We start from the raw sequence: 53,674 nt of genomic DNA, 5'->3' as shown, positions 1-53,674 counted from the left end.
TTATTCAATGGTTATATAGTGAAACATGTCTGATGTTTCTTGTTAAGGATGAGTGTGGCGCAGAGCTGATCGCTATCCGCTTCCTGGGCTGCGTCAGATGTCTGTCATCGACAGACTACTGGTCTTGGTGCGACTACTGGTCTTGGTCTGACCGCTCGAGGACAAGCGGACTGAGGATACGTTATTTAGCTGAATAGGCGTAATTTTTGATGGCTAACGGACACCAGATACGTTATTCATAGAATATGACGGCAAATAGACCGTTTATTGCGGTAATAAGGGATCCTGTGTCCGTTAGATCTAAGAATCGAGGGTTAATCAGGGAAATAAGGGATCTGGTGTCCGTTAACTGGTGGTCTAGGTGCGACTACTGGTTTTGTTGCTATTTTTTCGTCTTGGTGCTACTGCTCATCTTGGTGCGATTACTAGCCTGGTGCTGCCTCTCGTGTCTAAATGCTACAGCTGATCTTGGTGCGACTACTGGTCTTGGTCTGACCGCCCGAGGACAAGCGGACTGAGGATACGTTATTTAGCTGAATAGGCGTAATTTTTGATGGCTAACGGACACCAGATACGTTATTCATAGAATATGATGGCAAAAGGACAGTCTATTGCGGTAATAAGGGATCCTATGTCCGTTTGATCTGAAAATCGGGGGTTAATCAGGGAAATAAGGGACCCTGTGTCCGTTAACAGGTCATGGTTAGCGGCATGATGCCCGGAGTTGGTTAGGCTGTACTGGCGAGCGATGTGACATGCAGCTGCATACCGGCGGTACTTCGACGTTGCGATGCTGGCGACGCGCGATGTTAAAAAAGGAGGCATCCCAAAAGATCCCAGATCTTTCGGAGTGCCTCCTTTATCCGCTTGTTCCCAGCATCTTCCGCTATACGATGATACTAGCCTTCAGCATCCGTCTTCATTCCTTACTGAATGCCGTAAAACTCCTGCAGCTGATCGATCATCAGGTTGGCCGCCAGGATGCCGCCTGCCGTATTCCAGATCGCGTCATCCACTTTGTGGGCTTGACCGTTCTTCACAACGTTCAGGTTCTTCCACAGCGGATCGTTGATCCATTCCTGCTCGGTCTGGTTGGCGCCGCCATCCCCTGTCTCATAAGTGAAGTAGAACAGTCTGTCGGCTTCCACCTCAGGCAGACGTTCCTTCGTGATCTCGTCCACGAAATCGTCCTTGGCGTTCTTGGTCATGTCGTTGCGGGCAATGCCGATTTTATCGAAAATAACGCCCGAGAACGTATTGGTGTGGTACACCCGCGTCTTGCCTGCCATGAAACGAACCACGGAGACGGTTTCGTCGACCTTGCTTCCAGCCTTCTCTTTAAACTCCTGGATCCGCTTGTCGTAGGCAGCCAAGAGTTCTTCGCCTTCCGACACTTTGTTCAGCGCCTTGGCATACAGTTCAAAATTGTTCTGCCACTCGCCGCGAAGATCCTCGGCAAAAACAGTCGGCGCGATCGCCTTCAATTGCTCGTATACTTTTTCCTGACGCATCTTGTTGCCGATGATCAGGTCAGGCTGCAGACCCGCGATCAGCTCGATGTTCGGCTGGCTCTCTTCCCCGACAACGGTAACGCCTTCCATCTGGTCTTTAATATGCGGATACCAAGGATCCCCCGTCCAGGATCTAACGGCACCTACCGGCTTCACGCCCAAGGCCAGAAGCGCCTCGGTTCCTTCGTTCGTGAGGACGACGACCTTTTGAGGCGTTCCTTTGATCGTTTCCGTCCCCATGGCATGCGTAACTTCATACGATTCGCCGCCGGCAGCAGCGCCGCTGTTGCCCTCTGCGGTATTCGTCGTGTCGCCGCCCGCGTTGCTTGTCCCTTCTTGCGCCGGGCTTGCTCCGCACCCCGCAAGAATCATGATCATGATCAGAGCCAGCAAGCTAAACTTGATGCCTCTTGCCGGTTTCTTTGCCATTCCTGTTCCCATTCCTATCTAAATCCCCCTTGTGTCATATCCCGCTATTTGAAAACCATTATCAATCACTGATTCAAAACTATAAAGGGTTTCGTGAAAAATATCAATATATTTGTGAGAATGATTATCAAGCTCATTGACAGATACCGTCCCTTCACCTAAAATTCATATGAACTTAATTATTCATGGACTTAAGAAAGTGAGCATATATGCGCGTATTCGGACTATTGATATCGCTATTGGCGCTGGCCGCTGCCGTCATGGGCAGCATCGCATTCGGAGTAACGAACATCCCTCTTTATCAGGTATGGGAATCGTTCACTCACTTTAACGGAAGCAACGAACATCTGATTATTCTCACGGCAAGGCTTCCTCGAGCGCTCATTGCCGTCGCCGTGGGGGCGTGCCTTGCGGTTGCGGGTGCGCTCATGCAGGTCATCACGCGCAATCCGATTGCGTCGCCAAGCACGCTTGGCGTGAACTCCGGCGCGGCTTTCTTCATTATTCTGGCATCGGGCTGGCTGGGCATTGGCGGACTTCAGTCCCTTACCTGGGTCGCGTTGATCGGAGCCGCCGTCAGCGGCGGTATCGTATTCTTCCTCGGCAGCATCGGCAGGGACGGCATGACGCCGGTCAAAATCACCTTGGCAGGAGCTTCCATGGCCGCTTTCTTTCACTCCCTGACCCAAGGATTAATGCTCTCCGACGGCAAAATGTTTGATCAGGTGCTGGTATGGCTGGTCGGTTCGGTTGCCGGACGCGATTTGAACCAGCTAACCTCCGTATGGCCCTACATGGCCGTTGGCATGCTGGCTGCGCTGCTGCTGGGACGGCATCTGAACGCCCTCTCCATGGGAGACGACATCGCTCAGAGCCTCGGGCAAAAAACTGCACTCATCAAGCTGTTAGCTGCTGCAGCCGTCATCCTGCTGGCCGGCGGCTCCGTAGCGGCGGCGGGACCCATCGCATTCGTAGGGATCATCATCCCTCATATCGTTCGGTATTTAATAGGAAATGATTATAAGTGGATGCTACCTTACAGTGCGGTGTTTGGCGCACTCCTGCTGGTGACGGCCGATCTCGGCTCCAGATACATTGCCATGCCGAAGGAAGTCCCTGTCGGCGTGATGACTGCAATCATCGGGGTGCCGTTCTTCGTGTACATAGCCAGGAAAGGAAGGCGAGCACAATGAGTAAACACCGCATATTCCGTTCCCGGAACGCCAAAGTCTCGTTTATGCTGGAGCGAAGAACCCTATGGGTGTGCCTGATCCTATTCGTGCTTTGCATTGCAACCATGATTATCAGCACGGGAACCGGCAGCCAGTTTGTTTCGCCGCTGCATGTCGTCAAAGCGTTATTCGGTGACGCTCCCCCGATGGAGCAGGTCATCGTCATGCAGCTAAGGCTGCCCCGTATTATCATTGCTGTGCTGATCGGCGCGGCTCTCGCGGTGGCGGGGGCTATTCTGCAAGGCGTCATCCGCAACCCGCTTGCTTCTCCGGATGTCATCGGCATTACGGAGGGAGCATCGCTGGGGGCGGTTCTCTTCATCTTCATATTTACGGGCGCCGTATCCATCCATTGGATGCCGCTCTTCGCCATTCTCGGCGCTTTTTTCATTACCGGACTGCTGTATGTGCTTGCCTGGAAAAATGGCGTATCGCCACTGCGACTCGTCTTGATCGGAATCGGGGTATCGGCCGCGATCAAATCGATCTCCTATATGCTGATCATCTCCGGACCGCTGCAGCTGGCGGACCGTTCGCTTACCTTCATGGCGGGCAGCATTTACGGCATGTCCTGGGATAAGGACGTAATGACCTTGCTTCCTTGGGTCGCCGTTCTTCTTCCGCTAACCTGGCTGCAAGCCAGAAATGTGAATATCCAGGCCCTTGGAGACGACGTGGCCAGCAGCACGGGCGCGCAGGTTCAGAAGCAGCGGCTGATTCTGATCGGACTCAGCGTTGCTCTGGCCGGAGCGGCCATCTCGATTGGCGGCGCCATTGCTTTTATCGGATTAATGGCGCCGCATATGGCCCGCAGGCTCGTGGGACCCAACTTCGGAAGCGTGCTTCCGGTCAGCGCGCTGATCGGTGCGATTCTGCTGCTCGTCGCGGACCTGGTGGCACGGACGGCCTTTCTGCCGCGCGACGTGCCGGCAGGCGTATTCACCGCCGCGATCGGCGCGCCGTTCTTCCTCTACCTGCTGTATCGTAACCGCAATCGATTCTAGAACCGAAAGGAGCTAAAGCGTCATGAATACGCTGGAAGCAAAGGGATTGGGTCTGTCTTACGGGGGAGACTTTATATTCGAAAATCTGGATTTAACCGTGCCTATAGGTAAAATCACCGTGTTTATCGGCAGCAACGGCTGCGGCAAATCCACTTTGCTGCGCTCCATGGCCAGGCTGCTGAAGCCGCAGCGCGGCTCGGTAGTACTAAACGGGGCCGACATCGCAAGCCTGTCCACCAAGGACGTTGCGCGGAAGCTCGCCATTTTGCCTCAAGGGCCAACGGCTCCGGAAGGGCTGACGGTCATGCAGCTGGTGAAGCAAGGGCGCTATCCTTACCAGAGCTGGCTGCGCCAATGGTCGCGGGAAGATGAAGAAGCGGTCACAGCGGCTCTTGAATCCACGGGACTGACCGAGCTGGCTGATCGTACAGTTGACTCGCTGTCAGGCGGCCAGCGGCAGCGGGCTTGGATTGCGATGACGCTGGCGCAGGAAACGCCCCTCATTCTGCTGGACGAACCGACCACCTATCTGGATTTAACGCACCAGATCGAAGTGCTGGATCTGCTGTACGACTTAAACGCCAAAGAACAGCGGACCATCGTCATGGTGCTGCATGATATCAATCTGGCCTGCCGTTATGCCGACCATATCGTGGCCATCCGCGACGGGAGCATCAAGGCTGAAGGCAAACCGGGAGATATCATCAATTCCGACTTGATGCAGACCGTGTTCCAGCTCCCATGCGAAATTATTCCGGACCCGCTGTACGGGACTCCGATGTGCGTTCCCCGCGGGAAGGGCAAACGCCGACCTTCGGCTGTCCAGCCGAATACGGCAGAACCGATTCAACCAACAACTACTCCGGCGCCCGCCCCTGAACTGGCAACGGTCTAGCATATGCAAACATACAGCCGGCTTCGTTTTCGCTTTATGCGGGAAAGCCGGCTTTTTTAATTATATGGACCTTTGAATCTGTCGTATCTGTATTATCTGTTGGGTCTCTTTGTTCTCCCTCCGGTATGGAACTCTTTCAAAATCGGCACGTGAACCAAGATACGGTAAGCAGCCGGGGACAAAGCCGATCATCGGATAAATGGAAGGCAACATAACCTCCTCATATTCAACAATCCATTGCCGGCGCAAAGAGACTAAAAGGCATGTGGAGAGACAAAAGAGACACATTCAGGACGCAGAGACATATAAAAGGCATACAGAGACACATCAGGCCCGCAGAGACACTCAGGCTACAGAGACAAAAAGGCCTATAGAGACATATCAAGGCCTACAGAGACACAGCAGGCATGTAGAGACATATTAAGGCCTACAGAGACACGTCAAGGCCTACAGAGACATATCAAGGCATGTAGAGTCACAAAGAAGGCCGCCCCAAAACGTCGGGGCAGCCTTTTATATTTGTAATAAACGCTAAATACATAGGTTTCGTCTTCCATTGCACCACTTGCACACATGCTGTTCCGCTAACCATTCGGTTACCGACCGCTTATGACCATTTGCCTGCACGCGGGGGTTTATGCTTCTGTCGAAGCGGAAGTCCTCCGAACAGCTTGGACTTTTCACGCTTCCGTTGTTCCAGCAGTTTCTTTACCCCTCGCATCAACATGCGATACCTCATCTCATCCTCGTGGCCGAACTTGCGCATTTCGTCAAAGTACTCGTCTGTCATCCTATCCCCCTGTTGTATAAGTCTATAGAACTAGGATATAAGACATAACTATACAATTTCTCAACAAGAATTGACCACGTTACGCCGTCGGTTCTTCCTGTTTAAGGAGGGTGAGTGCCGTTATTTTATATGTACAAGGACAATGCAACCGCCTGCAGACGCACCCAATTTGTCCATCCTTTCCAAAATTGAAAATACGCTTCACCTTAGATGGACTGATATTATAAAATGAACAACAAAGGAGGGGATCGCACATGCAGGGTATATGGAAGCTGAACAGGCCGGTCTGGGCAGGCATCGCGGCGGGCATTCTTCTCGGGCTGTTCCTCAAGATCATCGAGCACATCACCTCGCTGGAGGTCTACACGCTTCTCCTGAACGTCGATTACGTGCCTCTCCTGAATGAACTGAAGCTCTCCGAACTTGTCGAGTTTGCGCTGCATCTCGTCATCTCTGTCCTGCTGAGCATCGCTCTAGCCATCTTTTTGAAGCAGAAGAACTGGTCCCGCCGGCGAAGCTTGTTCTGGGTTTCATTGGCCTGTTTGGCCGTAGGACTTCTCCTATATCCGACCACCGTCTTGTCTGACCGTACCCCGGAGTTATCCGACCCTGCCGCCCTTCTATTCTGGCTGGCCGGTCATCTGCTGTACGGCATCGCTATGGGCTGGCTGCTGGCGAGTTCACGTGGAGCCTCTGCCTAGTCCGGAAAGCAGTCTTTCGAAAAGGCCGGTTTACAGATTAATGCAAATATCCGCTCCACTTGAATGGAGCGGCTTGAGTGTAAAGTATTATTTTAGAATTAATTTTCCAAGGCTTTCAGCTGATTAACGATAGGTAAAACCCAATTTGGCAAATTAAATTCCCTATGCTTAATTACCCCGAATTCTGCCTCCAGCACAATTTCTCCACTCAGTGCGCTATTATCTATCACAAATAGATGATCAACCAGGCTCATGTATTGGAGAAGATTTTGCATAGAAGAATGATGCCGATGCATGATATCTTCGGCAGGGATGTGGTGACCCCCATTACGTACTCTGCCGGCTACTCGTTCGACATTTAGATTTGGATCACCAAGGCCTACATAAAACATGGTGACCTGGAAACCATTTGCCTTTGCTTCCTTCATAAGCCTAATAGCGTAACCACCCGAGAGCGTCGTTTCCATGGAGAAATCCCGTTGAAATTGAAGGCATTCTCGAGCTAATTTTATCGCCTCTTTTCCTGCAGAAACGCGAGCTGCTTCCGGTTGCCCCGGGCTCAGACGCCGAGCCAGAGCATCGGGATCAATATTTACACTTACTCCAATCCGGTCGATGATGAGATTACGAATCGTACTCTTCCCACTCCCGTTGTTTCCGGCAAAAACAAACATCGTTGTTGGTTCAACTGTCTTTTCCCGAGACATATTCCTTCTCTCCATTAGAATACTCCCTTACCAGTTTGCCAAAATCATCTTTATATACAACATAAGATTCGTTTACTTTGGCCTCAAGTCTTGCCCTTTCGCCAGTCAGCCTAATAAGTTTGGTTAATTGTTTATCCTTTTTCATAACCACAACCTCCAACTTATTGTCGTTGAATTCCATTTCTCTTTTAAATCATATCACAAACTGATTAATCCACCATATAGGCTTAACTTGTATAAACAACTTTGGAATTTGATTGGGTCCTTCAACGCAAAATGACCGCCCCCCTTGTGGGAGCGGTCACAGCTATGAAACCGAATGCGTAAATGCTGTACTTATGCTATGGATCTTTCACTTTGGCTCTTTGGCAATTAACGACCCAAGGACAAGTCCTTATCCTCTTCGCCAGCGGATTCCTCGTCCTCGGCGAACGAGTCGTCTGCGGATGCCGCTACGCCATCCATGAAATCTTGAATCTGGCCGCTGTTGCGAGTCAGCGTGGCTACCGAAACCTCGTGTTTCTTCGCGATGTCGGACTTCGTTGTTGGAATGTTAAGCGATGAAGTTACTATATATTCGATCGCACTTGCATATCCACCCTGTTTGCGGTACTTCGGATTGGCTTCTCTGGAGAAGCTGTTCCAGACCATCAGGAGGCTGAACACTTGAAACAGCTGCTGCTCATCCTGCAGTTCGTAATCCCGGCAGATCTGAGGAAACACAGACTCTGCAAGCTCGCGATGCTCATCGGCGATCCAATCCATCCACCCCAGCTTGTCGTTGATCATCTGTCGCAACTGATCGACCTGTAGCTTAGGCTCTGCTGCTTTCGCACCAGGGAACTGGATGACTTTACCGTATACCGTGCGTTCATCTCTTTCAAGACAACATCTTTTGTACTTTTTCCCGCTTCCGCAGTGACATAGATCGTTTCTTCCTAGCTTTTTCATTTCCTAGCTCCTATTTGAATGATTTCTTCTATTATACATGGAAAATATGAAAATGCGCACCTCAAGCCTGTAGATCCTTAAGGTATGCGGGCCTTCCGCGTCGTTACACTCTCTTACAGGGGGGCTTCCGATAAGAAGGTGCCGAGGCAAGCCAGATAGCAAAAAAGCGCGGGTTCCCTCTATGAAAGCCGCGCCCCTTCATATTATTCTATAATATCGTCATAACGCAAGTAGGATGTAACAAATTTGTTAGAACCTATAATAGACTTGTGCCATTTTTGGTAAAGATTCCATAGATATAGGTCTTAGCGCTTATTGGTCAGCTAAAAGTCACAGATAGCCTTCCAGCATGTCTGCCACCGAGTCGGCGCACGCCCGGTATCCTGCCTCGTTCAGGTGAAGCCGGTCATCCGACAAGTAACCCGAGAGATCCCGTTTCACCCGGGCGTTCAGGTCGTGAATCGCAATGCCGAGCGGCATGAGCGCCTCGATGGCTGCCTTATTATAGGCATCGATCTCTTCATTGCTTCTGCCCTCGGATTCCGGATGCACCGGCGTCGTCGTGGCAAATACGATCTGTGCTCCCGTTCGCCGCAGCTCATGGGCAATGCGCTTCAGATGGGCCGCATATTCGCCGAGCGGCGTCAGTGCTTCAACCCTCGGAGCCTCGCGGTGCACATCCCACAGCCCATTGTTCCAGTGGACGATATCCGGGATCCCCAGCTCACGGATCCAGAGGTTGACGCCCCACAGCGTAAAGAACGAGAACCGCCCGTTCTCTCCCGGTGCCACGACTTCTGCCCGGTCAGCCAGCCGTTCTCTCACATAAGGCTCGTAGCCCTCCCGGATGGAATCGCCCAGCAATAAAACTCTTTTCATCTGTCCGTCTCTCCTTCCATGCATCTATGCCTTGCAATGAAAAAGCCTTACCCTCATCACCCCAGGGTAAGGCCGCTCGAGCTCATGATAACGAACCCGTTATTATCTCCGAATTAATAGCCCAGTGCGGTTTTGGCTTCCTTCCACTTCGCGTTCAGCTTGTCGAATGCAGCCTGCAGATCGTCGGCCACGATATATTCCTGGACGTAATCGCCGGTACCGATGCCGATTTGCGCCTTGTTCGCGATCTCGTTAAACTTCGGATCGGTCGCTTCGCTCTCGATCAGGGTCGGATTGAACGATTGGAATTCGGCGAGCTGCGAGATGGAGGACTCCGCAGATTTGATGATCGGCATGAAGCCGGAATCTTCCACGTATCCGGATTCCTTCACGAAGAAATCAACCCACGCGGTAGCAAGCTCTTTGTTCTTGCTGTCTTTGCTGACGGCGATGAAGTAATCCGAACCGAGCGGTGCGTTGTACTTGCCGCTATTATCGTACGGGAGCGGGAAGAAGCCGATGTCCTCCGAAGCCGCGCCGGCGCCGATCACCTGCGGAATCACCCAATTGCCCAGGAAGTACATCGCGGCTTTGCCGGAAGCCATTTCGCCTTTCGAAATCTCCCAGTTGTTTGTGTACAAGTCTTTCTCTACCCATTCCTTTTGCACGAAGGTGCGTCCGATATTCGCAAGGATGCCCCAAGCATTGTCCATCTGGAACGGCGCTTCCTCGGCGACCTGCTTCGAAGCGAACTGCGGATCCCCGTTCACGTACCATGCGGAGTTATCCGCCCAGTTGCCCATCGTCCATTGGGCTCCGAAGTTCATGTACAGCGGAATGATGTCCGCCACTTTCAGCTTCTCTGCGGCTGCGTAGAGCTCATCCAGCGTGGTCGGCACTTTGTCGACGCCTGCAGCCTGGAACGCTTTCTTGTTGTATACAATGCCTTGCGTATTGACGCCGGTGGAGATTCCATAGCGTTTCCCTTCGAAGAGGGTATTGTCCGCAAAATAAACGTCCTCGAACATCGTATCCGGCAATGGCTCAAAGTACTTGCCGTACTCCGAGGTGGCAAGGCCTGTCGGAATCATCAGCACGTCGCCGGCCTCGCCCGTGGTCAGACGGACCTGAATGTCCGTCGCATAGTTGGTCAATCCTTCGAATTCAATCTCCGCCTTCGGATATTTCGCTTTGAAGGCTTCCACGTATTTGTCCAGCGTGCCGTCGTTTACCAGGTCGGTGCGGTGCGTCAACACCTTCAGCTTGCCGCCCAGCTCCGCTTCGCCGGATGCCTCGGTCGGCTCGCTGCCGGCGCTGCCGCTCGGCGGTGCCTCGGTGCCTGCGTTATTCGTTTTATTTCCTCCGCAGGCGGCCAAAATGGATGATACGGTTAAGAGCAGAAGCAGTGCCATCGTAAATCTTTTTTTCATTTCGTCTTCCCCCTGTACGTTGAATGTACTTGCGTTTCTTCGCATCTTCATGAAGCGCTTACTGATATCGCTTACATTTCAAATGATAATCGCTAACACGTTCAAAACAAATGAATTGTTTTTGTTTTTATTGTCATAAATTATGCTAACATATCATTTTCTTGTTAGGCTCGAAATAACCTGCTTCTCGGCAGCCGACAGCAAAAATCGCACCGTACGTCCTAACGAACGTGCGGTGCGATGTTAACCCTATGTTTATGTTCAGCTACCTTGCGCACCGAGCCGGTACGCCCGTCCGATCCTGCATTAAACCCGGATGCCGGCCGCATAAAATGTCTTCACCGTCTCCTCGGCCAACTTGCCGTACATGCAATAATCATCGTTCAGGGACGCTTCCTCCACGCCATACAGCCGCGCCGGCCAATCCCACAGCATGTAACCCTGCATCCACTCCCGCTGGGCGCAAGCAGCGAACATCGCTTCATAATACTGCCGCTGCTCCTCCTCCGACGGTCCGCCGGGCAGCGACCAATCGTTCGGGCGGGCCGCGGAGCCCTCGCGGCTCGGACAGCCGGCTTCCATGAAGAAGAACGGCTTGTTCCATCGGCGGACCGTGCCTTCGATCCGATCCAATTGCTCCTCCCACTGGTCGATCGGATAATAGCCGCTGGAGGAGATGATATCTACCGCATCCCACCAGCCCACGCGCTCCTCCTGATATTTATCGCAATTATACGTCACCAGCCCGCCGTAGACGTTTCGTACATCCGCAATCAGGGCCCGCCACTCCGCGTCCCGCTTGTCGGCCTGCACCATCTCGCAGCCCACGCACAGCATCTCGCATCGCTCTTCCTCCGCGATTTCGGCATAATGGCGAATGAACTCCCCATAGGAGCGGAACCATTCCGCCCAACTCGGCTCACCCGGAACCTCCTCGTCGAAGAAGTTAATATGGGCCCGCCACGTTCCGTTCGCGACGTTCACGACCGGCTTCAAGCACACCTTGAGGCCCAGGCTCTTCGCCTTGCGGATCGCCCATCGCACCTCATCGTCCGTTACCGTCGGTTCCTCCCGGAACGGAATTTCCGTCGACTGCGGCGTTGCCTGCACGGCCGACAGCGCGATGGCCACCCAATTCACGTCCATGTCCGCCATGCGTTCCATGGAGAATTCCGCCTCGGGTCCCGTCCAGGAGCCCCGTACGCCGGTCCACCCCCAGGTCATGCCGCATACTTTTTCCGTCCACTTGTTTGTCGAGTTCATATATCGAGTCTCCTCTTCTTCATCGTATCGTGTTCGTTATTTGACCGCTCCGTTCGTAACCCCCGCAAAAATGTACCGCTGCATGAACAAGAACAACACGACCGTCGGAATGAAAATAATGAGAATGCCTGCCGAGATCACGTTCAGCTGCGCCGCGTTCGGACCGATGAAGGAATAAATCGCGGTGGATACCACCTTCAGGTCTTGGCTCGGCATATACAGGTACGGCGTGTAAAAATCATTATAAATCGAAATGCTCTTCAGAATGACCAGGGTCGCCGTAGCCGGCGCAAGCAGCGGGAAGATGATGGAACGGTAGATTTTGAACAGGGACGCCCCTTCCAGCATGGCGCTCTCATCCAGATCCCGCGGGATGCTGTTCACGAATTGCAGATAGATGACGATCTGGAGCACGTCGGCTCCCAAGTACAGCAGAATCGGCGCAAACATCGTGTTGTAGGCTCCCAGGCTCTGGATGACGCTGAAGGTAGCCACCTGCGTCGTGACCATCGGAATGACCTGAGCGACCAGGTACATGCCCATGATCGCTTTTTTCATCTTGAATTCGAACCGTCCGACCGCATAAGCGACCATGGTACCGAACAGGATGTTGCCGACCACCGAAATGACCAATACGATCAGGATATTGCGAAATCCGAGCCCCAAATCCCCGATGTCGATCACCCGCTTAAAGTTCTCGAAATTAAAGAAATTGTCGGGCAAGCTGAGGCCGGATTGATAATACTCCACCTGGGTCTTGAACGCCCCCACGAAGATCGAGTAAATCGGGAAGAACACCACGAACAAAGCGACAACCAACGTGAAATAATTGAAAATCCTAAAGCCGATCGAGCCTTCCCTTCTCATGATTGCTTCTCCTCCCTGAACAGCAGCTTCCGTTGGATGACAATGAACAGCAGCACGATGATCAGCAGCACGACCGCCATCGCCGAGGCCAGTCCGAAGTTCTGATACTTGAATGCCGTATCCACCGTCTTGATGACGAAGGTCGACGTATCGTTCGCCCCGAGTAACATCACAAACGGAATATCGAACGCTTCGAGCGCGCCCGTCAAGGTGAGGATCAGCATCAGCTCCAGCACGCCCCGGATGCTAGGCAAGGTAATGTAACGGAACTTCTGCCAGCCCGATGCCCCGTCGATGGAGGCCGCCTCGTACAGGTCGCCCGGTATCGACTGCAGCGCCCCGATAAAGATGACCATGTTCAGCCCCATGTACTTCCACATCGAGATGAAGGCCAGCGCAAAATTCACGATCCCTTTATCGCCCAGCCAGCTCTGCTGCCAGGATTCGAGTCCCAGCGCGCCAAGCAGCGTATTCAGCGAGCCGTATTCCATGTGGTACACGTTCTTGAACATGATGACCGTAGCCACGCTGTGCAGCACGTACGGCAGGAACAAGGCGACCCGGAAGCCGTTTCTCCCCTTCAGCTTGCCCGTCAGAATAACGGCAAAATAGAGGGCAAAGACGACCTGGATGAGACCCCCGATCAGATAATACAGATTGTTCTTGAGTGAGCTGAACACTTCGGGCTTCGTAAAAATCTCGACGTAATTGTCAAAGCCGATAAAGTTCATATCCCAGCCGAGACCCGACCAGTCCGTCAAGCTGTAATACAACAGCGAGAGCGCCGGATAATAAGAGAAGGTCAGTGACAGGAGCACGGGAATGGCAAGGAAACCGAACAGAATAAGATAGCGCTGCGTTTTATAACTGAAATTGAACACGTTCCCTTCCTCGCTTTCTGGATGAAATGGTACCGTTTTCAATCATTATAAAAGACAGCGCCCCGAAAAATAATAGACTTTGTTTGCTTTTATTGTCCTCAGTTTAGATAACAGTCACCTAACAAAATCGCGATACTCCTTTGGCGTTTTTCCGGTCATTTTTTTGAACACTTTATTGAAATAAGCCGGGTCCGGGTAGCCCACGCGTTCGCCGACCATATACGTCTTGAGCCCGTGATCCTCCTTCAGCAGCCGCTTGGCATGCTCGATTCGCACGGCGATGCAATAGTCCGTAATCGTCTCGCCCGTTTCGGTCTTGAACAGCTTGCTCAAGTAGCTCGGAGTCAGATAGACCAGGTCGGCGAGGTGCTGAAGCTCCAGCTCCTCGGTGTAATGCTGCTGAATATAGGCCTTGATCGTCTCGACAGCCCGATGCTCGCTCTTTCCTTGATCCAGAAGCCCGGCAGCAGCCTCTACAGCGCGCTTCAGCCGGCCCGCGAACGAACGCCAATTCTCGCTGTCCCCCGGCTCCAGGTTCCAATCTGCATCCCCTGCGTCAATGCCGCGCTGCTTCATCTCTTCCGCCACATGCGACTCCAGGGTCAGGCAAGCTTCCCTCAATTCGGCCCAGCCGGGCCGCAGGGAAGCCGTCTCTTCCAGCCAAGTGCCCATCGCCGCCGACAAGCGTGCATACTCGCCTGCACGCAGCGCCGGAAGCAGCTGTTTATCCAAGGAACGGACAAGCCGGTAGCGCTCTTCCCGGTGAACCGCCGCTATGCCTTCGCCTCCGCAGTTGCGCCGTTCATCGCTGTACCAAGCCTGCTCCAGGACGCTCGCGGCTTCCCTATAGGCTTGCGGGAGCCAGCGGCTCCCGCTGGATACGCCGCTGATGCCCAGCTTCGCCGAAGTGCCCGCGGGAAGCTGCTGAAGCAGCATGGCCGCCCATTCTCTCGCCATATCCGCATGGCCGGACTCGGCGATGGACGCCAAGATCGCTTGCCTTCCTCCTTCGCAGCCGATGATTCTCCGCTCCGTCCCCCAGACCGACGTCCACGCCAGCAGCTTCTCTTCCGCGATCTCCGGGAACGTGCGAAGCAGGAGCACCGCGTAATGTCCGTGGAACAGCGCCTGCCGATCCAGCCGGTCGCAGACTTCTTCGAACAGATGCTCCGGCATTGTTCGCTGATCCGTGCCTAACAGGAAGCTGACCAGATCGTCCGACTCCAGCTTTCGCTCGTTCTGCTCGCCCTTCACCAGCTCGTCGACGTTCTCCAGCATGCGGAGCAGCTCTTTCATGTTGACCGGCTTAAGCAAATATTCCAGCGCTCCCTGACGCATGGCGGTGCGGGCATACTCGAAATCGTTGTAACCGCTGAGCACGGCGAATTTCGTGCGGCAGGCCATCTGCTTGATATTCGCCATCAGCTGAAGCCCGTTCATTTGCGGCATTTTGATATCGGTAATGACCAGGTCGGGCTGGAGCTCATGCCATTGATCCAGCAGCTCCTGGCCGCTTGCAAACGTCCCTACGACCCGATATTGCTCGCCTGCGTCCCGTATCAGCTTGCCAAGCCCCAGCCTGATCCGTTCCTCGTCGTCCACTACGGCGATGTTAAGCATTTGCAAGTCCTCCTGTCCTCGGTTCTTCTATATGTTCCGCGGGAAAGGTAATCCGAACGGCGGTTCCTCGCCCTTCCTCGCTGTCTACGGTAAGGCCGTAGGGTCTTCCGTATCGGAGCTGCAGCCGCTCGTGCACGTTTCGCAGCCCGACTCCCCGGCCGTCCGTTCCCGGGGACTGCGCCTGATCGAGCATGCTGCGCAGCCTCGCAAGCGCTTCTGCCGACATGCCCAGCCCGTCATCCGTAACGGTAAACACATGGTTCATGCCATCCATGGCATAGGTAATGGTCAGATGCAGCACGTTTTTGTTCTCGTCGAAGCCGTGATTGACGGCGTTCTCGATGATCGGTTGAAACAGCAGCTTCATCACCCGAATGGAATCAGCCCCCGGATCATCCGGCAGCGTCAGCACGAACCGCTCGCCGTACCGGTAATTCAGCAGCTCGATGTAGGCTTTGACATGCTCCCACTCGCGCTTCACCTCCACGACCTCGCTGCCGGCATGAATGCTGTAACGAAGCTGCTGCCCTAACAGCTGAACCATGTCCCCCACCTCCTGATCGTTGTGAAGGACGGCCGTCATCCGGATCGTTTCCAGCGTATTGTAGATAAAATGCGGATTGATCTGGTGCTGAAGACGCTCCAGCTCCGCCTCCTTCTTCCGCTTCTCGATCGCGTAAATATCGTCGATGAGCTGTTTGATGCGTGCCATCATCCGGTTGAACGAGACCCCGATCAGCGAGGCCTCGTCCCTCCTTCGGACCGGGAACACCACATCCAGCTTGCCGGTCTGCACCTGCTTCATCAGATGGACGATGGACCGCAGCGGCCTTGTCAGCGCATAGATCAGAATCAGGGAAATGATGAGGGCAAAGCTGGTAACGCCGACAGCCGCCGCGATCGTTATCTTGCGGGTCTTGAGCGCATCCTGCATCAGCTGCCGCTCCGGCACCGTAATCAGGATCAGCCAGCCGGTCTGCTCGGATTTCCGGTAAACGACAAGCTGCTCCTCCCCGTCGACCTTATGGCGAAAGCTTCCTTCGTTGCCGGTGGCCTGGGCAAGCGCCGCATTGTCGGTCATGCTGCGGGACAAATATTTCTTCTCGCTGTCATAGATCACGGTCCCGCTGTCATCCAGAATGAAGGTGGTGCCGTGCGTCGTCTCCTCCAGGTCGGTGACGATGTTCTCGATCACGCCGATGTTGGCATCCACCACAATGGTGCCGATGGAATGGTACGATTTATCGATGATGTCGCGGACGACCGTGAACATGTACTGCTTGCTGCCGGCGGACACGGCGATCTCCTGCGTGCTGACCAGCACGGGCCGGCCGCCGGCCTCCGTGGCCAGCTTGCGCCAGTTGTCATAGTACTGCTGCAGATTCGAACGGTTGCCGCCGCTTTTGACCACGTAATAGGGGTTGCCGAAAAGGTCGAACAGGTACACGTTGCTCGTGCCTTCTTTGATGTTGTTCATGAAATAGATGCTCCGCTCGACCTTGCGGGTAATCTGGAGCTTCAGCTCGCTCTCGTTCAGGCTTGCCGATTCCTTCGGCTGCCCTTCCGCCTGGTAATGCCGATTGGACATCTCGAGCCCGGACTGGATTTCATTAAGGTACGAAGGAATGATCGAAATTTTCATCATATCGGTCACGTAATCATCCAGCTTGCCCATCATTTTGCTCGACAGCTGGGACACGTAGGCGACCGTATTGTTCTCGATGGTGGCCGTATAACGCTCTGCCGCAAAATACGTGATGAGTCCGATCGGCAGGATAATCAGAAACAGAAAGACCACAAACAGCTTCTTGTCCAAGCGTCCGGCCGGCCGCTCCTTCCATAGACGGGTAATGTAGCCGCGCAGGTTCACGTCAGTCGACCTTCTTTGCATAGGCGGTGGATTCGCGGAGGATGAAATCGCCGGCCAGGAGTATTTTTTCCAGCGGGCTGTCTGGCTGCTCCACCCGTCTCGCCAGCATCTCCACCGCCCTGCGTCCGAACGCCTCCTTGTTGACGTGGATGGTGCTCAGTGACGGAGCCGCATAAGCGGCATCCTCAATATTGTCAAAACCGGTAACCGAGCAGTCTGCTGGCACCTTGGCGCCCAGCTTGCCGAGCACCGTCATGATGCAGATGGCAATGGAGTCGTTCGCGCACACAAAGGCGGTTGGCAGTTCCTCCATCCGGCTTAGTATCGTCTCGAGCGACTCCGTCATCTCGGAGCGGTTATCTCCTTCGAAGCTAAGGAGCTCCTCGTTCTGATCCAGCGGGATCCCCTGCTCGCCGAGGACGGAACGATAGCCTTGATAACGATCGGCGAAGCTGCGCGAGAACCGGACGTTCCCTACGAACTGAAGCCTTCGATGCCCGCACCCGATCAAATAATTGGTCACCCGTCTCATGCACTCCACATTGTTCATGAACAGGGCATCCGACGGTATCAGCGGATCCTCATGATCGATTAAGACGAAGGGAATATCCAGGCTGCGGATTTCGAGCAGCAGCTGAGAGGAGATAAATCCGACGCCGATGATGCCTCTCACCCCGCTCGGATTAATCAAATTCGCGAAGCTGTCCTTGAACTGATCGGTCACGATGACCATCCCCGTGTCCCTTGCCTCAAGCTCATTCGTGATGCCGTCGATAATCCGTCCCCAATACAGGGAATCCCGCGTTTGGTAGCGGACATTCGGCACGAGCACGATGACGGTCTCCTTAGCGGCTTGGCTGCCGTCGGCATTGGCTTCGTTCTTCTTGCCTCCGGCCTTCGGCGACTTGTTGGCAAAATAACCGAGCTGGGTCGCGACGTTCACGATTTTCTCCCGGGTCTCGAGACTGACGCCGGATTTACCTGAAAGCGCTTTAGAAACAGCGAACTTCGAAAGGCCGAGATGATCGGCAATTTGCTGCATCGTGACTTTTCCTGCCATAACCTGTACACATCCTTTAAGGTAATCGATAAGTTATTAGTTAATTGTTATCATAACATTTCATTTATTAGGTAAACAATTAAAACTTTTGAATGCAGCGACGGCGCAGACAAGAGCCCGTTCCAACCTGGAACGGGCTCTCTCACGATTGTAGCTTATGAACGTTTCATGACGCCTTTCGTTACTCCATTAGCACGCTAACCGTTCACCCCGTTAACGGTTCTATCGCCTTGCTGCTGCAGCCATATCGCCGATCACTTGCCTTAGCACAGGCTCAAGCCGGTCCGCCATCAGCTTGAAGCCGAGGTCCGTCGGATGAACCCCGTCAACGGTCGTTTCCCCGGGATCGTCGCCTAACCAATCCGATCCGTCCACAAACGTTAGGTTATGGTCTCCGGCCACCGTCAGTTCCCGAATGAGCTCCATCTGAAACTTTTTCCGTTCAAGCCGTCCTTCGCGAAATTCCGGCATGAACGACTCGGCTCCATGAGGGATGCGGGATACCAGAATGATGGGAACCTCCGGATGGAACTTCCGGTAGGTCTCGATATACCGCGGCAAGGTCTGACGATAAGCTTCGGTCCCTCCGCAATTCGCCTCATAATCAATCACGAGACAGGCCGGCTCCGAGATTTGGGCGGCCAGTTCGGCAAGCTCCGGCTCTCCCTTGCCGTTCCCCGAGAAGCCCAGGTTGATAAACTCCAGATGGAGCCTGCGGCTCAGAATGTTCGTATACGACATGCCGGGCCGCGACGCGCATCCGCCTTGCGTGATGGAGGTTCCGTATATCACCACTCTCGAGCTGGAATCATAGGGCTCCGGCGCAAGGACCTCGGCTCCCGGCTCCATTCCGATCCATATCTCCTCAACGCCCTGGTATAAGGGCATGTTGAGCAGGAACGAGCGTGCTTTGCGGTCTTCGACAGTGAAAAGGCTGCTCTCATACTCTGCCTGACCTGGCTGGAAACGGGCGGTTCCTGCATGTTTCCACTCGCCCGGGCCGCCGATATACGCATCCACTCCGCACTCCCCGGTGGGGGGCATATGGTACATGCCGGATCCTGCCGTCAACCGCACGCGGACGGATACGTTCCGCGAATCCGTTCGGAAGCGGATTTGACCGCCCGATGTGCAGTTCGCAAGCGTATCCACCTCCGGTCGGACGGGGACCTCAGGTACGGCGGGCAGCCTGCGATAGATGCGTTCGGTGTCGAACCAGGCGAAGCCGGATACTCGGAATGGCTCTTCCAATGGGGAATACCATAACCATTCGTCCGCTTCGACGTGATCGATCTTCATGTTCTGATCCAATTGAAATGGAGACACCTTCTCAGGTTCAGGGCTATTGTTCTGCACAATGTATCGCCTCCCTATGTAAGCTCGAATTGAAGTACATTGCCTTAGAACGGCTTATCTGTCCCATGCGGTGGCAACCTCTTCCTTGAGCTCCTTCAGCAGCTCTTCCTTGTCATCCCGGTAAAACATGTTATAGGTGTCGAACGGGATCATCCGCCCGTCGGGATGCACGATATGCACGCAGGATTTCTTGACGGACCGGACATCGAAGTTATGGGCATCCAGGAACTGCATGATAATGACCCGGAAGACGTTGTCGTACGTAATCTGCTCCGGCACGGCGGCCAGCGGCAGGCAGCAGAGCAGGCTCTTCAGGGAAAGCGCCGAGGATTGCGGCGAGTGGCCCGTCGACAGCAGCTCAAACATTTTGCCCCGGATGACCGGGTCTTGTTCGAATACAATCGTGTTGCTGTCGCCTTCAAGCAGGATTTCCGGGTCGATCATCCGCGTCAGCGGCAGCACTTCCCCGCCCAGCTTCAACGCATAACCCATGGCGAGGCAATCCGGGTGGCAGGGCACCGGCAGAATGTCCGCGTCCGTAAACACTCCGGACTGGTCGATGATCATCCGCCGGACTTCGCTTACGGTCAGCCGATCGGTTGCCGGATCATACCCCTCCAGCCGTCCCGCCGCCTGAATCGGCTGAATGGTGACGCCGCGCACCGCCTTTTGCTGAAGCCCATACTGAATGATGTCGCCGATTTCGCCGTCATTTAGCCCTTTTTTCAGCGTGACGACCAACGTCGTGGAGATGTTGAATTCATTCAGGTGCTCGATGGCCTGCCGGCGGATGCGCCGCAGGTCGGCCCCTCTCAGCTCCTTCAGCACATGTTCCTCAAAGCTGTCGAACTGCAGGTAAATCTCGAAGCCGGGCATATACTCGGCCAGCCTTCGCGCAAAATCGCGGTCCTGGGCGATGCGGATGCCGTTCGTGTTCACCATGATATGCTTGATGGGACGGCTTTTGCACATATCCAGGATGTCGAAGAAATCCGGGTGCGTCGTCGGCTCGCCGCCGCTGATCTGCACGATGTCAGGCTCCCCCTCGTTCTCCACGATCCGGTCGAGCATGAATTCGATCTGTGCCAGCGACCGGTAGGAGGTGCGGTGCGGCGACGATTCGGCGAAGCAGATCGGGCACTGCAGATTGCAGTGATCCGTAATCTCCAGCAGCGTGAGGCAGCTGTGCTGCTCATGGTCCGGACACAGTCCGCAGTCGTAAGGGCAGCCGTAACGGATCGGCGTATTCCAGACGAGCGGCATTTCGGACGGCTTGATGAACTTTCGCGTCTGATGGTAATACTCGGCCTCGGTTGCGATCAGCACTTTTTCCGGACCGTGCACGAGGCATCTTTTGAGCATATACACCATGCCGTTCTCCTCGATGATCTTGGCTTCCACTTTGCGATAACAGGTGGTGCATATGCTGTTCGTCAGTTCATGATACAGATAAGGCCGGTTTTTTGGCATAATCATACTCCTTTGGTCAGCTTGGAAGACGGGAATCCGACGTGAAGCGGCGAAGCCGGTTTCTGCCGCCGATCAGCCATGCGTAATAGATGAGGCCCGCGATGCAGGCCAGCTGGATATTGTTCAATCCCAGGTAAGGATGCGGCGTCGGCTTGATCCATTCGATCGCCAGGCGGAACAGCAGATACCCGGCCATGAACCATTGGAACATCCGCCCGGACACATAGCCCTCGTGAGTCGATCTGCCGCGGCTTTGGCGGTACAGCGGCACCAGCAGCAGGGCCAGCACGATCAGGAAGAGGATCTCGTACAGCTGAGTCGGGTGGCGATAGATCCCGTCTCCGAAATCCACGCCCGTGAACCAGGTTGTCGGCGTGCCATAGGTGTGGTCGTCGAGTCCGGTCAGAAAACAGCCGATTCGCCCAAGGCCCAGGCCCAGCATCAGCGGGTACACGAAATCATCGCCCGTGGAATGCTTCCAGCCCACCCAGCGTTTGGTCAGCTCGACGCCGATCAATCCGCCGAGAAGACCGCCGACAATCGTCTTGCCACCCCAGAGGAGATGGAATTGGCGCAGCTGTTCCCAAGTGGCCGCCGGATCCTCAAACCAGTACAGCAGCTTGGCCCCAACGGCAGCCCCGGCGATGATGCCGGCCAGAAGCTGCAGGCTCATCAGCTTTGTCATGCCGCTCGGCCGACGGGTCCATAAATATACCCGAAAACCGATAAAGTAGGCCAGCGATTCAAATAACACATGCGGATGAATCCGCCAGGAGCCCAGGTACAAATAAACAGGAAATTCCATCCGCCCACTCCTTGAATGAAAACTTGAGTTGAAAATAAGACCTTGTTCGAGTTCGAAACGCGTTCTTTAATAGGAAAACAGGATCGTTCCGCAAATCGCGAGCAGCAGCAGCGTAAGCCCGCCCAAGATGGCTAGTATGGAGACGATCACAGTCACCCATATGTTCCTGGATCGTCCGGGCATGCCGGGAGCGGGGGGCATTTCGCCGCAGCGGTAGCGGCAGCGGCCCGTCTCCGGATTATGGCATTCGTCGCACACCGGCTTCCCGCATCGCGTGCACTGCGCGGCGGCTGCCCTTTCGGGATGGTTCATGCAGCGGTAAAATTCCATCGAATCACCTCATTTGGCATTTAACCCTTATATTGCCTATTGTAAACGCTAACGGAGAATTAGACCACCACCTGCAAACGACAGATGGTCCTGGGGTGAATATTCATAAGACGTCATAAGATGCCGCCGTTTCCAATCGGAATCGCGGAAATAAAAAAAGGCAAGCCCTCTGACTCATTCAAAGCCAGCGCTTGCCCTTCCATTCTTGCGGTTCGATGGGTCAGCTCGTGGGTGCATCCTGCCAAACATTAAACTTGTTGCCGTCGGGATCCTTGAATTTGAACTGCAATCCGCAGGAGCCGTGATCTACCAGCGGCTCGACCTGTGCTCCATTTTCCCGCAGCCGCTTATGCAGCTCCGTAATATTCTCGACCTCGAAGGTTAACGAGAACATCTCATAATTCTCCCCTTCCCATTGGTTGGTTATGAAGTTGGCTGTTCGGTTATCCAGTGTTTCCAGCAGGAATAACCACTGTCCGTCCCCTAAGATCAAGATGGCGCCTGTATCGTCGCATTTTCTCACCGTAAGGCCAAATAGCTCCGAGTACCATTTTACCGCCAGCGGAAGATTCCTTACCGGGAGATAATTGCAATGAACCTTCTTTAGCAGCGGCTTGTTCAAGGATTGGAGCTTGGGTGCTTCGTTTAATGGGTTGTCTATCGTCATTCGATTCACCTCCTGTTCAATGTGGTTTCAATATATAGACGATGGAACCGGACCGATTCCGTCACGGAGAGCCATTTTTTTATCAATTCGGTTCAATTGCATGATACTTATTGCCGTCGGGATCGTAGAATACCAGCAATTTGCCGAATAAAGCATCTTCCCGGATCGGCTCCATTCCAATCCCCTGTTGATGCAGCCGCTGCTCTAACTCCCCAACGCTCGCTGCTTCGAACGTGAGTACAGGCATGCTAGCCGGGGCGTGGCGCTGACACTCGAGCAAATACAATTCCTGTCCGGATTCCAGCACCGGATTGCCGTGCCTGCTGGTTCCCAGATGAAAATGCAGGATAAACCAGGCGGTGGCCTGCCCCTTATCCGTGACTGGAATATAGAAATGACCGGCTCGCTTAAGGACATGTTCCGAGACCTGCTGCTCGAAATCCCTCCCCAAACGATGAGTAAGGAAATAATGCTCGAAGTCACGGGCTAGATGCTGTTTCAAAACTTCTCTGGCACGTCGTATTCGGCTTTCAACCGCAGATACCGACATGTTAAGGAACTGTCCGATCTCTTTCATGGACCACTCGCTTAAGTAGTGCAGCACGACAACGGATTTACTCTTCTCCTCCAATCCCTGCAAGGCTCCCCAGACGGAATCATGGATCACATATTGTTCCAGCCATGGCGTGATATTGTCCGATGCTGGAGTCGTTTCGTGCAGGGGGAGAGCCTGCTTGCTTCGTTTGGCAAAATCGAGGCTGGTCCGGCGCGTTATCGCATACAGCCAGCTGCCCAGTTTCGCTGGATCGTTCAGCGTATGGAGGTTCCGATAGCACTTCAGAAATGCTTCCTGCACCGCATCCTGTGCCTCGTGGAAATCTCCCAGCACGCTGTACGCAACGGATAAAAGGGCGTTGGAATACTCGTTGACGATCATCCGGTAGGCATCAAAATCCCCCGCTTTGGCATCCTCGATCCGTTGATGGGTTAGCGGCGAATGTTCTTTCATTAGGACAGATCCTCCCACCGTGCCCACATCTTCTCCGGATTGAGCTCATACACCCCATTGTCCCGGAACATGAAGTGATGCATGATAAACTCCCTCCGGATCGTCGCAAAGTCTTCATGATACTCTTTGATAAACTCGTTCATTTCCTTCTCGCTGTACTTCCGTCCCTTCTCCAACCGGGATACCATATGCGTAAGCACGATGAGTTTCTTCTTCAGCTGGGCAGGGATGCTCTTCAGCTTCCCGTCGGAGGTGAAGAAGTTCTTGATCACGGAATCCCTCATCCGCCGTTCTTCTTCCTGCAAGCTTTCCGTTACGCCCTCGGACCGGACTCTTTGGTAAATCAGATTCTCCGTCGCTGTCGCATTGTTCTTTATAAAATAATCGTTCAGCGAAAAAAAGATCGTGTTCTTGTCCCTGCGTTCGTTGATGAGGCTCGCTTCCCGCAGCTTCGCCGCGTGGTGCGTAATCGTAGCCGGCGTGACGCCGATCTTCTCGGCCAGAAGCTGGCCGTTCATTTCGCCTTCCGCAAGCAGGATGAGCATCTTGATTCGGGTCGGGTCTGCGAGCGCCTTGTGATAACTGACCACTTTATCCAATTGCACGGTTATCGACTCAACTCCTTATACAAATTTAACATTCATCTAATTTATAGTTTGTTAAATCAGATGTTAAACCATCCGAATTACAAAGTAAACCTCCTTATGGAGAATGAAGGCCCTGGCACCATAAAAAACCCGCCCTTCTTCATGAAGGAACGGGTTTTTCGGATGTTGCGGCTCCACGTACGGAACACGGTTGCTCTGTTGCTGTCGACCTAGATATCAGCTAAGCCGCTTCTTACACTACCGCTGCGTCCACCCTGGACTGATCGGCATTCTGGCATCGCTTGCATACCTTCAGTGCCGTGCCGTCCGATTTGTTGGCGACGTAGAGAAGTTTGATGCGCGACGTGCTGCATACCGGGCATGTGCCGCGGCCGCGCGATGGCGTGTTCCATAGTGCGCGGCCCCGTTTTGTTTTGGCCATGGTTCATATCCCCTTTATTTCATAATCTCCAATGGTATTTCGAACCCATGCACGCAGCTTGCCACCGCCGCGATTATTCTTTGTTATGCGAAGCTCAATCCTTAGGATGGACAAGCCGGATATCCGTGCAACTCCATTATAGGGGACGGGCCGTCGCCAAATATAGGGAATAAATGCTTATGAAGTCTTTTTTACATACGCCTTCTTTCGTGGCTATGAATTCCATATCCGCTGGATCTCCGGTACATCTGAACGGAAGCTGAGCTTATACACGTCGGGATTGGAGAAAGCCTCCCACTCGTTGAAGCCGATCTGATTATCGTAATGCTTCAGCAGAAGCGAGATCAGATTGCCATGGGATACCATAACGGCATTTCGGCTTGAACTCTGCAGGACCTCATGGACTACGCTTACCGCACGATGCATGGCTGTACGACTTGACTCTCCGCCTTCAAAGCACAAGTCCAGATCCTCATAGGTTCTGCGCAGCATCTCCCGCCATTCTGGAGCATTCCGACCCGACAGTATTCGCTCGGTCAACCTCGCATCCAGCACAACGGCCACGCCTATGCGATCAGCCAAAGGTGTAATGGTGTCGTGAGCTCTGCGATAAGAACTTGAAACAATACGGTCAATCCCTTTGTCGTGCAGAAATTCAGCAAGTTCAAGCGATTGCTGAAGCCCCTGCTCGGTTAACGGAGCATCCGCCGCTTGTCCCTCCGCTTGGCAATGGCGTACGATGTATATTTTTTTCATGGGATCGGCACCTCCCTATAATCCAATATTGCGTTTGAGCCCTTGATAGCTTCCTGACTCCGGAAATCCGCGCTGAACGATCGTCGTAAACTTCTCGGAAAACCCGTGGTTTGCTAAATCTGCGATCGGGACCATGACCACATCGCCGATAGGATTGAGATCGAACTCATTCGTCGGGAGGCGGATTTCCCCCTCCAAGCGTTCCAGCAAAAACGTAATATGCAAAAGGGATGGCGATGAATCCGGCTTATCGCATAAATACAGAAGCTTGGTCACTTTTGTAACAAGCCCGGTCTCCTCTTCCATTTCCCGAATCATGGCTTCCTCCAGCGTTTCCCCTTGCTCTACCCTTCCTCCCGGAAGCGACCAGCCGCGTTCCGACGAAACGCTCTGTTTGACCAGCAGAATCCGTTCATCTTCGATCAAAATTCCGGTGACTCGAACCTGCAATAGGCTGCTCATACCCTTCCCCCGTTTCTTAGGATTTTGCTTTTCGAAAACCATGCTTATTTAAGCTTCCTTCGCGCCTCCTCCGCCCGCCGCACGCTCTCCATCGTCCACGGCGGCGTCTGGGGATGATCCCTAATTTCCGACGGCGTCATCCACTGCACCGAATCGACCTCGTCCGGGCTTTTGCAATACGGCGTTCCTCCATCATACTCGCATAAGAACACCATATTGATGACGGGACGGCCATCGCCCGTTACAAACGAAGAGCTGTAGACATATGTAACGTTTTCCTTCACCTCAACCCCGACTTCTTCGTAAAGCTCCCGCTTCACCGTGCGCTCCAGAATATCCGGCGTGCTGCCTTCCTTGTCGACCTTGCCCCCCGCGAACGAAAGCGTTCCTCCTGCGTTCTCTTCCTTCAAGCTGCGCGTTATCATCAGCCACTGCCCGTCCTTATGCACGGCACCTTCCACATTGACGATGAACATGTGCTTCCTCCCCTCCATAAACCTCTTCTATCTTACTTTATATGATCATACCATTGACTCTCACCTTACAGGAGACCTTAAAATAGGTTCCAGCATTGAATCTATAAGGAGGAATAATACCATGCCTAGCTCTATCCGCTGTCCGGACGTGGCGAAGCCACCGAAACTTAAAACACGCCCCAGTTATAAAACCGAGCGAAACGATGTGCTCCTCCTCGTCTCGCCCGGTTGCTTTTATTTTTCAGCCTGAAGACCTTAATCCTCGTCGTCTTCTTCCTCCACCTTCAAGATCCTTCCCGATTTCGCGAGGACCTCCACTTCGAACAGCCTGTTGTCGGAAGTCATAATAAAAATTTCATAGACCAGCACGCCATGCTCCAGCTCCATATCGACATGAACGATTTGGCCCGGCACGCGGGCCAACGCAATTTCTTGGGCCTGCTGCATGGAAACTCTCTGCCTGGTTACCCGCCCCGGTACGTGATAGTAATTGCCGTACATCGGAAATATCCCCTTTCAAATGAAAAAGTCGGCTCATGTACCATATGAAGGGGACCCAGGGTTGGTGCGATTCAACCTTGGCCGCCGTTTCATTTTTGCATCAAAGATTTTTTTGCCTTATTGATTCATGTCGTCTCTCCGTTATGGTACAGTACATCAAGATGGATGCAGGCTGTTATCCGAAGGAGGCGTCTATGAGCTATCACGGATCCGATTTTTACGACAACGACAAGAATTTCGAAAAATACATGGAACGGCGGCAGTGGCAGGAGAATGCCAACGATACGTTGGAAAAGCCCGTCATCCGGCAGCTGCTGGGGGATATCGCGGGCCTTCATGTATTGGACCTGGGGTGTGGGGATGCCGACTTCGGCGTGGAACTGCTTCAAGAGGGGTGTGCCTCCTATGCCGGAATCGAGGGCTCCCGCAACATGGTGGAAGCCGCTTCGAGCAGCCTGGCCGATTACAAGAACGGGACCGTTCAACACATGAGGATGGAGGATTACGCGTATTCGCGCGACACCTATGATGTAGTGCTCTCCAGGCTTGCCCTTCACTATCTGCAGGATATCGGGGGTATCTTTCGAAGCGTTCACCAGACCTTGAAGCCAGGCGGAAGGTTCATCTTCTCCGTCGAGCATCCCGTCATTACCTCCACGCTGCAGCCGTCCGGCACCAGAACGAATTGGGTGGTGGACAACTACTTCATCCAAGGCTACCGGGAGCAGCAATGGCTCGGCGGCACCGTTCATAAGTACCATCGAACCGTCGAGGATTACTTCCGGGCGATGCAGGAAGCCGGCTTTATCGTGGAGCACTTGAGGGAGTCCCATCCTATGCGAGAGTATTTTGTCAACGAGGAAACCTATGAGCGCAGGCGCAGAATTCCGTTGTTTCTGTTTCTTGCGGGGAAAAAGAGCGAGTAGCTCACTAGCGGCATCAAGAAAAAAAGCACCCTTCCACTTCACGAGTGGAGAAGGGTGCTTTTTATGTTTAATGGGTCGTCGGAAACGGCTGCATAATTCATGCGCATGGTGCGTGGTTTGGGGCATGCATGAATGGCTGTTGGCCATGATAAGAAGTCATCCCCCAATCGCCGCTTCCACTTATGAAGGTCTGCCGGCTCTGCTTCCCTTGTTGAATCCGCCGGACTTGCGTTTCCGGGCCTGGCCGTTGTTAGGTTTCGAAGCTGCTTCCGAACTCAGCTTTCGTGCCATCTCTGAATATGGATTCGTGATTGCTTCCGTCATGGGCTTACGCGCCGAGTTTGTCTTGGATTGGCGGGCGGCGTCCGTCTTCGGCTTATTTCCCGCGTCTTGTCTTGATTGGCGGGGTGCACCCGTCTTCGGGTTGCGTGCCGCGTCGGCCTTTGGTTTGCGGGCCGTATCCGCCTTCGGTTTAGCAGGTCTCGATGCAGCTGACTTGCCTTTGCCGGGCTTGGACGAGCCGGATTTTGGCGTCGGGTCCACCTTGGCGGCTCTTAACGCCCCGGACATCGGGAAGTCATGGTCCTTCACTTCCGGAATGGACTTTCCGATTAGCTTCTCGATATCCCGAAGAAAAGGAACCTCGTCCACTTCGCAGAACGATATCGCCGTCCCGCTCAGTCCCGCGCGCCCCGTGCGCCCAATCCGGTGCACATACGTTTCCGGAATGTTCGGGAGGTTGAAGTTAATGACATGCGACAGCTCGTCGATGTCGATCCCGCGCGCGGCGATATCCGTTGCCACCAGGACGCGGGTCGCCCCGCTTTTGAAATTGTTGAGCGCCGTCTGGCGGCTGGTTTGCGATTTGTCGCCGTGAATGGCCTGAGCCGTAATATTCACCTTGTTCAGACCGCGCGCAACCCGGTCAGCTCCCCGCTTCGTACGGGTAAAGACCAATGCCGACACGATGGACGGGTCCTTCATCAGCTCATTCAATTGCTGCTGCTTATTCCCGGTTTCCAGCAGGTACACCGATTGCTCGATCCGTTCGGCCGTAGAGGAGACCGGCGTGATCTCGACTTTTACGGGATTGTGCAGCAAGGTTTGGACAAGCTGGGTGATTTCCGCAGGCATCGTGGCCGAGAAGAACAGCGTTTGTTTTTTGCTCGGCATTTTGGCGATGATTCGCTTCACGTCATGGATGAAGCCCATATCCAGCATCCGGTCGGCCTCATCCAGCACCAAAATCCCCACATGCTGCAAATCGACGTGCTTCTGATTTATGAGATCCAGCAGTCTGCCTGGCGTAGCAATCAGAATGTCCGCTCCTTGCTGAAGCGCGCGTTCCTGCGTCTTCTGCGAAACGCCGCCAACAATGGCCGTCGAACGCAGCTTGGTGAACTGGCTGTAAGCTTTGACGTTATCCGAAATTTGCAGGGCAAGCTCCCGGGTCGGCGACAACACCAATGCGCGAATGCGGCGCCCCATGCCCGGTTTAGGGGGTTGCTGATTCAACAGCTGGATCATCGGCACCGAAAAAGCGGCGGTCTTCCCGGTTCCGGTCTGGGCGCAGCCCAGCAAATCTCTGCCGGCCAGCACAGCCGGGATCGCCTGAGCCTGAATCGGCGTCGGCGCTTTGTAATTCTCCTTGGCCAAAGCCTTGAGAATGACAGGGGATATATTTAAATCTTCAAATGTCATGGGATCTCCTTTATGGTGAATATCTATATTTACGTCATAACATATAACGATACCACAGATGGGCATAAAAAAAGAAGCGGAATTTTCCTCCGCCTCCCCTTTAAGCCCCAAACCGCTGCCGATATCCGCATTTTCTGCATAATTCCTCAACCGCTTCCCGGCGCGAAAATCCGTCCACGAGGTTGTTCGCCCGCTCCCCATCCACGATGTCCGAGAAGGGCTTCTGATGAAGGTTGCCCAAGTTGATGACCCCTTCCCCGTCCAGACAGCAAGGCACGACCGTCCCGTCTACAAGAATGGCCGCCTGACTGCGCAGCGCGTGGCAGAAGCCCTTGCCGTCATCCTCCGGGGCAGACAAGCTCGGCCACTGGAACTCATAATCCTGGTTCAGGTAGACGCGTTCGGCTACCCTTACGCCACCGCCGGGTTCAACCTTTTCCTCGATGCGGTAGTCCAAATTGAATTCCTGCTCCAACATTTCAAGCGTCTGGCGGTTTCGGCTCTTCTCCAGGTTCGTTTGGTTGTCCTGCGTTAGGTTCCACAGGCGGAACGAGAAGATGACCTTATGTTCCTCCGCATCCCGCACAAAAGAGAGGATGTCCCGCAAATATCCTTCACGGTCCGTGGAGCCGACATGTCCGTCAAAGCTGTGGAGCGAGAAGTTCATCTGTCTCAACGCCGGCTTGCCCAGCAGCTTATGCCGGTTCTTCGCGATCAACGTGCCGTTGGTCGTGATATTGACCTTGAACCCCTTCTCATGGCTGATATCCAGCAGCTCGTCGATCTTCGGATGAAGCAGCGGCTCTCCCTTCACATGCAGATAAATGTAACTCGTGTGCGGCTTGATCTCATCCAATCTTCTCGCAAAGTCCTCCACTTTAATGAAGTTGGCCTTGCGCTCCGTCGGCGGACAGAACGTGCAGGCCAAATTACAAATGCTCGTGATTTCTATGTAAACTTTCTTAAACGTCTTCAAGATGTTATCCCCAATCCCATGTCTATGATCGTATGACGATTTGCCAGCTTGCTCGCTTGCCAATCCTTCACATCGTACCATAGGCTGGCATTTACAGCTACAGCTATAAATGCGATCTGAGGCCATTCTAATATATAGGGAAAGAAGAGGGAGTACCCTCTTCTTTCGTTTTTGCTCTAATTATTGATGTTATGTTCATCGTTTATGTTAGAATGCGTCACTCATCAGCATCAAGCACACTCAGAATATCTTCAAGCGTCATGGATCTTATCGTAATGGAAGTACTCGGGGAGTCTCGTTTGGATGAGACTTATAACCCTGATCGACAGGACGAGCTTCTGCTGAAGGAGCTACAACTGGGTTTCCTTCACTCTCAACGATTACCTCCGAAGGGGCAGCTTCCGTTGGAGGAGCTATAACATTGCTACCTTCATTCTTACCTTCAGCCACAGGACGTGCTTCTGTTGGATAATCCACGACATTGTCTCCTTCTTTCTCAACTACAGCTGCAGGACGAGCCTCTGTTGGATAATCCACGACATTGCTTCCTTCAGCGACAGCCACAAGACGAGCTTCTTCTGGATAAGCTACAACATCGTCTCCTTCATTCTCAGGGGCAGCTTCAGGACGAGCTTCTTTGGGATAATCTACAACATGGTTTCCATTATTCTCAACTAGGACTTCAGAGGATACCGCTCTTGGGGCCGCTTCTGTTGGTTGAGCTTCAGCATGACCAGCCTCAATGATTTTAGGCGTATTGCTAGAAGCCCATGCCGCTGCTGACGTGCTAATTACAGCTACCAAAAACACCCCTGTTAACGTGAGATACATTGTTTTCTTTTTTTGTTTCTTTACATTCAGCATCATCATTAATCTCCTTTTCAATTGTTTGCCGTCACCGGATAAGGAGGCAATAAATTGCACGGGTAAATTCCTTGACCCTGCCATGACGCTTAAAATCGTCTCCCCATAGCGTTTCCGCTCGGCATAGGACATCTCTTTTACGACTTCTTCATCACAAGACAGCTCGCTCCATACATGAAGGTCCTTGCGAAGAATGTGCACCAAAGGGTTAAACCAATGTAGGGCGCTTGCTCCGAGCGTGAACGCTTTGACCCATAAATCTTTCCGTTTCAGATGGATCAACTCATGACGGATTACCATGTCCATGTTAACGGTATTCTCTATAGGGAGATAAATGGTAGGTTTCCATAGGCCGACAAGAACAGGGCTCCGAATGATGGAGCTGTGGGCAAGCCCGACGCTGCTTTTCACACCGAGGGCTTCCTTGATGAAGGAAAGCTGTTTCGCTGCTTCGCTGCTTATCGGAACGGTGACACGCGAATGTTCTAATTTCTTTAAAAATCTGCGATAACAATACATCTGCCATGCAGCAAAAGCTATAGCGCCGAGTGCCCATAAGACAATAAGGGGCAGGGCTACGTTTACTGAAATGGTCTTTGCCGGAATGAGCGGCTCCAAACCAGTCCCTGAATATGGACCGGGCAGCGCATGTTGCTCAGTTGAAGGCAACTCGTTCACAATGGGAACGGTTGCTGTTGCACTAAATGTAAAAAGCGGCGAGATCCACTGAATACCAAGGACGACGGGTAAAAGATAAAAGACTACTGCCATTTTGCCAATTCCATAGCGCCACTTTGTAGGAAAGGTATTGACGAATACGATCCGCAGTACAAGAATGCAGGCTACAACGGCACTTCCGGCAACGGTAAGGGTCAACAGCAATTCAAGAATAGTATTCATAAGCACCCCTACTTTTGCGAGAACCATTGCTTCAGCTCTGCAATATCTTCATCTGAAAGCTTTTCGCCGTCATACAAAGCCGAAATTAGGTTTTTAACCGAGCCTTGATATAATCCGTCCAGGACGTGCTGCGCTTCCATCAGCTTATAATCTTCAGGCGAAATGCGCGGCGTATATTTATTGGTCCGTCCATCCCTCGCAGCCGTAAGTGCCCCTTTGTCCACCAAACGCGACAGGAAGGTGGAAATGGTTTGTGCCTTCCATTCTCTTCCTCTCTGGGCAAACAGTGCGAGCAATTCGGTGGATGTGACAGGCGGCGTACACTCCCAAATCACCTCCATGAGCTCCATTTCAGTATCCGATAATTTTTGAACCTGGTTCACGGTGAACACCTCTTTACGTCGTTATGCGTCCATAACGAACTTATTACTACGCGATGTAGTGATTATAACCTACTACACCACGTAGTGGTATGTCAAGCCAAGGGAATTGAAGTTTACTGCTGCATAGAACTTATATGTAAAATGAAAGAACCGCGCAGGAGCGCGGTTCTTTGTCCAACCATAAAGCAAATAATTCAGGGCACACCGGATTCACCAGGCCCCCTTATTTTTACTCGTACAGATGGTAGTTTAACGCCGTTTATTTTGAATCGTTGTCGTCATTTTCTGCAGCCTCGCCAGCTTTGTTACCCAATGCTGCGCCTGCGATACCACCGGCAATCGTGCCGATCGGACCCAGAATGGAACCTACAGCAGCACCCACGACGCCGCCGCCCGCGGTTCCGATAGCTTCTCCAGCGTCAACGCCCATGTTGGTCGTGTCGCGGTCAGAATCAGCCTTATGATTACGATCGTTTTTATTAGCCATCCATCTCACTCCTTCGAAATTTGTGACAGGAACAGCTCCATCTTACCGGACGTTGTTCCAAACCATATCTTGCCCTAACGTATCTAAAAGAATTCTTTAAAATATGCCGGTTCGGATTCCTTTCTAATCGAAAATAGGTTGCGAATTTTAGACGATGTTTGCGGATTATGGGATTATGTAAACGGTACCAAGCTTGCTACAATGAACATGCAATTACGAAACGAACATTTGCTCAAGGGGGATTATTCATGAAAAAGCTGTCGATTTTACTGTTAACCTGCGTGCTCATTATAGGGGCGCTGAGCGGTTGTGCAAGCAGCGAGTCCGATTCGGGTTCGTCGAATAAGCTCGTGATCTACAGTCCAAACAGCGAGGAGATCATCAAAACCATCATTCCGATGTTCGAGAAGCAGACCGGGATCACGGTTGAGCTTGTAACGGCTGGCACCGGAGAAATTATTAAGCGCTTACAGTCCGAGAAGCAGAACCCGTACGCTGACGTAATGTTCGGCGGTTCCATGGCCGGCTTCCGCGAAAACGAAGCTTTATACGAGCCTTACGTATCGCCTGAAGACAAGAATTTAATGGAAGGACACCGCAATACGTCGGGCTTCGCTACCCCTTATATCTCGGATGGCAGCGTGCTGCTCGTGAACAAAAACCTGATCGGCGATATCAAAATCGAAGGTTATGCGGATTTGCTGAACCCGCAGCTTAAAGGGAAAATTGCTTCCGCCGACCCGGCAAGCTCCAGCTCCGCTTTCGCACAGTTAACGAACATGCTGAAAGCCATGGGCGGCGATTATGAGAGTGAGCAGGGCTGGAATTATGTCGGTCAACTGATCGAGAACCTGGACGGCAAAATCGCCAGCGGTTCCGGCGCCGTCCACAAAAGCGTGGCGGACGGAGAATACGTAGTCGGCCTTACTTACGAAGACCCTTCCAGCACCTATGTAAAGAACGGCGCACCGGTAGAAATCGTGTATCCGAAAGAAGGCGCCGTATTCCTGGATGCGGGATCCGCCATCATCAAAGATGCGCCGCACATGGACAACGCCAAGAAATTCATCGACTTCATCCTGTCCCAAGAAGCGCAGGATGCGTTCGGCACGCAATTAACGAACCGCCCGCTTCGCCAGGATACCAAGCTTGGCGACCACATGAAGCCTTATGAAGAGATCCACATGATCGATGAAGACACGGACTACGTCAGCGCGCATAAATCCGAGATCGTTGAGCGTTATGTCGATTTGTTCACTAGCGTTAAATAAACTATAGAATCAGGTGACAACCATGAGCGTAACCATAACCATTCAAGACTTAATCAAAAAATACGGCGACACAACCGTCATTCCCGAGCTGTCCCTGGAGATCAAGAAGGGTGAATTCTTCACCCTTCTAGGGCCTTCCGGGTGCGGCAAGACGACACTGCTGCGCATGATTGCCGGCTTCAACAGCATTGAAGGCGGAACCATACATTTTAACGAGCGCGTCATTAACCAGGTGGAACCGGGCAAACGGAATATCGGGATGGTTTTTCAGAGCTATGCGATCTTCCCTCACCTAACCGTCAAAGGAAACATCGCGTTCGGGCTGGAGAATCGGAAATTATCGAAGGCAGAGATTAACGCCAAGGTCGATGACATCCTTAAGGTCGTTCAGATCGAGCCCTATAAAGACCGCATGCCGAAGAACCTGTCCGGCGGCCAGCAGCAGCGCGTTGCGCTAGCCAGAGCCATCGTCATCCGGCCGGACGTCCTGCTGATGGATGAGCCTCTGTCCAACCTGGATGCCAAGCTTCGGGTCGACATGCGTAACGCGATTAAAGACATTCAGCGGGAGGTCGGAATTACCACCGTCTACGTCACGCACGATCAGGAGGAAGCCATGGCGGTTTCCGACCGCATCGCGGTCATGAAATCCGGCGTGATTCAGCATCTGGGAACGCCGCAGGAGATTTACCAGCGTCCTGCAAACGTATTCGTTGCAACCTTTATCGGTCGGACCAACATTCTTGAGGGCAATATAACAAAATCCGCAGGCAGCTATGCCCTGGCATTCGGCTCCGGCTATTCGGAAGAGATGACGAACATCGAGGTGCCGAAGTCAGATGCCAAGGCTGATACGCTAAACGTTCAAATCTCGGTTCGGCCGGAAGAGTTCATATTAACCGAGGACCAGACCGGCATGAAAGCAACGATCGTACACAGCGTATTTTTGGGGCAGAACACCCATTATTTTGTGGATTTGGCATCCGGTCAACGCGTGGAGATTACGCAGGAATCGAAAACGTCACAGATCCTCGAGCCGGGTCAAGACATCTATCTCAAGGTGAAAAAAGATAAAATTAATGTCTATGATGCGGCCGGCGAACTGAACTATACAAGGGGCGTCCGGCTATGAGAGAGACGCGCAAACGATTTGATGTCTGGACCAACATTTCGTTACTGATCTTTGTGTTCTATATTCTGTTTCTGGCCCTGCCATTGTTTACGATGCTGTTCAAGAGTGTGTACAATGGCACGACAGGCGATTTTTCCCTTGCCTATTTCACGAAGTTTTTCAGTAAGCCCTACTATTTGAACGCCCTCTTCAACAGCGTTAAGGTGACCGTCAGCGTAACCTTGCTTGCCGCGATTATCGCAACGCCGCTGGCTTATATTATGGCTACGGTGAAGATCAAAGGCAGCTCGGCCATTCGCGTACTGATTCTGATCTCGTCGATGTCGGCTCCGTTCATTGGCGCTTACTCCTGGATCCTACTGCTCGGAAGAAGCGGCGTCATTACGAAATTCGTCAGCAGCACATTCGGCATTACGATGCCGGATATCTACGGATTTACGGGGATCTTAGTCGTCTTAACCTTGCAGATGGTCCCTCTGATCTTCATGTATGTATCAGGCGCACTCAAGAATATGGACCAATCGCTGATGGAAGCTGCCGAGAGCATGGGCTATACAGGCTTAGCCAAAATGCGCAAAGTGCTTCTCCCGCTTATTACGCCAACCTTGCTGGCAGGCGGCCTGCTCGTCTTCATGCGCGCGCTTGCCGATTTTGGTACGCCGATGCTGATCGGCGAGGGATATAAAACCGTGCCCGTGCTGATCTTTAACGAGTTCATCAGTGAGGTCGGCGGCGATGACGGCTTTGCGGCGGCGATCAGCGTCATTGTCGTTCTGTTCGCCACCACGATATTCCTGCTGCAAAAATTCGTAGCCAATCGCAAATCCTTTACGATGAGCGCACTGCATCCGATCGAAGCCAAGAAGAAGAAGGGCGTCGGCAATATCGCGGCTCATACGGTTATCTATCTGTATACGTTAATCGCGCTGCTGCCGCAGCTCTATGTCATCTATACTTCGTTCCTGAAATCCAACGGCAGAATTTTCGTTGAAGGGTTCTCGCTCCAAAGCTACCGGGATGCTTTCAGTAATATTGGCGGCGTCATTCTGAACACGTTCTTCCTGGCTATCGTGTCGCTGGTCGTCATCATTCTGTTAGCGATACTGATTGCTTACGTAACCGTTCGAAGAAAGAATGCGTTGACGAATACGCTGGATATCTTCACCATGTTCCCGTATATCGTTCCCGGCTCCATACTGGGGATCGCCCTATTGATCACGTTCAACAATAAACCGCTGGCGTTAAGCGGGACGGCCGTCATCATGATCATCTCGTTTGTCATCCGGCGCCTGCCCTATACGATACGATCCAGCGCAGCCATTCTGCATCAGATTAACGACGGGATCGAAGAAGCGGCGATCAGCCTGGGCGCTTCCCAGATGAAGACGTTCTTCAGGATTACGCTTCCGATGATGCTGGCAGGCGTCGTCTCCGGCGCGATCCTGAGCTGGATTACCATCATTACCGAATTAAGCACTTCGATCATTCTATATACAGGCAAAACCAAGACCGTCACGGTCGCCATATACACCGAGGTCATTCGCGGGAACTACGGCGTGGCGGCAGCGCTCTCCACGATTCTTACCGTCATTACGGTCGTGTCGCTGCTCGTTTTCCTGAAGCTTTCCGGACAAAAGGAAGTTTCCATGTAAATGTAATGTAATCATAACGTAGACCTACATCCAAGCCGGCGCCTGCAGCATGCAGGGCCGCTTGGATGTATTTGGATTATCTGCGGTTAACCGCGAGTCAGTATAATAGGATCGAGGTTCTTATCGCAGATGGAGGGCAGCATGAAACCAACACCTTATCGTAATTTCAAGGAATCCACCCGTCATTTGTTTCGCGTCTATACGATGATCCCCTTCTCCATCTTAATCGTATTGTTCTTGGCGTTCACGATTATGAACGGGCGTTTGAACTTAACCCAAAAAACGACCGAAGCCGCCCAGTCCATCAGCCAGTCCATATCCGGCGTATATCGGCAGTATGATGAGGAGATTCATCGGATGGCCGAATCTCCCACCGTAATCAACTATGTAAGCTCCCATCTGGGCAGCGAACAAGTATATTCCGAGTTCTATGATTTCAACAATCGACAGAAGATCAAAAGTATTTTTCATATCGTCAATACCGATGGCGTCTTCCTGGCCAGTTCAGCCCCTGCGGATGCGCTGTACTCCAATTTTGCCTTCGGCAACCTCATTCACCGGATTGAACAGCGGCCCGGCGACACGCTAACCGAAATGAACAGCTTCCGCTATTCGCATGACCGCGATACGAGCTACACGTTCGGCAAAGCCATCGTGAAGGACCAGCAGACGATAGGCTATATCATCTATCAGCTGTACGAATCGGACATCCAGAAGGTGATTTTCGAGCAAAATAATGAAATCGCCCTGATCACCGATGAACACAACACCATTATTGCCACGACAAGCAATGTGACCAAAGGCGTGCTCAATAAATTCAACCCCAAGGTCGATAACAAGGGACATGTTCTGCTGAACGGGGGCAAGTACTACAAATATTCCAAACGAATTCCTGGCACGCCGATCCAAGTCATTACGCTGAATTCCTACAAATCGGAGCAGTACACCTATTATACGGTTTCTTTCTTTGTCCTTGCGGCCAGCCTGCTGCTCTGGGTCTTGATCCAGTTCCTGGCGAACAAAATGTCGGCGCGCAATTCCGAATCGATCGATAAACTCATACACGCTTTAGCCCAGCTGCGCGAAGGGAACTTCAACGGCTATGTCGACATTCAGACGAATGACGAGTTTCAAATACTCGGCAATGAGTACAACGTGATGCTGGATCGGCTGAAAGAATTGATCGAGAAAAACAAAGAGCTGTCGGAGCTCCGCACGATTATCGAGGTGAAGCAGCTGCAATCGCAGTTCCATCCGCATTTTATTTTTAATGTGCTCGAAACGCTGCGCTATGCCATTAAGATTGACGCGAATCAAGCCCAGGAGATCGTGCTGATCCTATCCCGATTGCTTCGATACAGCATCGGACATGACCGCAGCGTCCAGCTGAAGAATGACATGAATTATGTCCGGGATTACCTGAAGCTGCAGCAAATCCGGTTCAATGACCGGCTGGACTATCGGATTACCGTAGCCGAGGAAACGCTGGATGTGTACGTCCCCAAGCTTCTGCTGCAGCCGATTATCGAAAACGCTATCAAATATGGGTATGAGAATCAAAGTGATGTGCTGATCGAGATTAACATCCACACCTCCGCCGGCAAGCTCATTCTCGAGGTTCGCGACAACGGGCAAGGCATGAGTAAAGAGAGACTGCAGGAAGTGAACCGGATTCTGCAAAGCCAGACAAACACGACGCAGCATATCGGGCTGTACAACGTTCATCGCCGTTTGGTGCTTCTATATGGCGAAGCGTCCGGCATCCACATTGACAGCACGCAAGGAACAGGCACCTGTGTCGTCCTTACGATTCCTTACGAATGGAGTGAATATCATGTTTAAAGTACTGCTGGTCGAAGATGAGGATATGATTCGCCGGGGCATCCGGTTCAGCATCGATTGGGTTCAATACGATTGCATCGTCATTGAAGAAGGACTTAACGGACAGGACGGCTACGAGAAGATCTGCGAGCTGAGGCCTGATATCGTCATAACCGACATCACCATGCCGATCATGGACGGCATCTCGATGATTCGGGAAGGACTGCGCCAGCATACCTTCAGCAGCATCATTATCTCCGGTTATAATGAATTCCACCTGGCGCAGCAGGCACTCCAGTTAGGCGTCACCGAATTCCTGGTGAAGCCCTTAGAGGATGAGCAGCTGGTAACGGCACTCGAATCAGCCAAAGCCAAAGTGGATTTAATCCGCAAATATGAAGTAATTTCGAATCATCCGCAGGAAAAAGAAGAGATTTTGAACAGCAAATTTCTGGAGAAGGAAACCAAAACCTCGAAATACGTGTCCAAAATGATCGCCTATGTACAGGAGAACTATGCCAAGAAGATCAGCATTCATGACCTCGTGGAAGAGCTCGGCTTAAGCGCCTATTACCTGAACCAGAAGTTCAAGGCGGAGACAAGCTATACCTTCAATGAATTTCTTAACCGTTACCGCATCCAGAAATCGATCGAGTTACTGAAGTCAGGCGACAACAAGGTCTACACCATCGCGCAGGATATCGGATTCAGTGATTACAAGTATTTTATCAGCATCTTCAAGAAGTACGCCCACGTCACGCCGAGCCAGTATCAGGAATATTTCGAGGAGAAGAATGGATAGAACGGGGAATCTGGTTACTAGAGGTACTCTATCGCACTTATATTTGCACACACACCCCTGCTAGGCATGAGCAGGGGTGTAGCATCTTTATCTATGATTCCTGTCGTTCATACAGCCGGTACATGGATAGCTCACCACTCATCGCCACCGCTTGCGCAAAGGCTTCCTTCACGTCCCGTCCTTGCTGAACGATCTCATAGAACAGCCGGAGAACGAACATCAGCGCATCGTTGCCGTCCGGGTAGTCATCCGGCCCGATATACATCCTGCAGCCCCGCTTCAGGAAAGCGTCGGCCAGTGCTGGATCCCCCAGCGAGCAGCCGTTCGCGATCACCGTCTTCCCGTCCAAATTCGCATAACGCTTAATTTCGCCTGGCCCGAAGCCGCCCCTCGGTTCATCCTTCTCGTATACCTCTTCGCCGAGCTCCGGCATGATCATGCTGCCCTCATCCCCGTGAAAGTTCAACAACATCATATCGGTGCCTTCATATAGATCATCGCCTGACAAGACGGAGATCAGATCATTCGGCCTCCCGATCCAATATGTAAAGACGCGCACCCCGAAATACTCCAGAGCCGCCCTTACGGCTTGGCTCTCCATATCGCAATCCGGTCCGACGACCAGAGCGACCTGCATAACCGGCTTACTCACTACTAAATCCCTCCTGACAATGACTTCGATAAGGAGCTCATACTTTTCTCCATATCATCCACCATCGTTTATCATACGAATCGACTTCGATCTCTTCCAGACCTAGATTCGCTTCGCTGATCCAACTTCTAGCCAGTTGTATATAGTCGTTGTGAAATTCGGAGGAATAACCCATTTCATCATATCCGGCATAGGTAATGTTATCGAATATCATGTATCCTCCGCTTTTTAACTGCTTACAGCTTGTGTCCATGATTTGGATAAACGCCTGATACGCTGCATCTTTTAAAGTACCTTTGCGGTGATAATCCATAACAGCTTGCAGCATTAGAGGCTCGATCGTCCACCAATCTTGATTTACTGTATCAATGCCCTCACGCTCAGCGATAATGGTCTGGATGATATCGTTAATAGCGTGATGAAAAGCGACAACGTCAAAAGAGGACTCCGGATAATATAAACCGATATTGGCGGCATCGTCCTCAACAACCCGTATGCTGACGTCCATTCCTTTTGTTTTCTCCTGAAAATGTTGTGTCAGCTCCCTGTTGAGGTTGGCCGTCACATAGGACCCCGCTTCATGGGAATAGGCGTCTACAGCCTTGGGAATGTAAATGACATCGCCTGCACCGACTTCCAAAAGACTTAAAGCACGGGGCACATTCAGCTCCGTGAAGAGATTCTGCCAGGATGCTGAATAATACAGTTGAAGATATTCGAATACCCTCTGCTTGGATATATCTATTGGTACTGCTAATATGTCTTTCAATTTGTTTTCCAATTGGACTGCGTTCATCTGTTCCAATTCCGAAATCATGTTCTGCGAAAAATCACGTTGTAGGATATCGTTAAACAAGCCGGCACTCGTTTTCTCGGCTAGCGTCTGCATATTCATCAGCGTATCCCTCTCTTCTTATGGTTTCTAGAGTATATTCGAATATATGGTGTTTTTTCCTCTTTTTATCGGCACAAACGCAGTTCTTAATTGGCATCGACAGCAAGCATAAAATTTCTCATGTTTTGCATCGGTTACTCTTCGAGGACCAGGCACAGCTCTATCAGCTGCCTAATAAAGGATAGTCCACGCAAAAAGACGTGATGGGAAGGATCGCCGGTTGGTCATTTCCAAGTCACGTCTTTTGGGTTGTGTTTATAATGTGTGCGGAGGATTTCACTCTCATTCTTCTAATAAAATATGATTTCCATCGAAAATACTGTATCTATGCCCCTTAAGAATCTCAGCAAAACACCCCGTATCCCAAACATGTGATGAATTTTCTAAATATACACAACCTTTAGAAAAGAAGCAAAGTTCATTATCACCATTTGATAAAAATAAAGCATTTGCGTTATGGTTTTTCATTAAATTAAATACCAATGCTAACATAAACTCAAAAGATTTATTGCTGTGCAGGTTGTTTATGAATCGGAAACTTAATGCACTTTCGTACACAAACTCATTTTTCAAAAACGGAGTATTATAAGCGTTATATGGATATGCACCAGATTCTGTTAAGTATAGTGTTAAACCTAGTGTTTCTTCAAAAGAACGAATTTCAATTCCTCTAGATAACTCTACTACGTCAATATTTTTATATCCCATGGACTCGAGTTCTTGAACTAAAAGAGGTTCAGGTACTGCTTCTCCGATTCTAAGTGAATACTCAATAGCCATGTAACCATTCCTTATTACGGTATTAATAAAGTATATGTATGATTGAGGGATTTATCCTGCACTGGACTGCCCAGAAGCTATTCGTTTAGTCATTTAAGCTCCACTTTTAAATTCCCTTTTAATCTTAGACTTGTTCCTGTTTCTACATTAACTTTTTCTTCAAACTCCACGACTATGTTTCTACCGAACCCTTCAACATCACAAAGCAATGTGTAATCATCTTCTTTCTCAATAACAGTAGCTGAAACTATACTATGGGGGGATTCACTTTTAGGTTGTAGCACATCTTCAATAAATTCCGATTCTTTAGTAATAACTGAATAATCATTAACTAAGTCAATTCCAACAATAAAAGTTAGATTTTGTCCTACACGAAGAATTTCAGAGGTTTTCCCCTCCTCTAAATACTCCTCATGTTGAATGAAGTGACACCATAACTTTTTTTCTATTGCAGTGAAGCTTATATAAATAAGTCGTTCATAACCATCTACGATTATTTTTTCAATTGTACCTACAAGTTTCATAAGCCATTACTCCTTTATTGCAATTTTCCACAGTGCCCGAACCCTCAAGGGCTTCGATGATCTTATCCCTTATCCCGGATAACAAGACCGCTTCATTGAGCGTGAAAAAAGCCCATTACTAAGTTGGAATAAGCATTCATCATGTTGTTCTTCTTACTGCTGTTCTACTATATAGACTTTACTTACGTATTATCCTCGTTAAAAACGTAAATTCTATCACAATTAGTACATCTCCATACTTCTCTCTTAGGATCAGGTATTAAAAGCGGGTCTATAGAATCTCCCATGTTTATAATCTCGTCCCATTCCCTATCTGTATAGACATGCAATTGAACATCGTTCGGAGCCTCAACCGTGGATAAGTACTTCCCACACTTACATTGTAATCGAGCCATATTTTGATTCCTCCTAATTCGTTACCTTTCCATTGTTAATCCATATTTCAACTTTCCCTGGAATCTGCTTATCGGCGTAAGTTCCCTTAGCACGTTCAAGTAGTTTCACTCTAGATTTCCTTCAAAATTATCTTATTTATGTTCATTAATATATTATTGACACTCAATATTCTCCAAACCCTTAACTTCTTTCAATTTTTTCTCAATCCCATTCATAGCAATTTCTGCTTCCTTTAGAGCAATAACTCCTTTTCTACTTTTATATTTATAGGTTTCATAAGCCCAAACTAATATAATTTTTACAAACTCAATTGTTTCTAATTTACAGATCGGTTCAACCTCATCTTCGTCGTAAAATGGATCCTCAATTATGGTCCAATCCCTATAAGATATAACGCTTGAAGCATTTCCTCCATGTCTATATTCAGGTATCTTCCCCTTCAATAAATCAATATAGTGATCAATATCATTTTTTAAATCCTTAAATCTCCAAGGTATATCAGATCCTAAAGGATCACTTATCATATTGGCATACTCCAATGATTTTTCTTCATCAAAATCCATTACGACGATATTGAATTCGTCCATATATTTCAATTTATACTTATACTTAATCATAAACAGGCATCCTCCATCTTAATATACTGGAAAAGCTGAAATTATCTTATCGTTCCTTAAAATAATTTCAATTTCCATACCACTGCTTGTTTTCCCAATATATCTATTGTTTTTTATATTTACTTTATTATTAAAAGCTTCATTTACTGCATCTACCACCTGTTGAGGTGTCCATTCCCTTTTGGAAAAAATGTGGATTTAGGACCCTTTAATACCCCATTAACTTCTTATCGATAAACCGTAAGAAAGTGCGTAAATAACAAAAAACAGGCCAATCATGGTGATATCTGACCATAATCGACCTATTCCACGGAACGGTATAGCGTTAGGAGATTATAAGATTCAAGCATTAGTGTGCATACAAACGAAATGAGGAAATCTTCATAAGGGAGTTACATGAATGATATGTTTTATTGGTTAAATGCGGGGCTCATTCGGCACTCAGTAGCCCCCACCACCTTTTAAAATATTTCATGATTCAAATGCAGTTCTTTCCGGGAACTTGCCCCCCTCCCGAACCAAACAAACCACCAATCTTTGAGCAGCTCTATCAAAATAAAATTTATTTGGAATACTTGGGTCAGGCAAAGGCTCTAATTCAGCAAACTTCTTAGTAGTCTTATTCAATTCAATTTTCCCCATAACGTCTTCGTTTGGACCAAATCTGTAAACAACTATATCATTATCTTCGTGTTCTTTTAATAACAATACATACGAAGCCATTTTACTCCTCCTCATTTCAACATTTTTTGGTCTTCGTTTCTTCTTTCTAGAGCGTGCAAAAAAGCTTATTCCTAACTCTTCTTCAGGTTGGAATAAGCCTTTTAAAAGTTATAAACCCAATTAAGATGAATCAATTGGTTACAACTATTCTTCAGAAATAAACCTCGCAGGAACACTGTCAGCTAACCATACAGCATCATTGCCTTGATAAAAGTTACATCCTTCATTTGAAGCCTGCTCAGCTCGAACTACTAGCAGGACGGGACTAGGATCTTTACGCTTTCCGACCAAATATGCTGTTTCTCTATCAACGGATAGATGAACATACTGTCTACCCATTGGTCGAAGTCCCTCGTGCAAAATTTGTTCGACTAAGTGTCTAGCTGTCCCATGATAAAGTAATGTTGGCGGAGTTCCAATTACTTTCAATATTTTTTGCGGTGCAGAGTGACCATACAAAGCTCGTATTTTTCCATTCAAAATTTCATGCCGTGCTTTATCTGATTTATCAATCATTTCAATTAAATCATTTTCGGTTATAGATTCCCATTGTTTGTCACGGCGCAATGCAATTAGAATCTGTTCAATGCTTACCCATCCTTCATCATCTAATTCTAACTCATACTCCCATGGTGCATGTCTTAAGGCATATGATACTTCTTTACTTAATTTTGTAATATCCACTACTCACACTCCATACTTATTAAATCTTCGCTAAAGTATCGGGATGACTTTTTCTTACCGTCAACTTCAATAAAGTACATTTCTTTTTCAGTCTGATTATGCCAGTTGATTTCGGAAATAGTTCCAATAACCTCCGGTTTTTTTCTAAGTCTAATAGTGTCACCAAAATTAAATTTTGGCGTAGGGACTTTTTTGAACAGCTGAGGTTTGACCAAGTAACTGTGGTCATTATATTGCACCTCAATAAATTCGTCTCGTTCTCCAACACACCGAAATATTTTTCCATAAGGTTTTAATCTACGAAACTCATCCCTATGGCGTTCATCAATTAATTCTTCTCCATCTTCCTCAAACCATGGATAAATCCCCCATGTACCTGCCACAGAAACCCTCTCCTTAAATCTATTTATCAAATGGCACATATCCTTGAAACTTAGAGCCGAATGTCGAAGAAGGAAGTTTACTAAATGCTTCCTCAGCAGCTTTAAGTGATTCTACACTAGGTTTATAATGTCCACTTGCATTGTCGATTTTATATATCTGGCCACCTCTGATTTCAACTATCCCAGCCGCTTGAACTTGTGGATTCTCTCCACCAATAAGCGTCGGATGGGGCATTCTCTGACCTGCCCTTGTGCCGATAATTATGTTACCATTTGTATCAACTGCATACATATACTGACCTGACATTTGTTTACTACCTATTTTACCCGAACTAGTAATTAGATCATTAATATTTTGTGATGTTGGATTTTTAATGTAACTACCGTTTTTCAAGACTCCTGCTCGTTCATCGTCCACCTTCATTGCAGGGTCAACTGTGAAGTTACCCTTATCCCCAACAATCTTACCCTCAACAACCTTCCCCCCATCCCCACCCGAATCATGCTTCAGGTGCGGGTGAGTCTTCACGCCGATTCGGCGTGTCGCCAAGCCGGCCAGGATCATGGCAGCCTGCTGACCCATGTAATTGGACGCGCCGCCCGACGCCTCAACGTCTGCGGCGAATTTCTCCTGGGTATCGGCATCAAAAATCATTTTGCCTCCCCAGACCGCCGTGTCGATGATCTCTTCCGCCGTCCCGATAGTTGCATTATAGGCCATGTCCTTGGCAGTGCCAAGCGGGTCTTCCACCAAGGATGTAGCCGCATCCTTTACCGAATTTGCCACGGATTTCGCCCCGGTCTGCAGCCCCTGCCAGAAGTCCCCCGCATGGTCCCAGAACGTTTTGGGTTCGTTCGCAGCGCTCGCTGCAGCTGCCGCGATCATGAGATCTTCACGCATATCAGCTGAGATGAACCGGAAAGCAATGGTCTTCAATTCCTGGCCGATGATCCGTAGATGCTCAATCGTTTTATTCATTTCGCCGTAGGCACGCTGAAAATCTTCGAAAAACCGCGAACGGGTAGTTCCTTCCCACGAAGACATCATATACGTAATCTGCTGGTCCAGCCGATTCTTGGTCGTTTCCAGTTCTTCCGCTGCCCTGGCGGCTTCCTCCGATACCCGAATCAATACCTCGGGCGGGACAAGTATTCTAGGCATTTGCATCCTCTCCAACGTTTCATTGGACCTTATTGTATCCATCTTCTAGGATATGGAAAAGGTTCCAGAGTCCTTCATATCAAAGGCATGGGAGTATGCAATTTGGATGAAGCGAAGCCTTCATGCTCCTATATGGTTCAGAAGCCCCACAGCGCTCTGTTTCTAGTATCATGGTAATTTCCGTTTTAGCAGCAGCGTAAGCATCTCTAAAAATGGATCACCAAAAACGCACCTCCTAAAGAGATGCGTATTTCGCTTGTCCTATGCTGCAACCCGTGTAAATGAACTATGGGATCCTACAGCTTAACTACGCCTTTACTATGCGTGCTCAGAGTCCGGACCTCATCAAATCGCTTAGCACAAAAGCCAGATGTTTTTCGGCCAAACGCATATGACGGTAAAAAGTGGCTCTGCTCATATGAAAGGATGCTGCGAGCTGGCTTTTGTTCCGGTCCTTGCGCAGATAACTTGCGATGAGAATTTCCTTCTCCAATATTGTCAAAGGTTCCATCGGACGTCCGTCGGCCAGAATCCCTTGGATGATATCCCTCACCTGCATCCCGTCCAAACCCAATCGCCGAATGACAGGGAGTTCCTCCAGCTTGTCCGGATCGAACAGCCGTTCCAGCATTTGCTTCATTACGCTTCTATCAATGGCCCGGGGATACTCATCCTCCCGTTGATGTGCCGGTTGTCCTGCTGCTGTCTCCGTTTGCCGGATGATCCGCTGAATCCACTGATCAAAGCTCGTTTGCCTAAAATCCAGCTCCCATGTCGTCAATTCGATGCCCGCATATCCCGTCGCTTTCCCGCATGCTTTGAATCCCAGGATCGACAATAAGGAATTCAATTGCGGATCCCCCGCCGCCAAAATCCCCCGCAGACCGCCAGTCATGTGAACCAGCCATTGCTGCATCAGCAAAGCCCCCAGCTCTTCGGGACGATACAGGGACTGTTCGTAATTTACCGCGGATAACAGCACAAATATCGTATCGGCCGCCTCCGGAGGAAGCCGATGCAGCGAGGAAGCCTCCTCTCCCAGCATCCCCCTGCACCCAGGCGCATATCGTTCCAACAAGGGCATACTTAAGGCATGCAGCCATACGCCTGCGCAGAACGCCAACGGCGTCCCTTTTTCGTCCCGCACGATAAAGATTCCTTCAGGAAAATGAGCTGCAATCTCCTCCAGCAAAACCAGGTAATCGGCAGAGTCGACCAGTTCGGACTGCCAGTCGGAACCCCGAATAGACGCCTGCAAAAAACGCTGCAAATAAGGCATATCCTCCTGCCGAAACGGCTTCTGTTCGCCGGGTTTCAGGCTTGACGAGAAATTGGCATATGCATGGGCCGAAGGCAAAAATTCGCGGTACAGCTCCAAGATGTGGGCGCTCAGGCGCATCTGCATCCGTTGATCGACCGAATGGAATCGTTCGGCCAGCAGAACGAACGCCTGATGTCGCACCGCTTCGTATTGTGTTGGATTTCTGCGCGCGAAGTCATCCCGCAACATTCGAGCAACGACCTGATGCAGCGTTATCCCATCCGCCGTATCCCGTACGAACGAAAGTGCCCTCAGATGGTAATAGTCCGCCCCTTCCAAGGGCGTATCCAACAACCGGTTCAGCATGCTCTCGTCGGCTGCAGGCAGAAGCGACAAAACCGTCAGCGCACGGTACACGCCAGGAGAAGCCGCTTCCCGCAAAAATTCGGCGCTCAATACAGCCGGAACCTCTCGCCATACATCCCACTGCTCCACGGACTCGGATAGCAGCATATCCACGGTCAAGGCAAGCGACAACGGATGGCCTTCCGTCTTCTCGGCAATAGCCCTTTGCCATTCCGCAGACAAGCCGCTGCCGTCTAAATAATCGTAGACCTCTTCTCGCGTAAACAGCCGCAAAGGGAACCTTTGGATTTGGGACTTCCATTCCGGATTCGTCTGCCACTTGAAAGGCAGTCCATTGCGCGAGGCACATACGATCAACACGCCAGCGGACTTCAACTCAGGAAGAAAGCGGGAGAACAGCCACCCTTCCAGCTTTTCGATCTCCTCCCCATTGTCTATGAATAACACGGTACGCTGCAGCTGAAGCTCGTTAATGATGTATGGCAGCAGCGCGGATTCCGGAGCCCTGGTTCTGCCGTATTCGGTTGCAAGACTCATCTCCAGACTCGCCAGAAAAGCGCCCGACGTCGTTAAGCCTCCTTGCCCGTCCAGCCAAAGGGAACGCACCGAGGACTGCCTTGCCGTGCGGGCCATTTGCAGCAGCAGCGTTGTTTTGCCAATGCCGCCAATTCCTGATATTGAAAAAATGGATGTCAGCGCCCGGGGATCCGCCAGCCAATCCGTGAAACTCATCATTTCCCGATCCAAACCGATGATGCGATGTTTTGCAATCTTCTCCATTCGTTACATCTCACTCCATCCGCTCTTCGCCCGTTGAATCTTACAACTAGTAAACCTGCTATTTTTTTATACTATACTATGTTTCGAGTCTTCAAATAGGCTCCATTACGGAATAAAAGCAAAAAAACGCGCACATTCTCGGTTGGAATGTGCGCGCCAGCTATTCAGCTGCAATCAGTTCATGAAATTCAAGTAGAGCAGCATTCGGTTTAAGAGAACCGTGCTTTGAGCACGCGTAGCATACGCCTGCGGGGCGAACGCCGCGTTCCCAACGCCTTCGATCATGCCCGCAGCCAGCAGCTCGGCAGCCGATCCCTTGGCCCAATCGGATACCTGGGCATGGTCCGAGAAGCGTTCCAACGCAGATGTGTCCTGTCGCGGAAGCTCGCCGGCATATCGGACGGCTCTGCCCAGCATCGCCGCCATCTGCTCTCTCGTGATCCTAGCGTCCGGTCGGAACGAACCGTCGGCGTAGCCTTCAATCAAGCCAGCCGCGGATGCGGCCCCTATCGCACCGGCATGCCAAACTTCGTTCGGCCCCACGTCCGAATAGGAAGAAAGCTGCGGCTTCTCGGCTAGTCCGAGCGCACGTACGAGCATCGCGACGAACTCGGCGCGGGTCACCGTACGGTTAGGATCAAACGTGCCGTCAGCCGATCCGTTCACGATCAGCTTGTTCGCCATCCGCTCGATGTCGCTTTGCGCCCAATGTCCCTGGATATCCCCGAAGGTTCGGTTGGAGCGAACCGCGGTGAACACGCCGTTATATGCGCCATAAAAAGTCACTGTCTCTCCTTCAAAAACGGAAGGGACGAAGCGCGGCTTCCCTGCCTCATCCACCCAAACGACGGTGGAATGGTCGGGTTCTGCCGCACCGTTCATCGAGAATGTGCGCTCCAAATACGTGCCTTCCGCTTCGATTTTTACATTGACGTCGCTGTATAGCTCAAAAATCGTCGGCCTAGCCAGCATGTCATAGCCTTGACGGGTCAATTCCTCATCCAGCTCACGGTTTGCAGAATCCGTCATTCTCGCGATGACAACCGTTACGGTCGCTCGGTTCGGGAGGTCGCTCAGCACGTGCAGCGGAACGCTGTAGCTTGCCCCGTTCACCCCAATGCGAATGGCTGCATTCGGCTTCGCCGCAAGGAGAACCTGCAGCGCTTCAGCCGGAAAATCGACCTTCACCACCGGATCCTCATTGTCGATATCGATAACGATATCCTCCCCGCCGGCGATCCATGACCGAACGAGATCGGAGTCCGGTATCAGTCTCAGAACGGTGCGCCCGTCATGCTCCTGCTCTTTTTTGGCGGTGACCCGAACTTGTTTGCCGTTGATCGTTACGATCATTCTTGGATCCGGCGCAGGAGAAGGAGCAGGAACTGGAACCCAGCTATAGGATGGGAGTTCCGGTTCTGGGGTATAGGCAGCTCTCAAATCGATGCGTCCTACGTCGACCGTCTCCCCGGCTAGGACATTTACGGTTGTCGCATAATCGTTATACGTCGCTGCCGTCACCGTGAGTTCATGGCGGCCTGCCGCTACGTTATTCAGTGCAAATCTCCCCTCGGCGTCGGTCATATCCTTCGTACCACCCACCGATACCGCCGCACCGGCCAGCGGTGTATTCCCTGTACCATAGACTGCGCCGGTCACCGTCCCCGTATCCGTTGGAGCCGAATGTACCGTCACTGCTGCGGTGGCCGTGAACCCGCCGTCGACGGTAGTCACCGTAACGACCGCCGTACCTTCAGCGACCGGCGTCACCTCGCCGCTCTGGTCCACCTGGGCGACGCTTGAATCGCTGGAACTCCAGGATACCGCCTGATTCGTCGCATTCGCCGGCATAAGGACGGCTGTCAGCTTCTGTGAAGCACCTCCTGCCGTAAGAGTCAAAGCCGTCTGATCCAGACTCACCCCCGTAACGGGGATGGTGTTACGAATATGGCTCGCTTCCACTTGGATAACGCTCCATGCCTGGATGCGCTGCTGTGCATCCAGTTCAAACACCTGGAGATATTGACCCGGGATTGGATCCACAATGTCCGTACCTAACGAATACAAGGCTGCTTCGCCAGGCAGAGCATCTCCCAATAGGGGACGCTCACCGGCATCTGGCCCGAGCAAATAAGCAAACGTATGCCCCGGATTCCCCGGAACCGCCGTCACGCTCGTCGAACCGTTCGCGCTGCCTGGACGAATAGAAAGCCCGTCGATGTCCGGTGCCGGTTCATCCACATACAGAGTCAATACTGCGCTAACGGTGTTCTGGCCCGCATCGGTCGCCGAGACCGTTACCTGAAACTCGCCACTCACCGTAGGTCTGCCTTTGAGCATGCCGTGATCCGTCAACGCCAGGCCGTCAGGAAGTCCGGAGGCGTTCCAAGTCAAGCCCCCCCTTGCGCCGTCAAAAGCGTCTATCGCAATCGAATAAGGAGCGTCCTTGACCGCCCGCGGTAAATCGGTTGTCAAAATGTCCGGACGAAAATAAGGATATCCTCCATTAACACCGGCATCGACGGCCCAGATATCGGTGAAATCCCAGCCTTGGTAATTGGATGCTTCCCTCATTTCGTTGGTCGTAAGGCCCGTAATGTGAATCGAGCCTGTACCACTACCATCTCCTACGCCGCTGGTTTGGGTGGTAGCAACGGAATCGAAATACGAGGCATGAATTGAGGGATTCGTCGAATCGAAAATAAAACCAACAAAGCCGCCCATCCTGCCATATCTGAATTTTCCGGATTGAGTGACAGCTGTCGACGAGTAACTATTGGAAATAGCCCCATATACTAGGTGCCCCACCAATCCGCCTCCAAAGAAAAAGTCATCATCTCCCCAGTTGGTAACCGATCCCGTGGCATATGAGTCGCTGATGGAGCCTGCACCTTGGGAACCGACAAGCCCCCCGGCATATTGGTTGGAGGCATCACCGCTCTTGACGGCAGCGGATGAAGAAGAACGAATAATACTGGAATGATCGTATGCCACACCGACCAACCCGCCTGCTACACTCACGCCTGTATAACCGGTATTGCCGCTCGTAACAGTGCCCTGAGAATGCGAGTTGATGATGATGCCGCCGATCAGATGACTGGCCAATCCCCCGGCATAGCTGCCGCCGTGAACTTGAACCGTGACACCCAGATAACGAATCGTACCCGACACGTGGCCGAAGAATCCGACATCCTGCAGTGCGCCGCCCTCGATCTTAAGACCTTCAATCCGGTATCCCCCACCGTCGAATATTCCACTGAAGGCTGCCGCTTCATTGCCCATCGGGACCCAATCGTATCCGGTCATATCGATGTCGCTGGTTAATCGGATATTCCGATCCAGGTAGGACGCTTGATTCCGATTGATATAGGCCAGTTCTTCGGCCGTACCTACGAGAACCCAACCGGACTCTTCAGCCGGAACAGAGTCGTAACCAGCCCGGACCACGGGCTGAGCGGAAGCCAAGGGAGCAAGCACCATCGAAAAGATGAGCATTACAGCCAGAAGGATGGACATTTTTTTCATAAACAGGTTTCTCCTTTGCATCAGTACAGTCATCGATGAGTCATAGAAACACGACGTGATCTGATAAATTTCAACCTCTTTAATTAAGTGTAATATAACAATGGAACAGAGACTGTCTCAATTTTGTTTCAAGTTCTTAGGAAGGGGCTGTCATAACGAAAAACCGAGCGAATACAGGGAACGGCCCTGCGTTTTCGCTCGGCTTGATATATGTGTGAGGGACCATCGCTTTTGCGAAGATTCCGCATATCGATCAACTTAAAATAAAGGAATATGTAATCATTCCTACTACTAGTGATCCCTTTTTATCTAAAACGGGTGATGCCACATTTTGGGCTTTGTTTCATTCTTTCATGAATCACTCGAAAGGCATTCAAAATCTTCGTCTATACCTTCTCAACTGAAATTGATTTACAGACAATTTCGGCATTAAGAGGAGGCATTGTAATTTTACAATTTAGTAATTGATAACCTTCACTTTGAACATCTGTAACTTCGATATCTTGTAGAAAATAAGGAATTTGTGGTCTAGTCAACTCTCTTAAAGGTTTTGTCCTATCATCTACATTTGTAATAAAGGAAAATTTAGAACATCCCGTAAAGGACAATTTGACGTCACTCTCTGTGTCCTCAAAAATAAGTATTAATTCGTCGCCAAAAAAACTCGAATCAAATTTTAGTACTCTAGCATCCCAGTAATGCATTGCTTCAATCTTACCCAGGATCTCTTTAGCTTTCACTGTATCACCTCATTTTTTATATGGAATATGAGCATCAGGACTTTTTCTGTCAACCACATTCAGACTAACATCGATTGGGTTACCACTTTCATCAAACAAATGAACATGGTCATATTTGGTGACTTTATCAGGTGGGTCGATTCTCATGCGAATGTTTCCGTTTACATCTCGAATATGAACAAAACCGTTATTATCAGTATACTCCCAGTTCTTTGGTAAGCTATCCAAGATTTCCTGCTTGGACATATTAGGAATGCTTTCAGCATTAATGTTTCCTGCGAAGTTGCGGATAGAGTTACCCGACCCCTCAACCTTTCCCC

Annotated in this window: 53 protein-coding genes and 1 pseudogene; 10 read left to right on the top strand and 44 right to left on the bottom strand. The window is 51.1% G+C overall.

Features of this window, described 5'->3' with window-relative positions; genetic code table 11:
- Positions 1-926 precede the first annotated feature (926 nt).
- A complete protein-coding gene (locus RB298_RS07070) occupies positions 927-1,952 on the bottom strand; it encodes an ABC transporter substrate-binding protein (RefSeq protein ID WP_486046550.1) in 1,026 nt (341 codons plus the stop codon).
- A gap of 197 nt (positions 1,953-2,149) precedes the next feature.
- Between RB298_RS07070 and RB298_RS07065 the strand changes: the two genes are divergently transcribed.
- The 3 genes from RB298_RS07065 to RB298_RS07055 are packed head-to-tail and all read left to right on the top strand — an operon-like array spanning position 2,150 to position 5,071.
- Positions 2,150-3,133, top strand: coding sequence for a FecCD family ABC transporter permease (locus RB298_RS07065; protein ID WP_486046548.1), 984 nt, complete (start codon positions 2,150-2,152; stop codon positions 3,131-3,133).
- Positions 3,130-4,176 carry a FecCD family ABC transporter permease gene (locus RB298_RS07060; protein WP_213580366.1) on the top strand — a complete coding sequence of 349 codons (1,047 nt, stop codon included), beginning with the start codon at positions 3,130-3,132 and terminating at the stop codon, positions 4,174-4,176. The genes RB298_RS07065 and RB298_RS07060 overlap by 4 nt, the downstream gene beginning before the upstream one ends.
- 22 nt (positions 4,177-4,198) lie before the next feature.
- Positions 4,199-5,071, top strand: coding sequence for an ABC transporter ATP-binding protein (locus tag RB298_RS07055; protein WP_486046546.1), 873 nt, complete (start codon positions 4,199-4,201; stop codon positions 5,069-5,071).
- A 607-nt stretch (positions 5,072-5,678) separates the two neighbouring features.
- Here the strand turns inward: RB298_RS07055 and RB298_RS07050 are convergent.
- Positions 5,679-5,861, bottom strand: coding sequence for a hypothetical protein (locus RB298_RS07050; protein ID WP_096775094.1), 183 nt, complete (start codon positions 5,859-5,861; stop codon positions 5,679-5,681).
- A 254-nt stretch (positions 5,862-6,115) separates the two neighbouring features.
- On the opposite strand from RB298_RS07050, the gene RB298_RS07045 reads away from it, so the two are divergent.
- Positions 6,116-6,562 (top strand): hypothetical protein, encoded by a 447-nt coding sequence (locus RB298_RS07045; RefSeq protein ID WP_486046544.1) that lies wholly within the window; start codon positions 6,116-6,118, stop codon positions 6,560-6,562.
- 98 nt (positions 6,563-6,660) lie between these two features.
- On the opposite strand, the gene RB298_RS07040 is transcribed toward RB298_RS07045, so the two are convergent.
- From RB298_RS07040 to RB298_RS06930, 23 genes are all read right to left on the bottom strand, one after another.
- A complete protein-coding gene (locus tag RB298_RS07040) occupies positions 6,661-7,269 on the bottom strand; it encodes an ATPase (RefSeq protein WP_486046542.1) in 609 nt (202 codons plus the stop codon).
- On the bottom strand, positions 7,247-7,414 hold the full coding sequence (locus RB298_RS07035; protein ID WP_175495194.1) for a hypothetical protein: 168 nt from the start codon (positions 7,412-7,414) through the stop codon (positions 7,247-7,249). Before RB298_RS07035 ends, RB298_RS07040 begins: the two co-directional genes overlap by 23 nt.
- A 227-nt stretch (positions 7,415-7,641) precedes the next feature.
- On the bottom strand, positions 7,642-8,220 hold the full coding sequence (locus RB298_RS07030; RefSeq protein ID WP_036662158.1) for a YecA family protein: 579 nt from the start codon (positions 8,218-8,220) through the stop codon (positions 7,642-7,644).
- A 330-nt stretch (positions 8,221-8,550) separates the two neighbouring features.
- The gene (locus RB298_RS07025) at positions 8,551-9,099 is read right to left on the bottom strand and encodes an SGNH/GDSL hydrolase family protein (RefSeq protein ID WP_486046539.1); all 549 of its coding nucleotides are present in this window, start codon (positions 9,097-9,099) and stop codon (positions 8,551-8,553) included.
- A gap of 113 nt (positions 9,100-9,212) precedes the next feature.
- Positions 9,213-10,529 carry an ABC transporter substrate-binding protein gene (locus RB298_RS07020; protein ID WP_486046537.1) on the bottom strand — a complete coding sequence of 439 codons (1,317 nt, stop codon included), beginning with the start codon at positions 10,527-10,529 and terminating at the stop codon, positions 9,213-9,215.
- Between the two features lie 306 nt (positions 10,530-10,835).
- A complete protein-coding gene (locus RB298_RS07015) occupies positions 10,836-11,792 on the bottom strand; it encodes a glycoside hydrolase family 113 (RefSeq protein ID WP_486046535.1) in 957 nt (318 codons plus the stop codon).
- 36 nt (positions 11,793-11,828) lie between these two features.
- A complete protein-coding gene (locus RB298_RS07010; RefSeq protein WP_119849804.1) occupies positions 11,829-12,659 on the bottom strand; it encodes a carbohydrate ABC transporter permease in 831 nt (276 codons plus the stop codon).
- The gene (locus RB298_RS07005) at positions 12,656-13,540 is read right to left on the bottom strand and encodes a carbohydrate ABC transporter permease (RefSeq protein WP_009593160.1); all 885 of its coding nucleotides are present in this window, start codon (positions 13,538-13,540) and stop codon (positions 12,656-12,658) included. The genes RB298_RS07010 and RB298_RS07005 overlap by 4 nt, the downstream gene beginning before the upstream one ends.
- A 114-nt stretch (positions 13,541-13,654) precedes the next feature.
- The gene (locus tag RB298_RS07000) at positions 13,655-15,160 is read right to left on the bottom strand and encodes a response regulator transcription factor (RefSeq protein ID WP_486046533.1); all 1,506 of its coding nucleotides are present in this window, start codon (positions 15,158-15,160) and stop codon (positions 13,655-13,657) included.
- Complete coding sequence (locus RB298_RS06995; protein WP_486046531.1) at positions 15,153-17,030, bottom strand: cache domain-containing sensor histidine kinase; 1,878 nt, start codon at positions 17,028-17,030, stop codon at positions 15,153-15,155. Before RB298_RS06995 ends, RB298_RS07000 begins: the two co-directional genes overlap by 8 nt.
- A 1-nt stretch (position 17,031) precedes the next feature.
- Positions 17,032-18,090: a LacI family DNA-binding transcriptional regulator gene (locus RB298_RS06990; protein WP_009593171.1), complete on the bottom strand. Its 1,059-nt coding sequence runs from the start codon at positions 18,088-18,090 to the stop codon at positions 17,032-17,034.
- A gap of 222 nt (positions 18,091-18,312) precedes the next feature.
- A complete protein-coding gene (locus RB298_RS06985; protein ID WP_277748107.1) occupies positions 18,313-19,446 on the bottom strand; it encodes an SGNH/GDSL hydrolase family protein in 1,134 nt (377 codons plus the stop codon).
- Between the two features lie 54 nt (positions 19,447-19,500).
- The gene (locus RB298_RS06980; RefSeq protein ID WP_192569583.1) at positions 19,501-20,916 is read right to left on the bottom strand and encodes a radical SAM protein; all 1,416 of its coding nucleotides are present in this window, start codon (positions 20,914-20,916) and stop codon (positions 19,501-19,503) included.
- A 16-nt stretch (positions 20,917-20,932) separates the two neighbouring features.
- Positions 20,933-21,721 (bottom strand): prolipoprotein diacylglyceryl transferase, encoded by a 789-nt coding sequence (locus RB298_RS06975; RefSeq protein ID WP_486046528.1) that lies wholly within the window; start codon positions 21,719-21,721, stop codon positions 20,933-20,935.
- A gap of 66 nt (positions 21,722-21,787) precedes the next feature.
- Positions 21,788-22,051 carry a hypothetical protein gene (locus tag RB298_RS06970; protein WP_009593178.1) on the bottom strand — a complete coding sequence of 88 codons (264 nt, stop codon included), beginning with the start codon at positions 22,049-22,051 and terminating at the stop codon, positions 21,788-21,790.
- 220 nt (positions 22,052-22,271) lie between these two features.
- Positions 22,272-22,718 carry a VOC family protein gene (locus RB298_RS06965; RefSeq protein WP_096775082.1) on the bottom strand — a complete coding sequence of 149 codons (447 nt, stop codon included), beginning with the start codon at positions 22,716-22,718 and terminating at the stop codon, positions 22,272-22,274.
- An 82-nt stretch (positions 22,719-22,800) separates the two neighbouring features.
- Positions 22,801-23,727, bottom strand: a complete 927-nt coding sequence (locus RB298_RS06960; RefSeq protein ID WP_192569586.1) for a sigma-70 family RNA polymerase sigma factor — start codon at positions 23,725-23,727, stop codon at positions 22,801-22,803.
- Positions 23,727-24,332: a DUF2087 domain-containing protein gene (locus RB298_RS06955; RefSeq protein WP_096775080.1), complete on the bottom strand. Its 606-nt coding sequence runs from the start codon at positions 24,330-24,332 to the stop codon at positions 23,727-23,729. The genes RB298_RS06960 and RB298_RS06955 overlap by 1 nt, the downstream gene beginning before the upstream one ends.
- Before the next feature lie 235 nt (positions 24,333-24,567).
- Positions 24,568-24,756, bottom strand: a complete 189-nt coding sequence (locus tag RB298_RS06950; RefSeq protein WP_096775079.1) for a hypothetical protein — start codon at positions 24,754-24,756, stop codon at positions 24,568-24,570.
- A 213-nt stretch (positions 24,757-24,969) separates the two neighbouring features.
- The gene (locus tag RB298_RS06945; protein WP_096775078.1) at positions 24,970-25,512 is read right to left on the bottom strand and encodes a histidine phosphatase family protein; all 543 of its coding nucleotides are present in this window, start codon (positions 25,510-25,512) and stop codon (positions 24,970-24,972) included.
- Positions 25,513-25,527: 15 nt separating this feature from the next.
- The gene (locus RB298_RS06940) at positions 25,528-25,974 is read right to left on the bottom strand and encodes an NUDIX hydrolase (RefSeq protein ID WP_375120805.1); all 447 of its coding nucleotides are present in this window, start codon (positions 25,972-25,974) and stop codon (positions 25,528-25,530) included.
- Positions 25,975-26,018: 44 nt separating this feature from the next.
- The gene (locus tag RB298_RS06935) at positions 26,019-26,450 is read right to left on the bottom strand and encodes an NUDIX hydrolase (RefSeq protein WP_486046524.1); all 432 of its coding nucleotides are present in this window, start codon (positions 26,448-26,450) and stop codon (positions 26,019-26,021) included.
- A 255-nt stretch (positions 26,451-26,705) separates the two neighbouring features.
- A complete protein-coding gene (locus tag RB298_RS06930; protein ID WP_096775075.1) occupies positions 26,706-26,951 on the bottom strand; it encodes a PepSY domain-containing protein in 246 nt (81 codons plus the stop codon).
- Between the two features lie 194 nt (positions 26,952-27,145).
- On the opposite strand from RB298_RS06930, the gene RB298_RS06925 reads away from it, so the two are divergent.
- Positions 27,146-27,877, top strand: a complete 732-nt coding sequence (locus RB298_RS06925; protein WP_096775074.1) for a class I SAM-dependent methyltransferase — start codon at positions 27,146-27,148, stop codon at positions 27,875-27,877.
- A 180-nt stretch (positions 27,878-28,057) separates the two neighbouring features.
- On the opposite strand, the gene RB298_RS06920 is transcribed toward RB298_RS06925, so the two are convergent.
- The 5 genes from RB298_RS06920 to RB298_RS06900 form a co-directional block, all read right to left on the bottom strand.
- Positions 28,058-29,578 (bottom strand): DEAD/DEAH box helicase, encoded by a 1,521-nt coding sequence (locus tag RB298_RS06920; protein WP_096775073.1) that lies wholly within the window; start codon positions 29,576-29,578, stop codon positions 28,058-28,060.
- A 100-nt stretch (positions 29,579-29,678) separates the two neighbouring features.
- Positions 29,679-30,554, bottom strand: a complete 876-nt coding sequence (locus RB298_RS06915) for a radical SAM/SPASM domain-containing protein (protein WP_096775072.1) — start codon at positions 30,552-30,554, stop codon at positions 29,679-29,681.
- A gap of 267 nt (positions 30,555-30,821) precedes the next feature.
- Positions 30,822-32,318: a M56 family metallopeptidase gene (locus RB298_RS06910; protein WP_096775071.1), complete on the bottom strand. Its 1,497-nt coding sequence runs from the start codon at positions 32,316-32,318 to the stop codon at positions 30,822-30,824.
- Positions 32,319-32,326: 8 nt separating this feature from the next.
- A complete protein-coding gene (locus RB298_RS06905) occupies positions 32,327-32,701 on the bottom strand; it encodes a BlaI/MecI/CopY family transcriptional regulator (RefSeq protein WP_036661746.1) in 375 nt (124 codons plus the stop codon).
- A 259-nt stretch (positions 32,702-32,960) separates the two neighbouring features.
- Positions 32,961-33,188, bottom strand: coding sequence for a glycine zipper domain-containing protein (locus tag RB298_RS06900; protein WP_009592272.1), 228 nt, complete (start codon positions 33,186-33,188; stop codon positions 32,961-32,963).
- A 248-nt stretch (positions 33,189-33,436) separates the two neighbouring features.
- Here RB298_RS06900 and RB298_RS06895 point away from each other — a divergent pair, with 248 nt between their 5' ends.
- From RB298_RS06895 to RB298_RS06875, 5 genes are all read left to right on the top strand, one after another.
- Complete coding sequence (locus RB298_RS06895) at positions 33,437-34,459, top strand: ABC transporter substrate-binding protein (RefSeq protein ID WP_012819234.1); 1,023 nt, start codon at positions 33,437-33,439, stop codon at positions 34,457-34,459.
- Between the two features lie 22 nt (positions 34,460-34,481).
- Entirely contained in the window at positions 34,482-35,591 is a 1,110-nt protein-coding gene (locus tag RB298_RS06890) for an ABC transporter ATP-binding protein (RefSeq protein WP_213580353.1), read from the top strand.
- On the top strand, positions 35,588-37,243 hold the full coding sequence (locus tag RB298_RS06885) for an ABC transporter permease (RefSeq protein WP_486046519.1): 1,656 nt from the start codon (positions 35,588-35,590) through the stop codon (positions 37,241-37,243). Before RB298_RS06890 ends, RB298_RS06885 begins: the two co-directional genes overlap by 4 nt.
- Positions 37,244-37,384: 141 nt before the next feature.
- Positions 37,385-39,085 (top strand): sensor histidine kinase, encoded by a 1,701-nt coding sequence (locus RB298_RS06880; protein WP_192569597.1) that lies wholly within the window; start codon positions 37,385-37,387, stop codon positions 39,083-39,085.
- Positions 39,078-39,866, top strand: a complete 789-nt coding sequence (locus RB298_RS06875) for a response regulator transcription factor (protein ID WP_096775067.1) — start codon at positions 39,078-39,080, stop codon at positions 39,864-39,866. Before RB298_RS06880 ends, RB298_RS06875 begins: the two co-directional genes overlap by 8 nt.
- Positions 39,867-39,957: 91 nt before the next feature.
- Here RB298_RS06875 and RB298_RS06870 read toward each other — a convergent pair whose 3' ends face one another.
- From RB298_RS06870 to RB298_RS06805, 14 genes and pseudogenes are all read right to left on the bottom strand, one after another.
- Positions 39,958-40,518 carry a delta-aminolevulinic acid dehydratase gene (locus RB298_RS06870; RefSeq protein ID WP_096775066.1) on the bottom strand — a complete coding sequence of 187 codons (561 nt, stop codon included), beginning with the start codon at positions 40,516-40,518 and terminating at the stop codon, positions 39,958-39,960.
- A gap of 37 nt (positions 40,519-40,555) precedes the next feature.
- Entirely contained in the window at positions 40,556-41,413 is an 858-nt protein-coding gene (locus RB298_RS06865) for a class I SAM-dependent methyltransferase (RefSeq protein WP_096775065.1), read from the bottom strand.
- Positions 41,414-41,695: 282 nt separating this feature from the next.
- Entirely contained in the window at positions 41,696-42,193 is a 498-nt protein-coding gene (locus tag RB298_RS06860) for a SitI3 family protein (protein WP_096775064.1), read from the bottom strand.
- Positions 42,194-42,282: 89 nt separating this feature from the next.
- Complete coding sequence (locus RB298_RS06855; protein ID WP_096775063.1) at positions 42,283-42,717, bottom strand: hypothetical protein; 435 nt, start codon at positions 42,715-42,717, stop codon at positions 42,283-42,285.
- A gap of 548 nt (positions 42,718-43,265) precedes the next feature.
- Entirely contained in the window at positions 43,266-43,730 is a 465-nt protein-coding gene (locus tag RB298_RS06850) for a hypothetical protein (protein WP_096775061.1), read from the bottom strand.
- A gap of 18 nt (positions 43,731-43,748) precedes the next feature.
- Complete coding sequence (locus RB298_RS06845) at positions 43,749-43,889, bottom strand: EndoU domain-containing protein (protein ID WP_255250573.1); 141 nt, start codon at positions 43,887-43,889, stop codon at positions 43,749-43,751.
- A 312-nt stretch (positions 43,890-44,201) separates the two neighbouring features.
- Positions 44,202-44,453 carry a hypothetical protein gene (locus RB298_RS06840; protein ID WP_375120815.1) on the bottom strand — a complete coding sequence of 84 codons (252 nt, stop codon included), beginning with the start codon at positions 44,451-44,453 and terminating at the stop codon, positions 44,202-44,204.
- Positions 44,454-44,597: 144 nt separating this feature from the next.
- Positions 44,598-45,137: an RNA 2'-phosphotransferase gene (locus RB298_RS06835; protein ID WP_096775060.1), complete on the bottom strand. Its 540-nt coding sequence runs from the start codon at positions 45,135-45,137 to the stop codon at positions 44,598-44,600.
- Positions 45,137-45,520, bottom strand: a complete 384-nt coding sequence (locus RB298_RS06830; RefSeq protein ID WP_375120816.1) for a DUF6960 family protein — start codon at positions 45,518-45,520, stop codon at positions 45,137-45,139. Before RB298_RS06830 ends, RB298_RS06835 begins: the two co-directional genes overlap by 1 nt.
- 19 nt (positions 45,521-45,539) lie before the next feature.
- A complete protein-coding gene (locus tag RB298_RS06825) occupies positions 45,540-46,682 on the bottom strand; it encodes a WXG100 family type VII secretion target (RefSeq protein ID WP_486046513.1) in 1,143 nt (380 codons plus the stop codon).
- Between the two features lie 328 nt (positions 46,683-47,010).
- Positions 47,011-49,089, bottom strand: coding sequence for an ATP-binding protein (locus tag RB298_RS06820; RefSeq protein ID WP_486046511.1), 2,079 nt, complete (start codon positions 49,087-49,089; stop codon positions 47,011-47,013).
- A gap of 174 nt (positions 49,090-49,263) precedes the next feature.
- The gene (locus RB298_RS06815) at positions 49,264-52,614 is read right to left on the bottom strand and encodes an S-layer homology domain-containing protein (protein WP_486046509.1); all 3,351 of its coding nucleotides are present in this window, start codon (positions 52,612-52,614) and stop codon (positions 49,264-49,266) included.
- A gap of 386 nt (positions 52,615-53,000) precedes the next feature.
- Positions 53,001-53,354, bottom strand: coding sequence for a hypothetical protein (locus tag RB298_RS06810; protein WP_486046507.1), 354 nt, complete (start codon positions 53,352-53,354; stop codon positions 53,001-53,003).
- Positions 53,355-53,363: 9 nt separating this feature from the next.
- A pseudogene (locus RB298_RS06805) lies at positions 53,364-53,674 on the bottom strand (WXG100 family type VII secretion target); the annotation flags it as partial.

Origin of the sequence: Priestia sp. BR_2, from assembly GCF_041954005.1 — a bacterium.
Taxonomy (GTDB): Bacteria; Bacillota; Bacilli; order Paenibacillales; family Paenibacillaceae; genus Paenibacillus_AQ; species Paenibacillus_AQ lautus_A.
Note: the sequence above shows the minus strand (reverse complement) of the source record. Positions and strands in the feature narration are given on the sequence as shown.

Bases quoted from the DNA above. Each gene is read 5' to 3' on its own strand.
- RB298_RS07070 (WP_486046550.1), bottom strand. From the start codon at position 1,952: ATGGGAACAGGAATGGCAAAGAAACCGGCAAGAGGCATCAAGTTTAGC.
- RB298_RS07065 (WP_486046548.1), top strand. From the start codon at position 2,150: ATGCGCGTATTCGGACTATTGATATCGCTATTGGCGCTGGCCGCTGCC.
- RB298_RS07060 (WP_213580366.1), top strand. From the start codon at position 3,130: ATGAGTAAACACCGCATATTCCGTTCCCGGAACGCCAAAGTCTCGTTT.
- RB298_RS07055 (WP_486046546.1), top strand. From the start codon at position 4,199: ATGAATACGCTGGAAGCAAAGGGATTGGGTCTGTCTTACGGGGGAGAC.
- RB298_RS07050 (WP_096775094.1), bottom strand. From the start codon at position 5,861: ATGACAGACGAGTACTTTGACGAAATGCGCAAGTTCGGCCACGAGGAT.
- RB298_RS07045 (WP_486046544.1), top strand. From the start codon at position 6,116: ATGCAGGGTATATGGAAGCTGAACAGGCCGGTCTGGGCAGGCATCGCG.
- RB298_RS07040 (WP_486046542.1), bottom strand. From the start codon at position 7,269: ATGTCTCGGGAAAAGACAGTTGAACCAACAACGATGTTTGTTTTTGCC.
- RB298_RS07035 (WP_175495194.1), bottom strand. From the start codon at position 7,414: ATGAAAAAGGATAAACAATTAACCAAACTTATTAGGCTGACTGGCGAA.
- RB298_RS07030 (WP_036662158.1), bottom strand. From the start codon at position 8,220: ATGAAAAAGCTAGGAAGAAACGATCTATGTCACTGCGGAAGCGGGAAA.
- RB298_RS07025 (WP_486046539.1), bottom strand. From the start codon at position 9,099: ATGAAAAGAGTTTTATTGCTGGGCGATTCCATCCGGGAGGGCTACGAG.
- RB298_RS07020 (WP_486046537.1), bottom strand. From the start codon at position 10,529: ATGAAAAAAAGATTTACGATGGCACTGCTTCTGCTCTTAACCGTATCA.
- RB298_RS07015 (WP_486046535.1), bottom strand. From the start codon at position 11,792: ATGAACTCGACAAACAAGTGGACGGAAAAAGTATGCGGCATGACCTGG.
- RB298_RS07010 (WP_119849804.1), bottom strand. From the start codon at position 12,659: ATGAGAAGGGAAGGCTCGATCGGCTTTAGGATTTTCAATTATTTCACG.
- RB298_RS07000 (WP_486046533.1), bottom strand. From the start codon at position 15,160: ATGCTTAACATCGCCGTAGTGGACGACGAGGAACGGATCAGGCTGGGG.
- RB298_RS06990 (WP_009593171.1), bottom strand. From the start codon at position 18,090: ATGGCAGGAAAAGTCACGATGCAGCAAATTGCCGATCATCTCGGCCTT.
- RB298_RS06980 (WP_192569583.1), bottom strand. From the start codon at position 20,916: ATGCCAAAAAACCGGCCTTATCTGTATCATGAACTGACGAACAGCATA.
- RB298_RS06975 (WP_486046528.1), bottom strand. From the start codon at position 21,721: ATGGAATTTCCTGTTTATTTGTACCTGGGCTCCTGGCGGATTCATCCG.
- RB298_RS06970 (WP_009593178.1), bottom strand. From the start codon at position 22,051: ATGGAATTTTACCGCTGCATGAACCATCCCGAAAGGGCAGCCGCCGCG.
- RB298_RS06965 (WP_096775082.1), bottom strand. From the start codon at position 22,718: ATGACGATAGACAACCCATTAAACGAAGCACCCAAGCTCCAATCCTTG.
- RB298_RS06960 (WP_192569586.1), bottom strand. From the start codon at position 23,727: ATGAAAGAACATTCGCCGCTAACCCATCAACGGATCGAGGATGCCAAA.
- RB298_RS06950 (WP_096775079.1), bottom strand. From the start codon at position 24,756: ATGGCCAAAACAAAACGGGGCCGCGCACTATGGAACACGCCATCGCGC.
- RB298_RS06945 (WP_096775078.1), bottom strand. From the start codon at position 25,512: ATGAAAAAAATATACATCGTACGCCATTGCCAAGCGGAGGGACAAGCG.
- RB298_RS06940 (WP_375120805.1), bottom strand. From the start codon at position 25,974: ATGAGCAGCCTATTGCAGGTTCGAGTCACCGGAATTTTGATCGAAGAT.
- RB298_RS06935 (WP_486046524.1), bottom strand. From the start codon at position 26,450: ATGTTCATCGTCAATGTGGAAGGTGCCGTGCATAAGGACGGGCAGTGG.
- RB298_RS06930 (WP_096775075.1), bottom strand. From the start codon at position 26,951: ATGTACGGCAATTACTATCACGTACCGGGGCGGGTAACCAGGCAGAGA.
- RB298_RS06925 (WP_096775074.1), top strand. From the start codon at position 27,146: ATGAGCTATCACGGATCCGATTTTTACGACAACGACAAGAATTTCGAA.
- RB298_RS06920 (WP_096775073.1), bottom strand. From the start codon at position 29,578: ATGACATTTGAAGATTTAAATATATCCCCTGTCATTCTCAAGGCTTTG.
- RB298_RS06910 (WP_096775071.1), bottom strand. From the start codon at position 32,318: ATGAATACTATTCTTGAATTGCTGTTGACCCTTACCGTTGCCGGAAGT.
- RB298_RS06900 (WP_009592272.1), bottom strand. From the start codon at position 33,188: ATGGCTAATAAAAACGATCGTAATCATAAGGCTGATTCTGACCGCGAC.
- RB298_RS06895 (WP_012819234.1), top strand. From the start codon at position 33,437: ATGAAAAAGCTGTCGATTTTACTGTTAACCTGCGTGCTCATTATAGGG.
- RB298_RS06890 (WP_213580353.1), top strand. From the start codon at position 34,482: ATGAGCGTAACCATAACCATTCAAGACTTAATCAAAAAATACGGCGAC.
- RB298_RS06885 (WP_486046519.1), top strand. From the start codon at position 35,588: ATGAGAGAGACGCGCAAACGATTTGATGTCTGGACCAACATTTCGTTA.
- RB298_RS06880 (WP_192569597.1), top strand. From the start codon at position 37,385: ATGAAACCAACACCTTATCGTAATTTCAAGGAATCCACCCGTCATTTG.
- RB298_RS06875 (WP_096775067.1), top strand. From the start codon at position 39,078: ATGTTTAAAGTACTGCTGGTCGAAGATGAGGATATGATTCGCCGGGGC.
- RB298_RS06865 (WP_096775065.1), bottom strand. From the start codon at position 41,413: ATGAATATGCAGACGCTAGCCGAGAAAACGAGTGCCGGCTTGTTTAAC.
- RB298_RS06860 (WP_096775064.1), bottom strand. From the start codon at position 42,193: ATGGCTATTGAGTATTCACTTAGAATCGGAGAAGCAGTACCTGAACCT.
- RB298_RS06855 (WP_096775063.1), bottom strand. From the start codon at position 42,717: ATGAAACTTGTAGGTACAATTGAAAAAATAATCGTAGATGGTTATGAA.
- RB298_RS06850 (WP_096775061.1), bottom strand. From the start codon at position 43,730: ATGATTAAGTATAAGTATAAATTGAAATATATGGACGAATTCAATATC.
- RB298_RS06840 (WP_375120815.1), bottom strand. From the start codon at position 44,453: ATGGCTTCGTATGTATTGTTATTAAAAGAACACGAAGATAATGATATA.
- RB298_RS06825 (WP_486046513.1), bottom strand. From the start codon at position 46,682: ATGCCTAGAATACTTGTCCCGCCCGAGGTATTGATTCGGGTATCGGAG.
- RB298_RS06820 (WP_486046511.1), bottom strand. From the start codon at position 49,089: ATGGAGAAGATTGCAAAACATCGCATCATCGGTTTGGATCGGGAAATG.
- RB298_RS06815 (WP_486046509.1), bottom strand. From the start codon at position 52,614: ATGAAAAAAATGTCCATCCTTCTGGCTGTAATGCTCATCTTTTCGATG.